The 50,289-nt window shown below is 68.1% G+C and carries 41 protein-coding genes; 16 read left to right on the top strand and 25 right to left on the bottom strand.

Features of this window, described 5'->3' with window-relative positions; genetic code table 11:
• Positions 1-12: 12 nt before the first annotated feature.
• Entirely contained in the window at positions 13-951 is a 939-nt protein-coding gene (locus tag AVT10_RS16670) for an NAD(P)/FAD-dependent oxidoreductase (RefSeq protein WP_066694077.1), read from the bottom strand.
• 144 nt (positions 952-1,095) lie between these two features.
• Here AVT10_RS16670 and AVT10_RS16665 point away from each other — a divergent pair, with 144 nt between their 5' ends.
• The 3 genes from AVT10_RS16665 (at position 1,096) to AVT10_RS16655 (ending at position 3,001) form a co-directional block, all read left to right on the top strand.
• Complete coding sequence (locus AVT10_RS16665) at positions 1,096-1,650, top strand: LuxR C-terminal-related transcriptional regulator (protein WP_084401828.1); 555 nt, start codon at positions 1,096-1,098, stop codon at positions 1,648-1,650.
• 494 nt (positions 1,651-2,144) lie between these two features.
• Complete coding sequence (locus tag AVT10_RS16660; protein ID WP_066694066.1) at positions 2,145-2,510, top strand: thiol-disulfide oxidoreductase DCC family protein; 366 nt, start codon at positions 2,145-2,147, stop codon at positions 2,508-2,510.
• Positions 2,507-3,001 (top strand): DUF427 domain-containing protein, encoded by a 495-nt coding sequence (locus AVT10_RS16655; RefSeq protein ID WP_066694095.1) that lies wholly within the window; start codon positions 2,507-2,509, stop codon positions 2,999-3,001. Before AVT10_RS16660 ends, AVT10_RS16655 begins: the two co-directional genes overlap by 4 nt.
• 62 nt (positions 3,002-3,063) lie before the next feature.
• On the opposite strand, the gene AVT10_RS16650 is transcribed toward AVT10_RS16655, so the two are convergent.
• Positions 3,064-3,375 carry a hypothetical protein gene (locus AVT10_RS16650; RefSeq protein WP_066694063.1) on the bottom strand — a complete coding sequence of 104 codons (312 nt, stop codon included), beginning with the start codon at positions 3,373-3,375 and terminating at the stop codon, positions 3,064-3,066.
• Between the two features lie 248 nt (positions 3,376-3,623).
• Between AVT10_RS16650 and AVT10_RS16645 the strand changes: the two genes are divergently transcribed.
• Entirely contained in the window at positions 3,624-4,988 is a 1,365-nt protein-coding gene (locus tag AVT10_RS16645) for an NAD-dependent succinate-semialdehyde dehydrogenase (protein ID WP_066694060.1), read from the top strand.
• 228 nt (positions 4,989-5,216) lie between these two features.
• On the opposite strand, the gene katG is transcribed toward AVT10_RS16645, so the two are convergent.
• A complete protein-coding gene (gene katG / locus AVT10_RS16640; protein ID WP_066694058.1) occupies positions 5,217-7,451 on the bottom strand; it encodes a catalase/peroxidase HPI in 2,235 nt (744 codons plus the stop codon).
• A gap of 154 nt (positions 7,452-7,605) precedes the next feature.
• Here katG and AVT10_RS16635 point away from each other — a divergent pair, with 154 nt between their 5' ends.
• From AVT10_RS16635 to AVT10_RS16625, 3 genes are all read left to right on the top strand, one after another.
• Entirely contained in the window at positions 7,606-7,860 is a 255-nt protein-coding gene (locus AVT10_RS16635; RefSeq protein WP_066694093.1) for a hypothetical protein, read from the top strand.
• Between the two features lie 403 nt (positions 7,861-8,263).
• Positions 8,264-10,018 (top strand): copper resistance system multicopper oxidase, encoded by a 1,755-nt coding sequence (locus tag AVT10_RS16630; RefSeq protein WP_084401826.1) that lies wholly within the window; start codon positions 8,264-8,266, stop codon positions 10,016-10,018.
• The gene (locus AVT10_RS16625) at positions 10,015-11,160 is read left to right on the top strand and encodes a copper resistance protein B (RefSeq protein ID WP_066694056.1); all 1,146 of its coding nucleotides are present in this window, start codon (positions 10,015-10,017) and stop codon (positions 11,158-11,160) included. The genes AVT10_RS16630 and AVT10_RS16625 overlap by 4 nt, the downstream gene beginning before the upstream one ends.
• Before the next feature lie 381 nt (positions 11,161-11,541).
• Here AVT10_RS16625 and AVT10_RS18000 read toward each other — a convergent pair whose 3' ends face one another.
• The 9 genes from AVT10_RS18000 to AVT10_RS16585 form a co-directional block, all read right to left on the bottom strand.
• On the bottom strand, positions 11,542-11,682 hold the full coding sequence (locus tag AVT10_RS18000; RefSeq protein WP_084401825.1) for an entericidin A/B family lipoprotein: 141 nt from the start codon (positions 11,680-11,682) through the stop codon (positions 11,542-11,544).
• 62 nt (positions 11,683-11,744) lie between these two features.
• Positions 11,745-12,656: a hypothetical protein gene (locus tag AVT10_RS16620; RefSeq protein ID WP_066694054.1), complete on the bottom strand. Its 912-nt coding sequence runs from the start codon at positions 12,654-12,656 to the stop codon at positions 11,745-11,747.
• 31 nt (positions 12,657-12,687) lie between these two features.
• Positions 12,688-12,867: a hypothetical protein gene (locus AVT10_RS16615; protein ID WP_066694052.1), complete on the bottom strand. Its 180-nt coding sequence runs from the start codon at positions 12,865-12,867 to the stop codon at positions 12,688-12,690.
• Positions 12,864-14,381, bottom strand: a complete 1,518-nt coding sequence (locus AVT10_RS16610) for a helix-turn-helix transcriptional regulator (RefSeq protein WP_066694089.1) — start codon at positions 14,379-14,381, stop codon at positions 12,864-12,866. Before AVT10_RS16610 ends, AVT10_RS16615 begins: the two co-directional genes overlap by 4 nt.
• An 8-nt stretch (positions 14,382-14,389) precedes the next feature.
• Positions 14,390-14,755, bottom strand: a complete 366-nt coding sequence (locus tag AVT10_RS16605; RefSeq protein ID WP_066694050.1) for a CsbD family protein — start codon at positions 14,753-14,755, stop codon at positions 14,390-14,392.
• Between the two features lie 34 nt (positions 14,756-14,789).
• Entirely contained in the window at positions 14,790-15,110 is a 321-nt protein-coding gene (locus tag AVT10_RS16600; RefSeq protein ID WP_066694048.1) for a hypothetical protein, read from the bottom strand.
• A 96-nt stretch (positions 15,111-15,206) separates the two neighbouring features.
• Positions 15,207-15,401, bottom strand: a complete 195-nt coding sequence (locus AVT10_RS16595; RefSeq protein WP_066694046.1) for a hypothetical protein — start codon at positions 15,399-15,401, stop codon at positions 15,207-15,209.
• A 243-nt stretch (positions 15,402-15,644) separates the two neighbouring features.
• Entirely contained in the window at positions 15,645-17,960 is a 2,316-nt protein-coding gene (locus tag AVT10_RS16590; RefSeq protein ID WP_066694044.1) for a 3-hydroxyacyl-CoA dehydrogenase/enoyl-CoA hydratase family protein, read from the bottom strand.
• Positions 17,960-19,093, bottom strand: coding sequence for a thiolase family protein (locus AVT10_RS16585; protein WP_066694087.1), 1,134 nt, complete (start codon positions 19,091-19,093; stop codon positions 17,960-17,962). Before AVT10_RS16585 ends, AVT10_RS16590 begins: the two co-directional genes overlap by 1 nt.
• A 95-nt stretch (positions 19,094-19,188) precedes the next feature.
• On the opposite strand from AVT10_RS16585, the gene AVT10_RS16580 reads away from it, so the two are divergent.
• Positions 19,189-19,593 (top strand): MerR family transcriptional regulator, encoded by a 405-nt coding sequence (locus AVT10_RS16580; protein ID WP_066694042.1) that lies wholly within the window; start codon positions 19,189-19,191, stop codon positions 19,591-19,593.
• Between the two features lie 197 nt (positions 19,594-19,790).
• Here AVT10_RS16580 and AVT10_RS16575 read toward each other — a convergent pair whose 3' ends face one another.
• From AVT10_RS16575 to AVT10_RS16555, 5 genes are all read right to left on the bottom strand, one after another.
• Positions 19,791-22,502: a TonB-dependent receptor gene (locus AVT10_RS16575; protein ID WP_066694039.1), complete on the bottom strand. Its 2,712-nt coding sequence runs from the start codon at positions 22,500-22,502 to the stop codon at positions 19,791-19,793.
• A 267-nt stretch (positions 22,503-22,769) separates the two neighbouring features.
• Positions 22,770-23,540 carry a DUF3800 domain-containing protein gene (locus AVT10_RS16570; protein ID WP_066694084.1) on the bottom strand — a complete coding sequence of 257 codons (771 nt, stop codon included), beginning with the start codon at positions 23,538-23,540 and terminating at the stop codon, positions 22,770-22,772.
• Between the two features lie 186 nt (positions 23,541-23,726).
• Entirely contained in the window at positions 23,727-23,912 is a 186-nt protein-coding gene (locus AVT10_RS16565; RefSeq protein ID WP_066694036.1) for a hypothetical protein, read from the bottom strand.
• 579 nt (positions 23,913-24,491) lie between these two features.
• Positions 24,492-25,568 carry an ABC transporter ATP-binding protein gene (locus AVT10_RS16560; protein ID WP_066694035.1) on the bottom strand — a complete coding sequence of 359 codons (1,077 nt, stop codon included), beginning with the start codon at positions 25,566-25,568 and terminating at the stop codon, positions 24,492-24,494.
• The gene (locus AVT10_RS16555) at positions 25,565-26,641 is read right to left on the bottom strand and encodes a LacI family DNA-binding transcriptional regulator (RefSeq protein ID WP_066694033.1); all 1,077 of its coding nucleotides are present in this window, start codon (positions 26,639-26,641) and stop codon (positions 25,565-25,567) included. Before AVT10_RS16555 ends, AVT10_RS16560 begins: the two co-directional genes overlap by 4 nt.
• Positions 26,642-26,774: 133 nt before the next feature.
• On the opposite strand from AVT10_RS16555, the gene AVT10_RS16550 reads away from it, so the two are divergent.
• From AVT10_RS16550 to AVT10_RS16525, 6 genes are all read left to right on the top strand, one after another.
• On the top strand, positions 26,775-28,043 hold the full coding sequence (locus AVT10_RS16550; protein WP_066694031.1) for a hypothetical protein: 1,269 nt from the start codon (positions 26,775-26,777) through the stop codon (positions 28,041-28,043).
• Complete coding sequence (locus AVT10_RS16545) at positions 28,040-29,323, top strand: ABC transporter substrate-binding protein (protein ID WP_066694026.1); 1,284 nt, start codon at positions 28,040-28,042, stop codon at positions 29,321-29,323. Before AVT10_RS16550 ends, AVT10_RS16545 begins: the two co-directional genes overlap by 4 nt.
• 220 nt (positions 29,324-29,543) lie before the next feature.
• A complete protein-coding gene (locus tag AVT10_RS16540; RefSeq protein WP_066694023.1) occupies positions 29,544-30,443 on the top strand; it encodes a carbohydrate ABC transporter permease in 900 nt (299 codons plus the stop codon).
• A complete protein-coding gene (locus AVT10_RS16535) occupies positions 30,440-31,279 on the top strand; it encodes a carbohydrate ABC transporter permease (protein WP_066694018.1) in 840 nt (279 codons plus the stop codon). Before AVT10_RS16540 ends, AVT10_RS16535 begins: the two co-directional genes overlap by 4 nt.
• Positions 31,280-31,288: 9 nt before the next feature.
• A complete protein-coding gene (locus tag AVT10_RS16530; protein ID WP_066694014.1) occupies positions 31,289-32,347 on the top strand; it encodes a glycoside hydrolase family 130 protein in 1,059 nt (352 codons plus the stop codon).
• A 14-nt stretch (positions 32,348-32,361) separates the two neighbouring features.
• Entirely contained in the window at positions 32,362-33,306 is a 945-nt protein-coding gene (locus tag AVT10_RS16525; protein WP_066694011.1) for a DUF1861 family protein, read from the top strand.
• Positions 33,307-33,414: 108 nt separating this feature from the next.
• Here AVT10_RS16525 and AVT10_RS16520 read toward each other — a convergent pair whose 3' ends face one another.
• From AVT10_RS16520 to AVT10_RS16510, 3 genes are read right to left on the bottom strand one after another with little or no spacing between them, the layout of a single operon-like run.
• On the bottom strand, positions 33,415-34,821 hold the full coding sequence (locus AVT10_RS16520; RefSeq protein WP_066694004.1) for a TolC family protein: 1,407 nt from the start codon (positions 34,819-34,821) through the stop codon (positions 33,415-33,417).
• A complete protein-coding gene (locus AVT10_RS16515) occupies positions 34,818-35,894 on the bottom strand; it encodes an efflux RND transporter periplasmic adaptor subunit (RefSeq protein WP_066694001.1) in 1,077 nt (358 codons plus the stop codon). The genes AVT10_RS16520 and AVT10_RS16515 overlap by 4 nt, the downstream gene beginning before the upstream one ends.
• Complete coding sequence (locus AVT10_RS16510) at positions 35,878-37,572, bottom strand: ABC transporter transmembrane domain-containing protein (protein ID WP_066693993.1); 1,695 nt, start codon at positions 37,570-37,572, stop codon at positions 35,878-35,880. Before AVT10_RS16510 ends, AVT10_RS16515 begins: the two co-directional genes overlap by 17 nt.
• Positions 37,573-37,744: 172 nt before the next feature.
• Here AVT10_RS16510 and AVT10_RS16505 point away from each other — a divergent pair, with 172 nt between their 5' ends.
• Positions 37,745-38,653: a LysR family transcriptional regulator gene (locus AVT10_RS16505; RefSeq protein ID WP_066693990.1), complete on the top strand. Its 909-nt coding sequence runs from the start codon at positions 37,745-37,747 to the stop codon at positions 38,651-38,653.
• A 42-nt stretch (positions 38,654-38,695) separates the two neighbouring features.
• Here the strand turns inward: AVT10_RS16505 and AVT10_RS16500 are convergent, their stop codons facing one another.
• The 3 genes from AVT10_RS16500 to AVT10_RS16490 are packed head-to-tail and all read right to left on the bottom strand — an operon-like array spanning position 38,696 to position 43,823.
• A complete protein-coding gene (locus AVT10_RS16500) occupies positions 38,696-40,429 on the bottom strand; it encodes a DUF885 domain-containing protein (RefSeq protein ID WP_066693987.1) in 1,734 nt (577 codons plus the stop codon).
• Complete coding sequence (locus AVT10_RS16495; RefSeq protein WP_084401829.1) at positions 40,426-41,433, bottom strand: Ldh family oxidoreductase; 1,008 nt, start codon at positions 41,431-41,433, stop codon at positions 40,426-40,428. Before AVT10_RS16495 ends, AVT10_RS16500 begins: the two co-directional genes overlap by 4 nt.
• Positions 41,434-41,450: 17 nt before the next feature.
• Positions 41,451-43,823, bottom strand: a complete 2,373-nt coding sequence (locus tag AVT10_RS16490; RefSeq protein WP_157092803.1) for a glycoside hydrolase family 127 protein — start codon at positions 43,821-43,823, stop codon at positions 41,451-41,453.
• A gap of 104 nt (positions 43,824-43,927) precedes the next feature.
• On the opposite strand from AVT10_RS16490, the gene AVT10_RS16485 reads away from it, so the two are divergent.
• Positions 43,928-46,603: a DUF5695 domain-containing protein gene (locus AVT10_RS16485; protein WP_198158624.1), complete on the top strand. Its 2,676-nt coding sequence runs from the start codon at positions 43,928-43,930 to the stop codon at positions 46,601-46,603.
• A 278-nt stretch (positions 46,604-46,881) separates the two neighbouring features.
• Here AVT10_RS16485 and AVT10_RS16480 read toward each other — a convergent pair whose 3' ends face one another.
• Together AVT10_RS16480 and AVT10_RS16475 are read right to left on the bottom strand one after the other, a co-directional pair.
• Positions 46,882-49,149 (bottom strand): S9 family peptidase, encoded by a 2,268-nt coding sequence (locus AVT10_RS16480; protein WP_232308063.1) that lies wholly within the window; start codon positions 49,147-49,149, stop codon positions 46,882-46,884.
• Positions 49,146-50,289, bottom strand: a 1,144-nt coding sequence (locus tag AVT10_RS16475; protein ID WP_157092802.1) for a beta-galactosidase small subunit family protein, incomplete at its 5' end; no start/stop codon positions are given. The genes AVT10_RS16475 and AVT10_RS16480, both read right to left, overlap by 4 nt.

The raw sequence follows: 50,289 nt of genomic DNA, 5'->3' as shown, positions 1-50,289 counted from the left end.
CACCGGAGTACGTCAACCGTTGGTCTGCGACGTCAACCTCGCCGCCACCCCCCGCCCCGAAACCCACGCCCCCTCGACCCGCGGCGCGACCAGCCAGTCGCCGCACGCCCCCAGCCCCTCGGCCCAATAGCACCCGACGCCCGCGCCGTCCGACCGCGCATAGCGCCAGCGATGCGCCGCCCCGACCACCGGCGCCGGCAACCCCGCCACCCGCTCGCCCAGCGCCGCAGTCAGCTGCGCCACCACCCAGTCCCGCTCCGCCTCGACATGACGCTCCGACCAGTCGGCATCGGCATGGATCGTCCACGCCTCGCCCCCGCCATGGCCGGGCTTGGCCGGGTTGCGCGCCGCCCGGTCGATGACCCCGTGCCCGTCGAGCAAATCCGGCGCATCGATCGCCGCATCGAACCCCAGCATCACCGTCCAGCACGGCGCCGAACGATGCCCGCGCGCCAGCTCCGCCAGCGCATCGTCCACGCCCTCGGCCAACGGCACGACCTGTTCGGCCGGCAGCGCCAGCACCACCGCATCGAACGGCCCGACCGCTTCGCCCTCCAGCTCGACCCGCCAACGCCCGCCGTCACGCCGCACCCCATGGACATGGCTCGACCAGCGCACGTCGAGCGCATCGGCCATCGCTTTCAGCGGCGCATCCATGACCGGCGTGCCGACCCACGCATCCTCGCCCGCCGCCGGCCAGCGCGCGGCGATCCCCGCCGCTTCCCATGCCTGCAACTGCGCGACGAAGCCCGCGTCCCGCCCGGTCATGTACAGCGCCCCGAAATCGAACGCAAAATCCTGGCCGTCGGCCGACACCGCCCGGCTCGCCATCCGCCCGCTCGGCCGCCGCCCCTTGTCGAACAGCGTGACCGTCCGTCCCGCTTCGTGGAGCGCAGTGGCACAGGACAGCCCGGCCATCCCCGCGCCGATGATCGCAATCTCGCCCACCATGCCATCTCCCGTTTTCGCTGCGACGCAACGCACGGGCCGGACACGATGTTGCCGCGCTGCGTTTCCCGGTGCAAAGGCAACCATCTGGAGCGGCCAATCGGGGCCGCCGGTCGGTTCGGTCAGCAGCCCATGTCCCCGCGCGAAATGATTACCGGAAGCGCCATCGCCGCCGTCATCAGCGACCCCAATCTGCCCGACACGCCGATCATCGCCTGCAACCAGGCGTTCATCGACCTGACCGGCTATGCCGAGGACGAGATTCTCGGCCGCAACTGCCGCTTCCTGCGCGGCGCGGATACCGAGGAGACCGCGACCGAGGAACTGCGCGCCGCCGTCCGCGAACGTCGCGCGACGCTGGTCGAGATCCTCAATTACAAGAAGGACGGCACCCCGTTCCGCAACGCCGTCATGCTCGCGCCGATCTTCGGCGACGACGGGCGCCTGCGCTACATGCTCGGCTCGCAGATCGAGGTCGGCACGCCCCCCGACCATGACGCCGCCGCCCGCTTCGCCAACCTGACCCCGCGCCAGCGCGACGTGCTGAACGGGGTGATGCGCGGGCTGCTCAACAAACAGATCGCCTATGAACTGGGCATCAGCGAACGCACGGTAAAGCTGCACCGCGCGGAAATGCTGCAGGCGCTCGGCTGCCGCACGGTCGCCGAAGCGATCCGCCTCGCCGTCGAACAGGGGCTGTAGCGCCCGCCGCCCCGTTCGGTTCTCGGCAGGCTCGAAGCAAACGGGGGGCAGGGGGGACCTCGCCCAACCCCCACGTCACCCCGGACTGGATCCGGGGTCCCGCTTCTTCGCCGAAGTTGCCCCCCCCGCGTCCCCGACCGCAACCCGTACCCCCGCGCAGGCGGGGGTCCAGGGTCACGGGCGCAACCGTTGCTCTGCTGAACGCCGCCCCCCTCCTGCGCGGGCGCACAACCGCAGCCGGCGCCTTTCCCGGTCGGTCCGCCCGCCGCCGACCCGCAAGTGTCAACTTCCGCCGCCATCGTACCGGCCTTGCCCCTTGGTACAGCTGTCACGCGCGCGCCGCTCCCCATCTTGGCCCCGACACATGAAAGGGTGGCGCTGCCGCCCGGAAAGGTTGCGTCCCATGCCTCGCCCCGCCAAGATATTGATGACCTATCTGGGCGTCGTGCTGATGATGGCGATCCTCGCGCTGGTGTTGTTCTATCAGATGACCCATGGCTGACCGGCCGTCCGCGCCGGCGCGGCTGACCGTGTGGTATGACGGCGGCTGTCCGCTGTGCCGGCGGGAAATCGCGCTGATGCAGCGGCTCGACCGGGGGCGGCGGATCGACTTCATCGATGCCGGCACCCCCGACACCTTCACCCCGATCGATCGCGGCCTGTTGCTGCAACGCTTTCACGCGCGCGAAAACGGGCGGATGGTGTCGGGCGCCGCCGCCTTCGCCGCGATGTGGCGCGCGATCCCGCTGTTGCGCCCGTTCGGCCTCGCCGCGCGCAACCGCATCGTGCTGCGCATGCTCGAACGCCTCTACCTCCGCTTCCTGCGCGTCCGCCCCGCGCTGCGACGGTGGGTGCGGTGACGCCGCGCCGCGAGTCCGTAGCGCCGGGGCAGGTCAGCGTGTGGGACTTTCCCCGCCCGGCCATCGCCGAGCCGTGCGACCGCCGCATCCGCATCGAACATCTGGGCAGGGTGATCGCCGACACGACCCGCGCCGTGCGCACGCTGGAGACCAGCCACCCGCCCGGCTATTACCTGCCCCAGGACGATATTGCGATGGAGCTGCTGCGCCCCGCGCCCGGCCGGTCGCTGTGCGAATGGAAGGGGCAGGCGCGCTATTGGGACGTGGTCGTCGGCGATACCGTGCTGCCGCGGGTTGGGTGGAGCTATGCCGACCCGACGCCCGCCTTCCGCATCCTCGCCGGCCACATCGCCTTCTATGCCGGCCCGTTCGACCGCTGCACCGTCGACGGCGTAACCGTCACCCCGCAGCCGGGCGGCTTCTATGGCGGATGGATCACCCCCGACCTTGCCGGCCCGTTCAAGGGGCCACCGGGCACGATGGGCTGGTGACGTGACACCGCCCCCGCTTCATGACGAAGCAGGGGCGGCGCAGGCGTGGGGGCGGGGAAGGATCAGCGCCCGGCGAGCGCGCGGTCCAGGTCGACGCCGCGGGCTTCCCACTCGCCGCGGGTCTTGCACACCTTGGTCAGGATGCGGCTGCCGGTGGTTTCGGTGCGGAAGCAGTAGCGGGCGTTGGGCGATGCCTTGAACGCGACCGCGGCGGGACCGGCGGCCAGCGTGACGCTGGTGGCGACCGAACCACCGGCAGCGACCGCGACCGGCGACGGGGCAGGGGCGGGGGCGGCTTCCGGCTCGGCGGCAAAGGCAGAGGTGGTCGCGGCCAGGCCGAGGACGATCGAAGCGATGGTGCGGATGACGGTCATGCTATGGCTCCCTTGAATTTCCGGTTGGTTCCGGTGATGCCGACAACATTGCACCCGCCGTGCCAGTTTTACGAAGGCAGTAATATCAATAGCTTACGCTACGACTACAATTGTAGCTGTGGGATTCGCCGCCATTGTCAGGCGCCATTTCCCAACTCTTGGGATGCGCCCGCCGCAACCCCGCCCGCCGCCCGGCGTTGAAACCGCCAATCGCGTAACCTTCGCCACCTTTTCGCCCCCGGAGGCCCATGTTCCACAGCACCAACCCCGCCACCGGGGAACGCTTCGCCACCCACCCCGAACTGACCGCCGACGAACTGGAGCAGAAGCTTGCCAAGGCCGCGACGGCGTTCGACCAATGGCGCCGGACCCCGATCGCCCACCGCGTCACGCTGCTGCGCGCCGTCGCCGATCGCTATGACGCGAACCGCGAGTCGCTAGCCCGCATGGCGACCGACGAGATGGGCAAGACGCTGAAATCGGCGCTGGCCGAGGTCGACAAATGCGCCGCCGCCTTCCGCCATTATGCCGATCACGGCCCGGCGATGCTGGAGCCCCAGCGCACCGAACTGACCGGCGGCGGCACGGCGGAGGTCACCTGGCTCCCGCAGGGTCCGGTGCTGGCGATCATGCCGTGGAACTTCCCCTATTGGCAGGCGGTCCGCTTCCTCGCCCCAACCATCCTCGCCGGCAATGTCGCGCTCCTCAAGCACGCCAGCATCGTGCAGGGCGTGGCGGCCCTGATGGAGGAAATGGCGCTGGAGGCCGGCGCACCGGAGGGGCTGTTCCAGAACCTCGCCATCAAATCCTCCGCCATCGCCGACCTGATCGCCGACGACCGTATCGTCGCGGTGACGCTGACCGGCAGCGAGGGGGCAGGGGTCGCCGTCGCGGAACAAGCCGGGCGGAACCTCAAGAAGGTCGTGCTGGAACTGGGCGGCTCGGACCCGTTCATCGTCATGCCCTCGGCCGACCTCGACGCGGCGGTCAAGGCGGCGGTGACCGGTCGCATCCAGAATAGCGGCCAGTCATGCATCTGCGCCAAGCGGATGATCGTCCACGCCGATATCTACGACGCGTTCCTCGACCGCTATGCGGCGGCGATGCGCGCGGTAAAGGCCGGCGACCCGACCGATCCGGCCAGCGACATGGGGCCGCTCAGCAGCTTCGAACAGCGTGACACCGTCCTCGAACAGCTGGCCGAGGCCAAGCGGCAGGGCGCGACACTGTTGTTCGGCGGGGAGAAGCCCGACCTGCCCGGCGCGTATCTCACCGCCGGCATCCTGACCGACGTGCCGCTCGACAGCCCGCTGATGGCGGAGGAGATTTTCGGCCCCATCGCCATGGTCTTCCGCGCGGCCGATATCGACGACGCGATCCGCATCGCCAACGCGATCCCGTTCGGCCTCGGCTCGGCGGTGTGGACGCAGGACGAAGCCGAACAGGACCGCTTCGTCCGCGACATCGCCGCGGGCATGACCGCGATCAACCAGATGCTCGCCTCCTCGCCCGAAGCCCCGTTCGGCGGCATCAAGCGCTCCGGCCATGGCCGCGAGCTGGGCCCGTTCGGCCTGCACGAGTTCATGAACCTGAAGACGGTCTTCCGGCCGTAGGAGGCGGCCTATTCTCTGGCCGTACCCCCGCGCAGGCGGGGGTCCAGGGTCACACCCACAGGCCGCAGTTTTCCTGGCTCTGGACCCCCGCCTGCGCGGGGGCACGGGTAGGGGAAGTATCGCCGAGGTCCTGCCTTCGCGGAAACAGCGACCGTTTAGCCCCCCCCAAACAGCAAACGGCGCGGGATCCCTCCCGCGCCGCTCACCTTCAACCGAAACGCCCGAAAATCAGGCCGGTTCGGCAACCCCGATCGGCTGCACGCTGTCGTGGTTCTGTTCCACGTCGAACCGGTCGGCGTTCATCACCTTGGTCCATGCCGTGACGAAATCGCGCACGAACTTTTCCTCATGCCCGTTCTCGGCATAGACCTCGGCCACCGCGCGCAGCTGGCTGTTCGACCCGAAGATCAGGTCGGTGCGCGTCGCGCGCCAGCGCTCGTGCTGCCCGGCGCGGTCATAGCCGATGAACTCCTCGTCGGCGCTGGTGTCGACCACCTTCCAGAAGGTGTCGTTGTTCAGCAGGTTGACGAAGAAGTCGTTGGTCAGCTGCCCCTTGCGGTCGGTGAACACGCCTTCCGGTGCGTCCTTGTAGTTGGCGCCGAGCACGCGCAGGCCACCGACCAGCACGGTCATTTCCGGCACCGACAGGCCCAGCAGCGACGCCCGGTCGAGCAGCAGCTCCTCGGTCTTCACGCTATGCTTGGTCTTGAGGTAATTGCGGAAGCCATCGGCGACCGGTTCCATCACCGCGAAGCTGTCGGCATCGGTCCATTCCTGCGTCGCGTCGCCGCGACCGCCGGTGAAGGGCACGTCGATCGCAAAGCCGGCATCCTTCGCCGCCTTCTCGATCGCCGCATTGCCGGCCAGCACGATCGCATCGGCCAGCGACAGGCTGCCCTTCAGCTCGCCGATCTTGGCGAGGACGGCCGACAGTTCCTCCGGCTCGTTCACCTTCCACCCGCGCTGCGGTTCCAGCGCGATGCGCGCGCCATTGGCGCCGCCGCGATGGTCCGACCGGCGATAGGTCGAGGCCGAGGCCCAGGCGGTCTTGACCAGCTGTCCGACCGAGAAGCCGGCGTCGAGGATCTTCGCCTTGAACGCCGCGACATCGGCGTCCGACGGCATGGTGCCGGCGGGCACCGGGTCCTGCCAGATCAGCGTCTCTTCCGGCACTTCCGGCCCGAGGTAGCGGACCTTCGGCCCCATGTCGCGGTGGGTCAGCTTGAACCAGGCGCGGGCAAAGGCGTCCTTGAACGCTTCATGGTCGTGGCGGAACTTCTCCGAAATGGCGCGCATCTCGGGATCGACCTTCAGCGCCATGTCGGCAGTGGTCATCATCGTCGGCACCCGCAGGTTCGGATCATGCGCCGCGGGGGCCATGTCCTCTTCCTTCTGATTGATCGGCTGCCACTGCTTGGCACCCGCCGGGCTGCGCACGAGTTCATACTCGTAATCGAGCAGCAGGCGGAAATAATTGCCCGACCATTCGGTGGGGGTGTTCACCCACGCGCCCTCGATGCCGCTGGTGGTGGTGTGCTCGCCAAAGCCGCTTTCGAAGCTGTTGGTCCAGCCCAGCCCCATCAGCGAGATATCGGCACCCTCGGGCGATTCCCCGACCAAGGTCGGATCGCCGGCACCATGCGCCTTGCCAAAGGTATGCCCGCCGGCAGTCAGCGCGACGGTTTCCTCGACGTTCATCGCCATCCGGGCAAAGGTTTCCTTGATGTCGCGCGCCGACTGCATCGCGTCGGGCACGCCACCGGGACCTTCCGGATTGACGTAGATCAGGCCCATCTGGATCGCGGCCAGCGGCTGTTCCAGCTCCAGCTCTTCCTCGGGCAGGATGCGGGTCTTGTTGTCGGGATGGCCGACGAACTGCTCTTCCGACCCCCAGTAAATGTCCTTTTCCGGCTCGAACACATCGGCACGACCGCCGCCGAAGCCGAACACCGGCCCGCCCATATTCTCGATCGCGACATTGCCGGCCAGGATGAACAGGTCGGCCCAGCTGATATGCTTGCCGTATTTCTGCTTGATCGGCCACAACAGGCGGCGCGCCTTGTCGAGATTGCCGTTGTCCGGCCAGCTGTTGAGCGGGGCGAAGCGCTGCTGCCCGCTGTTCGCGCCACCGCGTCCGTCTGCGGTGCGGTAGGTGCCGGCGGCGTGCCACGCCATGCGGATGAACAGACCGCCATAATTGCCGTAATCGGCCGGCCACCAGGGCTGGCTGTCGGTCATCAGCGCCTTCAGATCGGCCTTCAGCGCATGATAGTCGAGCTGCTTGAAGGCTTCGGCATAATCGAATTCATGCCCCATCGGGTCGGGCGAGGTGCCGCCCTGGTTGAGCACTTCCAGCGGCAGCGCATCAGGCCACCAGTCGCGGTTGGTGCGACCCACCAGCGATCGAACCGTGTTCGGTTGGTGGATCGGGCAGCCGCTCATCTCTCCGGTCTTTGCGTCCATAGCTCAGGCTCTCCATCAGAATGGCGGTGAGACTAACCGCTAACGCCGCATCAGGGTAAGCAATTGTCTCGTTCACACTTGGCGGAAAACTCGATTGGAGACGGTGGGGTCCGGCGGCGATGACGGCGATGCGCCGAAGCGCTATGGCCGGGCGATGGCCCGCAAGAAGCGCATCCTGAGAGCGACCATGGCCGATGGCTGGGTCAAGACCATCGGCCCGACCAACGCGCCCTTCACCCATTTCTGGCGGATCGTCGCCACGCTCGAAAATGGCAAGACCGAGGTCTTCTGGGGCCATGCCGCGTCGCTGAAGGAAGCGACCGGCAAGCGCGCCGCGACGCAGGACGCCGCCCGGCAACGGGGCTGGCGCGACTATGCGTTCGAGGTGGTGGAGCTCGAGGAAGGGTGAACTTACCCCAAACCGTCGCCCCAGCGAAGGCTAGGGGCCTCCAGCGGCTCCTGTGACGTGCTACCAACGAGAGATCCCAGCCTTCGCTGGGATGACGTCTGGTCAAGCTCGGACGATCCGGACCCCTTTGTCACGCCCGGCTGCACGGAAATGACGAACGAAGCCTTACCCACAGCGTCACCCCGGGCTTGACCCGGGGTCCCGCTTCTTCTTCCCTCCGACCGTCGAGAGAAAGCGGGACCCCGGATCAAGTCCGGGGTGACGAAGGGGCAAACGATCACCCAAACCCATCCCGTCTTTACATAATCATTCTTATCGGAACCGGGTAACGCTTGCCGTTCGCTGCCCGAACCGCCACAAAACCGGCGGGCCGCGCCGCTGCCCGTGTCGTCAGGAGTCCCTCATGTCCCCCCTTCTCGACCGCCGCCAGCTGCTGCGCGGTGCCACGCTCGGCGGCGCGCTGACGATGGCCTGTCCGGCATGGGCACAGAGCGGATCGCCGGGGACCGCCACGCCGTTGCCGAGCGTGTCGGGCGACGACATCACGCTGACCATCGGCCATGCGATGCGCCGGATCGACGGCCGCGCCGCCCATGCGATCGGCATCAACGGCACCAGCCCCGCCCCGCTGGTCCGCCTGCGCGAGGGGCAGAAGGCGCGCATCAACGTCGTCAACACGCTCGACGAGCCAAGCTCGATCCACTGGCACGGACTGCTGCTGCCGTTCCAGATGGACGGGGTGCCCGGCATCTCCTTCCCCGGCATCGCGCCGCGTTCGTCCTTCACCTATGAATTCCCGGTGATCCAGAGCGGCACCTATTGGTATCACAGCCATTCGGGACTGCAGGAGCAGGAGGGGCTGTACGGCCCGATCGTGATCGACCCGCGCGAGGCGGACCCGGCGGCGTTCGACCGCGAGCATGTCATCGTTCTGTCCGACCACAGCTTCCGCCACCCGCACGTCCTGTTCGACCGGCTGAAGAAGGAGCCGGGCTATTTCAACCGCCAGCGTCAGACGCTCGCCGGTCTCCTCGCCGGCCGCGACCAGTCGGAGAAGGAGCGCGCGATGTGGGGCGCGATGCGGATGGACCCGGCCGATATCGCCGACGTGACGGGGTCGACCTACACCTATCTCGTCAACGGCCATGGCCCTGAGGACAATTGGACCGCGCTGTTCACGCCGGGCGAGCGGGTGCGGCTGCGCTTCATCAATGCCTCGGCCATGACCACCTTCAACGTGCGGATACCCGGCCTGCGCATGCGGATCGTCGCCGCCGACGGGCTGAACGTGCAGCCGGTCGAGATCGACGAATTCCAGTTCGGCCCGGCCGAGACCTATGACGCGATCGTCGTGCCGGGCGACGGCAACGCCTATACGCTGGTGGGCGAGAGCATCGACCGCTCGGGAATGGCCCGCGCCACCCTCGCGCCTCGTATCGGCATGACCGCCGCCGTCCCGCCGCTGCGTCTCCGTCCGCTCGCCACGATGCAGGACATGGGGATGGACCATGGGAGCATGGCGGGCATGGATCACGGCGCGATGGACCATGCGGCGATGGGCCACGCCGCCCCCACCCCTGCTGCCGGCCACGACATGGCCGACATGAAGATGCGCGATTTTTCGGGTGCACCGCAGGTGCGCAAGGGACCGGGGGTGCAGACCATCTCCCCCATGCCGGTCGACCGCACCGGCGATCCGGGACAGGGCCTCGAAGACGTCGACCACCGCGTGCTGACCTATCGCGATCTCGTCGCGCTGGAGCGCAACCCCGACACCCGCGCGCCCGACCGCGAGGTCCGGCTGCACCTGACCGGCAATATGGAGCGCTATATGTGGGGCTTCGACGGCGAAAAGCTGTCGGAAAACCCCGATCCGATCGCGCTGCGCCATGGCGAGCGGGTGCGCGTGACGCTTATCAACGACACGATGATGGGCCATCCGATCCATCTCCACGGCCATTTCTTCGAACTGGTCACCGGCAAGGGCGACCATGCCCCGCGCAAGCATACCGTGCTGGTCCAGCCCGGCGGCACGGTCAGTTGGGACGTTACGGCTGAGGAAGGCGACTGGGCGTTCCACTGTCACATGCTCTACCACATGCATGCCGGCATGATGCGCGTGGTGCAGGTTCGTCGCGATGCGGAGGCGTCGGCATGATCCGCGCGCTGTTGCTGGCCGGCGCCGTGCTCGCCCCCGCCCCGGCGATCGCGCAGGCGATGGATCATTCGATGCACATGCCCGGCGTGGTGATGCCTGCGCGTCCCGCCGCCAAACCGGCGCGCAAGCCCGCCGCGAAGCGCAAGCCCACGCGCCCCGCCCCGGCCAGACGGAAGCCCCCCGCGACCCCGACGGCACCCGATCCCCATGCGGGCCACGACATGTCCGCGATGCAGCCGGGCACGGCGGCGGACCCGCATGCCGGTCACGCCATGCCGGGCATGACGATGCGGCCGCCCGCCACCGATCCGCACGCCGGACACGACATGTCGGGCATGACCATGCCGGACCCGCAAGCCGATGACATGGCAACGGGCGCGACCGGCACCGACCTGCCGCCGGGAAACAGGCCCGCTCCCGCACCGGCGCGCGATCATCTTGCCGACCGCTTCTGGGGCGCGCAAGCGATGGCCGCCGCCCGCGACAATGCCCTGCGCCGCGAACATGGCGGCATGACCTTCGCCATGGGCCTTGCCGACCTCGCCGAGGTGCAGTTGCGCAAGGGCCGCGACGGCTATCGCTGGGAAGGTCAGGGCTGGATCGGCGGCGACATCCACCGGCTGTGGCTCAAGTCTGAGGGCGAAGGCGAATTCGGCAGCGCGGTCGGCCACGCCGAAGTGCAGGCGCTCTACTCACGCGCGCTCGATCCCTACTGGAATCTGCAGGCCGGCATCCGCCACGACATTCGCCCGCACCCGTCGCGCACCTATGCGACCGTCGGTATCGAGGGGCTGGCCCCAGGCTGGTTCGAGGTCGGCGGCGCGCTGTTCCTGTCGACCAAGGGCGAACTGCTTGGCCGGATCGAGGGCTATTACGACCAGCGCATCACCAATTACGTCACGCTGCAACCCCGGATCGAGGCGAACCTGTCGGCCCAGGACGTCGCGGCGACCGGCACCGGCGCCGGGCTGTCGACGATGGAGGCGGCCGTGCGCCTGCGCTACGAAGGGGTACGCGAGTTCGCGCCCTACATCGGCGTCGCGTGGGAACGCCGGTTCGGCCGGACCGCGCGGTTCGGTCGCGCAAGGGGTGACGATACCGGGGGCGTTAGTTTTGTCTTCGGCGTGAGAGCGTGGTTCTAACCTTCGGCCCGTCCGCCTGAAACGTCACCCCAGCGAAGGCTGGGGTCTCCAGCGGCTCCTGCGACGTGCTGTCAACGAGAGATCCCAGCCTTCGCTGGGATGACGTCTGGTTCAGCTCGGCCGTCCGGACCCGCCCGTCGTCACTCCCGCGCAGGCGGGAGTCCATAGACGCCAGCGTCGCGGATCAAGCTGGACCGGCAGCGACAATGGATTCCCGCCTGCGCGGGAATGACGAAGGCAGCCCCACCCACAACGTCACCCCGGACTTGATCCGGGGTCCCGCTTCTTCTTCTACGGCAGGAATAAGCGGGACCCCGGGTCAAGCTCGGGGTGACGACAAGGAAAAACGGCGCGATGGTCACCCACCGCGCCGTCCTGCCGTCACTTCTTGTCCTGGCCCGATGCGCCGGACACGGCCGATCCGGCCGAACGCAGGTCCTTGCCCGCGCCGTTGACGGTATTGCACGCGCCCAGCGTTACCGACGCGGCGAGGACGAGGCCGAGGGCGATCTTCTTGGTCATGTCGTTTCTCCCATGCAGGAAAGGATGCGGCGGACCGAGATACGCCGGCCCGCCGCGCACACTCAGTGCAGCCGGCGGCGGGTCGCCGCGGTTGCACCGAAACCGGCCGCCGCCGCGCCGATCAGCAGCGCGAGGACGAGGACGAACGAGGTGCCGGCGGCGGCGCCCGCGGCCTTGTCGGTCGCCGACTTGGCGGTGGCGACGGCCTCGTTCTTGGTCTGGACGAACTGCTGCTTGGCGCGGGTCACCTGCGCCTGCGCCTCTTCGCGGCTGATCTTGCGCTGCGCGGCGACCACGTCGACGATGCGGCTCTCGGCCTGCTGGCCCTCGGCACCGCCGCGGGCGAGCGCGGGCAGCTGGCGGGCGATTTCGGCCTGCGCCTGTTCCTGGGTCATCTGCGCCGGATCGTTGGGCGCATCCGACAGGTACGCGGCGGCTTCGCTGCGCACGTCGCGCGCGGCTTCCTGCACGTCCTGCCCGTCGACGCCGGCGGCCGATGCGGCGACCGGAGCGGCCGACGCCACGGCACCCACCGCATTGCCCGCCGTGCCCGCGACCGCGCCGACCGTGCGGAACGCGCCGCCGATGATGCCGCCGACCGCCGAGGTCAGCAGGTACAGCGTCAGGATCAGCGTGACGCCCCACACGACCAGGCCATGGACCAGCGCGTCGAAGCGTTCATGCACGCCCGCTACCCGCGCCGCGGCATAGCCGCCCGCGCCCAGTGCGACGACGGTCGTGATCAGCCAGTAGATGCCGGCGCCGATGCCGAATCCGGCCGCCCCCGGCGTGGTGCCTTCGACCGGATCGACCATGCTCAGGCCGATCCCGGCGCCGAGAATGCCGAGCACCAGCTGCACCGCCACCGCGATGACGACGCCGGCGAACACCGCACCCCAGGACAGCCGCGTCGCGGTCTTGCCCAGGCGCGTCTCGTCGACCGGCGCGAAGCCGTTGGAAATATTGGTAGCCATGTTGTCTCCTGTTGAAACTCTTGCGGGCGCGTCAGCGCGCGTCCGGCAAATCCTTCCCGGCGTCCGGGTCGGCGTCGGGGTCCTGCTTGCGCTTCGCCCCGTCGCGCCGGGCGCCGTCATCGCCCATCAGCGTGCCCATCGCCTCCAGCACCGAAGCCCGGGTTCGGTCGGCCGCCTTCTTGTCGGGCGACCGGTCGTCATGGTCGGTCATGATGTCGCCTCCTGTTCGATGTTCCGGTCGAGCGCGTCGCCGTCGAAGCCGCGCGCGCGGGCCCAGGCGACGGCGGCGATGCGGCGGTTGACGCCGATCTTGGCATAGATGCGCGCGACATGGTTGCGCACGGTATTGCCCGACACATCCAGCGTCCGCGCGATCGTCTTGTCGTCGCACCCGCGACAGATCAGCGCCAGCACCTCGCGTTCGCGCGGCGTCAGGTCGTCGAGGCCGGGGCCGTCATTGGCCGCCTGCGGCGTGCGCAGCCGGGCCAGCTTCTCCATGATCGATCGGCTGAACCAGCTGGTGTCCTTCATCACCGCCTCGATCGCCTCGACCAGTTCCAGCTCGGTCGCCTTGCGCTGGGTGATGTCCTGGAACGCCCACAGCACGCACGCATCGTCGCCCAGGCGGATCGCCTCGGTCGAAATCAGGCAGTCGATGATCGCGTTGTCCTTGGCATGGATGCGCGCCTCATGCCCGCGCAGGTCGCGGCCGGCGTCGATCGCCTGCTCGATGCCCTTGCGCACCTCGCCGCTTTCCCACAATTCGACCTCGCCCAGCGGCCGGCCGATGATCTCGTCCGCGTCATAGCCGGTCATCGCGGTGAAGCTGGCATTGACCCCGCACAGCAGATGCCCGTCGCGCGCACCGATCGCCATCGGCACCGGCGCCAGCTGGAACATCCGGGTGAAGCGCTCCTCGCTATGGCGCAGCGCCGCTTCCGCCGTGCGCCGCGGTTCGAGGTCGGCGAAGGTGAACAACATGCACGGCTGATCGCCCATATCGATCGGCTGTCCCGCGACGATGACCAGCTTGGTCCCGCCGCCGGGCAGTTCCAGCTCGGCCTCCATCTGCGGGATGGTGCGCCCTTCGCTCAGCCGTTCCTTGGCAAGGTCGCGCCGCTCGGCCGCGCGCAGCACGTCGATATCGTACACCGTCTTCGCCAGCACCTGTTCGCGTTCGAACCCGGTCATGTCGAGGAACCCCTGATTGACCTTCACGAAGCGCAGGTCGCGCAGGCGACAGATGACGGCGGGGGCGGGATTGGCGTTGAACGACTGTTCGAACCGGTCCTCCGCTTCATATTGCGCCGACACGTCCTGCAGGATCAGCACCAGGCACGCCGGTTCACCGTCGTCGCTGTCGTTCAGCACGAGGCTGCGCACCTGATGGACCCAGCGCGGCTCCTCCTCGCCCGCGACGGTCACCTCGACCACCACTTCGGAGAATCGGTCGCCCGCCACCACCCGCTCGAGCGGATAATCGTCCGCTTCGAGCCGGTGGTTGTTGCGATAGCGCAGCTGGAAGCGCGAGCGATATTCCTCGACCGTCGCGCCGAGGTCGGCAATGTCGCCGACCCCGTGCATCGCCAGCGCGGCATCGTTCGCCCACAGCAGGCTCTGGTCGGGATCGATCAGGATCACCCCCTCGTCGAGGCCCGCGACGATCTGGCGCAGATGGCGCAGATCGGCGGTCTCGCGCAGGGACTTGAACGCAGCCTCGCTCATGGGTCCGCTCAGCCGCGACGCCCGTGCAGCAGCCACGCCAGGCCATAGCCGAGCAGCGCGGCACCCGCCGCCCACAACAGCGGCTGATCCTCTACGGTGCGCTGCGCGACCTTGCCGCCCTGCTGCGCACGATCGGCGACCTGACGGCCGGCGGTCTTGAGCTTCGCCTGTGCCTCTTCGGCCAGCGCCGGGGCGCTTTCGATCGCATCCTCGATGATCGCGCGGACGCGGCCATAGCTGTGCTGCGCGCCGCCCGCGACCTGGTCGACCACGCCGTCGACCTGCAATCCGCGATGGTCGACCACGTCGCCGACCGCCTTCTCGACCTTGCCGGTCGCGTAGCGCACGCCGCCTTGGAACTCGTCCTTGTTCATGATGCTTGTCCTTTGTCGGATGGTTCGCGGGAAATCAGGGCAGGACGTTGCAGCCCGCCGCCGCCTTGCCGACCGCCAGCGCGATCGCCGGGTCCTTGATCTCGCCCGCCACGCGCACGAGGTCGCCGACCGTCAGCGCGGCCGGATTGGGATCGTCCTTCTTGTACGCGGCGGCGGCGCGGCCGAGCTGTTGCAGCTGGCCGAGCGACAGGTCGCCCTGCAGCCGCGTACCGACGCAATCGGCGCGCGCCTCGTCCAGCCCGTAACGCTGGAGCCCGGTCGAGATACGGGTCGCGGGCGCGGCACAGGCGCCCAGTGCCAAGGTGCCGAGCAGGGTAATCGCAACTGCCTTCATCGCCGGTCTCCCACGACACGGTCGCAGGGGTGCGACCGGTCAGGGCGCATCAACCTATCGGCAGGAACAGTGTTCCTGGTATCTTTGCGGGGTCGGCTAGTCCGAAACTACCATGACGATCAGCGCCGCCTGCTCCGCGTATAGCCGCGCCATGCGCAAATGGATCGCGCGTATTTCTATTTCGGCGGTATTCTCAGCAAGTTGCCGATGTACTTCCGCCCTGCCGAGCAGATAGGCGCGTTCCTCCAACGGGGACAGCGGAGCGAGCGGAGGACTGTCGGGGATGGCCATGCACCGATCCTATCGGTACGCTAGCGTTCCGGCTATCCTGCAGAAATACCCGTGGGGATGGTTGTTCGATACCCCCTGCCCGCTGGTGCCGGTAGAGCGTGCCCGTACCCCCGCGCAGGCGGGGGTCCAGAGCCACGCAACGCAACCGCTGCGTTCGGAACCCTGGACCCCCGCCTGCGCGGGGGTACTCTGGATGGATCAAGCCCGGGGTGGCGGTCGGACCAGGGGGCGAACCCCTGCCCATCAATTCCGGAGCGGCTTCCCCGTCTGCAGCACATGGGTCACCCGGTCCTGCGTCCGCGTGTCGCGCATCGCGTCGAGGAACACACGGCGCTCCAGCGTCAGCAGCGCCTCTTCGGTCACGACATCGATGATGTCGGTATCGCCGCCGGTCAGCACCTCGGCGACGCGGCCCGACACGACCTCGTCATAGGGCGTCGCCAGCCCCTTCGCCCGGAACCCGCGCACGACATCGGCAATCGCGATCCGGCCGCTTTCGCCGGGCAGGCGATACACCGGCGGCTCGGGCGGCGTGTACCCATCGACCAGCGCCAGCGCCCTGGCCTTCGCATCGGCCAGCAACCGGTCGCGGTTCATCGTAATGCCGTCCGACGCCCGCAGGAAGTGCAGCTCGCGCGCCTCGGCCGCCGACTTGGACACCTTGGCGGTCGAGATCGTCTCGAACGCGACGCCCACCGCCGGCATCGGCCCGCGCGGGGTGCCCTTGGCCTTCGCGATCCGGTCGAGCAACTCGCCATGTCCGCCCCATCCGGGGACGAGGCCGGCGCCCGCCTCGACCAGGCCCATATAGGTTTCGGCATGCGCCTGGATCGCATCGGCATGCAGCGAAATCTCGCACCCGCCGCCCAGCGCCATGCCGGCCGGCGCCGCGACCACCGGGAAGGGCGCGTATTTCAGCGCCTTGAACGTGGCCTGCCCGCCGCCGATCATCTGTTCGATCTGCTCCCACGCGCCGGACTTCACCGCCCACAGCGCAAGGAACAGATTGGCCCCGACCGAGAAATTCGCCGCATCGGTGTAGAGTACCAGCGCCTTGAACCGCTCGCGCACGACCGCGATCGTCTCGTTCAGCAGCGCGACCACCTTGTCGTCGAGCGCGTTGCTCTTGCCCGTGAACTCGAAGCAGACGACCCCGTCGCCGACGTCCCACAAGGCCGCCGATTCGTTGCGCAGCACCGGCTCCGACCGCAGCTTGACGTCTTCGAGCAGCAGCACGCCCTCGCCGCGCACCACATCGGCGTAAGCGCCGTCGCGCGTCAGATATTGCCGCTGGCCGCCCTCGACCCGGTAGAATGTCCGGTCGCCCACGGTGTCGAGGATCGCCGGCACCGCACGCCCTTCGGCCCGTAGCCGCGCCGCCAGCTTGCCCGCGCCGATCCGGTCGATCAGCTCGAACGGGCCATATTTCCAGTTATAGCCGAGCTTCATCGCATCATCGATCGCGACGATATCGTCGGCCGCCTCGCCCACCAGCATCGCGGCATAGGGCAGCACGCGCCCAAGGATCGCCCAGGCATAGTCGCCCGACGGCCCCTCCAGTTCGATCAGCTTGCCCAGATCCTTCGCGGCATCGGCGGGCAGGTCGGCGGGGGTCTGCAGTTCGCGATATTCGCCGGTGGCGAGGTCGATGGCATATTTGGTCCGCGTCGCCTTGTCGAAGCGGTAGAAACCGCCCTTGCCCTTGCGGCCGGTGAACCCCTCCGCGATCATCTTGTCGACCAGCGGCATCGGCCGCACCGTGTCGAAATAGGGATCGCCCTGCGGCAAGGTCGCGGTCAGGCTCTTGGACAAGAGCGGCATCAGGTCGATGCCGACCAGATCGACCAGCCCGAAGATGCCGGTCTTGGGCACGCCCATCGGCCGGCCCCCGATCTGGTCGGCCTGTTCGACGGTCAGCCCCAGATCCATCGCCGCGTTGATCGCGACCGCCAGCCAATAGGTGCCGATGCGGTTGGCGATGAAGCCCGGCGTATCCTTCGCCCGCACGATCCGCTTGCCGAGGTTGCGGTCGACGAAATCCTCGACCCTGCCCGCGACCGCCGGGTCGGTATCCTTGCCCCGCACGATCTCGATCAGCCGCATATAGCGCGGCGGATTGAAGAAATGGGTGATGAGGAAATCGGCGCGGAACCCCTCGCTGCGTCCCGCGACCAGATGGTCGAGCGGGATGGTCGAGGTGTTGGACGACACCGCCGTGCCGGGGCGCTTCAGCGCCTCGATCCGGGCATAGAGCGACTGCTTGATATCCAGTCGCTCGACGATCGCCTCGACGATCCAGTCGCATTCGGCGATGCGGTCGAGATGGTCGTCGATATTGCCGGTTTCGACCAGCTTCGCCGCCGATTTCGACATGAACGGCGCGGGATCGGTCTTGAGCATGCGCGCGACGGCACCCTTCGCCACCGCATCCCGGTCGGGACCGTCCTTGGCGATATCGAGCAGCAGCACCGGCACCCCGGCATTGGCGACATGCGCAGCGATGCCCGCCCCCATCACCCCTGCGCCGATGACGCAGACCTTGCGGATCGCCGTGTCCATCATGCGCGCTCCAGCACGGTGGCGATGCCCTGCCCGCCGCCGATGCACTGGGTCGCCAGCGCATAGCGCTTGCCCTCGCGCGCCAGCAGCGCCGCCGCCTTGCCGACGATCCGCGCGCCGGTCGCGCCCAGCGGATGCCCGATCGCGATCGCCCCGCCGTCGAGGTTGATCGCCTCGTCCTTGATGCCGAGATCGCGGATGCAGGCGATCGCCTGCGCCGCGAACGCCTCGTTGATCTCGACCACATCGATATCGCTGACGCTCAGCCCCGCGCGCTCCAGCGCCTTTTTCGACGCGCCGATCGGGCCGAGGCCCATCGTCTCGGGCGCGCAGCCCGAAATGCCGATCGACTTGATCCGGGCGAGGATGGTCAGCCCATGCTTCGTCGCGAACTCCTCCGACGTCACCAGCACCGCACTCGCCCCATCGGTCAGCGGCGACGAGGTGCCGGCGGTGACCGACCCGTCCTGCCGGAAGGCGGGCTTCAGGCCCGACAATGCCTCGGTGGTGGTGTCGGGGCGGATGGTGCCGTCCTCGCTGACCACCCCGCCCTTGGTCTGGATCGGGATGATTTCTTGCGCGAGCCGGCCTTCGCTGCGCGCGGCGGCGGCCTTGCGCTGGCTGGCGACGGCGAAGGCGTCCTGTTCGTCACGGGTGATCTGATACTGGGTCGCGACATTCTCGGCGGTGTCGCCCATGCCCATATAGGCGCCGGCGCTCTTGGCGGCGAGCGCCGGATTGGGCAGCGGGTTGTAGCCGCCCATCGGCACCCGGCTCATCGATTCGAGGCCGGCGCAGATGAACGCCTCGCCTGCCCCCACCTCGATCTGCCCGGCGGCAATATGGATCGCGCTCATCGACGATCCGCAGAAGCGGTTCACCGTCATGCCGCCGACCGACAGCGGCAGGTCGCCCAGCAGCGCCACCATCCGCGCGACGTTGAAGCCCTGTTCCCCTTCGGGAAAGGCGCAACCCATTACCACGTCCTCGATTTCCGCCGCATCGACGCCGGTGCGCTCGATCAGCCCGCGCACGACCTGCGCCGCCAGATCCTCGGGCCGCACCCGCGCCAGCGCGCCCTTGCCCGCCAGATGAAAGGGAGAACGAACATAGCCTGCGATTACGGCCTTCATCGACGCGATCCTTCCCGAATGTCGGTCCATGTCTGCCATGGACATATGCCCCATAGGATAGCTATGTTACCTATAGGGTAGATGGACGCGATGCAATGGCCGACGGGGACGCAGCGATGGATGGTGAACTGAGCGGCATCCACGCCGTCGCCGACACGCTGGGCATCACCCCGCGCACGCTTCGCCTGTATGAAGACAAGGGGCTGATCCACCCGGTCCGCGTCGGCAACAACCGCGCCTACAGCCACCGCGACATCGTGCGGATGCGCCTGATCCTGCGCGGCAAACGGTTGGGCTTCACCCTGCGCGAAATCCAGGAGTTTCTCGATCTCTACAGCAGCGACGCGGGCAACGACGAACAGATGCACGCGCTTGCCGACCGCTGCCGCACCCGCATCGACGCGCTGAACCTGCAACGCCAGGCGCTCGAACAGACGGTGGCGGAACTGGAGGAACTCGAACAGACCGCCCGCGCCAATCTGTGCCGGTCGGCGCGGTAGGGCGGAACCCCACCACCAACCGTATCCCCGCGCAGGCGGGGATCCAGGGCAACGCACGATACCGCCGGTGGCTCTGGACCCCCGCCTGCGCGGGGGTACGGTCGGGGCAGCGGACGACATACGCCAAACCTACCGACGTCACCCCGGGCCTGACCCGGGGTCCCGCTTCTTCGACAGCGCCCCCTTCGGCCAACCCCTCAAAAATTCAACCGAACCCCCAGCGCGTAGCGCGGGCCATAGGTTTCGAACGAGATCACCCGCTCCTTGTACACCGAATACAGAAACGTCTTTTCGTTGAACAGGTTGAGCCCCTGCGCGAACAGCGTCAGCTTGTCGTTGACCGCATAGTTGATGCTCGCGTCCCAGATGCCGTACGCATCGACATTCACCGGCTGCCCGCGATTGCCCTGTTCGGTCTGCTGATACGCGTTGCGCCAGTTATACGCGATCCGCGCCTGCAGCGGCCCCTTCTCATAAAAGGCCACCGCATTGTACGTCGTCGCGTCAGGATCGACGAGGCTGATATTCGCCTGCACGCCCAGCCCGTCGAGCGGTTCGGGCAGCCCGGTAAAGGTGTACTGGCCTGAAAACTCGATGCCCTTGTAGCTGCGGCTGCCGACATTTTCCGGCCGCGTCCGCCGGAAATCGAGGCCCTGCACCTGGATCGTCGTCGTCACCGATTCGGAGATGTTGCTCAGGTCCTTGGCGAACAGCGCGACGCTCAGGAAGCTGGAGCGGTCGAGATACCAGGTCAGCGCCGCATCGTAATTCCACCCGATCATCGGTTCGAGGCCGGGATTGCCGTCGGTGATCGCCCGTTCGCGCGGCCGCGGGTTGATGTTGCGGATTAGCAGCAGGTCGCTGAGCGTCGCGCGGGTCAGCGTCTTGGCGACCGCCGCCTGGAACACGACATCCTCGAACACGTCCAGCTTGAAGTTCGCGCTCGGCAGCAGCTGGCTGTACGACCCCTGCTCGCTGATCGGCTGCGGGTTGGACAGGTTGACGATCGGATCGCCCCCGCCCGCCGGCGTGGTGAAGCCCAATATCTCCTGCCCGAACCCGCGCGACGTCACCTCGGTGCGGGTATAGCGCAGCCCGATATTGCCGCTCCACGGCCGCGAGCCGAAATCGCCGCCGAACGATGCCTCGACATAGCCGCCGATGGTCCGCTCCTGCGCCGATCCGCTGTTACCCGGCACCGGGATCACGCCGAAGCCGCCGCCATTGGCCGCCAGCGCCGCGCGCGCCGCCGCCGGGTTCGCCAGCTGGTTGATCGCCGCATCGCTCAGCAGATATTTCGCGAGGTCGGCGGCGGCATAGGTCGGGTACGCGCTCTCGAACATGCCGGTGCCGAGGAAGTTGGTCGCATCCGCCGTGCCGGTGAACACACTCGACGGGATCGACACCCCGGCCCCGCAATACAGGCATTGCAGCGCATCGGGGGTCTTGAACGAAAAGCGCGATTTCTTGCGGTCCGAAAAGTTGAAGCCCCCCGAAATCCGCCGGAGGATGCCGCTGTCGACATTCCATTTCAGGTTCGTATTGCCCTGATAAATCTCGTCCTCGACGCTGACGCCCTCATAGGTCAGGAACCCGGCGCGCGCGTTCGACGTGTCGAGAATGTTGCCGAGGCCCGTATAGACCGGCATCCCCGTCGGCCCGATCGCGAACTTGACGCCGGCGGGCGAATAGCTGGGCGTCGCCAGGTTGCTTTCGAACCACGCCTGGTTGCCGCCGGTATCGTCGGTCGCCTTCGACCACGAAAAGTCGACCGTGCCGGTCAACCGGTCGGACGGAGTCCACGCCAGGTTCGCGCCCGCCTGATACGTCGTCGCAAGGCGCGGGCGAATCTGGTTGGTGAACATCGGCCCCGACGCGATGCCGGTATAGCTGGTGACGGTATTGTTCTGGTCGACCGTCGCCGCGGTCACGTCGCCGGGGCCGCCATAGACGAAGAACACCTTGTTATCGTCGTTCACGTCCAGCTTCGAATAGAGGCCGTCCAGCGTAAACAGCAGCGCGTCGCTCGCCCGCCACTGCGCGGTGAGCAGGCCCGACATCCGCTTGCGACTGGTGCGGTTGGTGCCCCATTCGACATAGGTCGGGATCGACACCCCGCGAAATTCGGGCGTGCCGTCCCTGTTCAGGTCGAGCGACTGGTTCGCCTCCCACCCGTCGGTGAAGATGCGCTTCCCCTCGATCTTGCGGTCGATGTACGAAAAGGCGCCGAGGATGCCGAAATCGCCGTCGCCGAACGTCTTGCTGAGCAGGCCTGAAAATTGCGGCGAGAACTGCCCGCGCAATTTGTCGTAATTGGCCTGCGCCGACAGCGCGATCTTGCCCTCTTTGAAATCGAACGGGCGCGCGGTGTACATGTCGACCGTCGCGGCGATTCCGCCCTCGATCTGCGACGCGGTCGGCGTCTTCGACACATCGACCCGGTTGATCAGCTCGGCGGGCAATATGTCGAAACTGAACTCGCGCCCCTGATTCTCAGTCGCGAGGATGCGGCCATTGTACAGCGCGCTGCTGAACGCCGGACCCAGGCCCCGCACGGTGATGAACTGGCCTTCGCCGTTGTCGCGTGAAATGGTGACGCCGGGAATACGCTGGATCGCCTCGGCGATATTCTGGTCGGGCAGCTTGCCGATATCGTCGGCGACGATCGAATCGACGATATTGTCGGCGTTACGTTTGATATCCGTCGCCCGCCGCAAGCTCTCGCGCAGGCCGGTGACGACGATGTCACCCTCCTCGCTCGCCACCGACGCATCCTGCACCGCGCCATCGGGCGCGGTCGGCGGTGGCGGCGCGGTCTGGGCGGGTACCTGCGCCAGCGCGGGCGTGGTGGCGAGCAAAATGGCCGACCCGGCCAGGCTGAGCAAGCGGAACCGCTTCACGGATGACATGCCGTATCCTCTCCCTATCGCTTCCGCGTCGCAGCCGTTCGTGCGGCCATCATCCGGAAGATTGAGGAGGTTTAACGATCAACCAACCGCGCGGCAAGCGGTCTTGTGCGGTGGCGTACCGTGGGGGTCGGGGCACCGGATGGATGCCTTCGCCGGCGTCCCTGTCCCGGGTCATGTCGTGGAGACTGCGGCATCGCCGTCATCCCGGACGCGACCCGGGTCGCGCTGCATGCCGGAGCGTCGCGAACGGGCGCGTGTCGCTCGCCTTCAAACGGTCGGGCGTGGGAAGGGATGCGCGGGCGGCCCCAACGATGCGAGCCGTGCGGCGGTCGCCGGCGCGATCCGTTCCTTCAATCCCGAACCCCCGGCGCCCGTCGGACCGAATCGGGCAAAATACGGCCGGATGAGATCATAGCCGCGCGAATCGCCCGATTGAAAATGGCGGAATATCCAATAGGCGATCAGATCGGCCATCTGGATCAGGCGCGACGCCTTGGAGTCGAGGAAGAGCGGCACCTCGGCGAAGTTCCGCAACTGGCCGCTGGCATGACCGACATGCTTGAAGACATGCGACAGCGACTGGATCTTCTCTTCGTAATTGCTCTTGTCGAGGATCACGATCCCCCGTTGCGGATTTCCCTGCTGGTACAGCGATCGCAGATAGCCGTCGAAACAGGTCGCGACGTCCTCGAACGCCGTCGCCAGAATGTCCTCCGGGTTCATCAGCGCCTTTTCGATGACGCAGGCGTAAACGCGCAGCTTGAGTTGCCGGTCGGATAGCAGGTTCAGAATGTCGACGACTGCCTGCACCCGGTCCTGCGGCGGAACGCCTTTCCAGTCGCCCTGCCCGCCGCGCATCGGGCTTCCGTGAAATTCGATGCTGCGCGGATCGGTCGCACTGAAGCGCGCCGCGACCGGATCGATCTGCCCTTCCAGCCAATGGGTCTGGCGCTCGAAGACGCTGAACCCGGCGAGTACGAAAAACTGCGTGCTCGGGTCATGGGCGTGCCCGGATTCATCGAGGTAGAGCAGGTGCACGGCCACATCCCGAAAAAAAAGCGGGCCCCGAAAGACCCGCCCTGCAACTGCCGAAATCGGTAAGCCAGGTGAAACAATCGTTCAGCGCACCAACGAATCAGCACTCCCAGCTTGCGGTGCAATATAGGCACCATTGCCAGAATGGCAAGATTCGCCCCAAATCGAACGACGTCGACCGCTACAGCCTCAGATCAGCTCCCACAGCGCATAACCGGTCAGCAGCACCGCCGCCGCCACCGACATGCCGAACAGGACATAGCCGATATAGTTCATGATCGCCGGGTTCGGGCGCTGGGCGCGCTTGTTGTGCGAGGCGGCCGACAGCACGAAGCTGGCCAGCAACCCGTAAGTGAACACCGCCGTCTCGACCATCGCGCGCCAGATCCTTGTGCCTGCATCGTGCGGCTGCCCCCCGGCCCGCCGCCTGCGTGGCTAAATCATAGCCTGGCCCGACTATCAATTGGTTAAGATGGAACCGATCGTCCGACAAAGGCGTTTCAGCCTGTTTTTCCATGTGCCAGGCCTTCCGCCGCGGTTCTTGGCGGTCGATGTCTCGCCTTATCATGCCGCGCGCTTGGCCGAAGCTGCCGGGTGCGTTCACGTGCTGGCGGGTGTAACCAGCGGGTCGAATAGCGGCTTCGGTTGCAGGGTTCACGCGGAGGCGCGGAGGCGCGGAGGCGCGAAGAAGAAGCAGAAGGTTAGATTTCGCGCAGAGGCGCAGAGGCGCGGAGAGGGTGCGTCCGGGGCCACCTTACCCGCGCCAGCGGCCTCGCCCTTGCCGACAGCGGGTGCAGTCGTCTGCCGATCGTGCGCGGTGGCAACAAACGCAACCCCTCCGCGCCTCTGCGCCTCTGCCCGAAATCTAACCTTCTTCTACCCCGACGCCGACGAAGACGCGAAAGGCCGCGCCCTCCGCGCCTCCGCGTGAATCAAACCCGGCCCGACACCGCCTCAATCGACCGCGTTGCCGTCCCCATCGAACACCAGCATCCGCGCCGGATCGGCATGGAGCGTGATCGCGTCCGCTACCGCATGATGCCCGTCCAGCTTCGCGCGGAACGCATCGCCCGACGGCAGCGCGCCATAGAGATAGGTCGAATGGCCCAGTGCCTCGACCGCCTCGATCGCCATCGGCAGCGCCAGGGCGTCGCCACCGCCCGTCAGCGTCACATGTTCGGGCCGCAGCCCCAGCGTCGCCCGCGCGCCCACCGCCAGCGCCGCCCCCCGGGCCGATCCGACGCGCAAACCCCCGGCCATGTCGAACAGGGTCACGCCCCCCTCGCGCCCGACCACCACCGCGTCGAACAGGTTGATCCGCGGGCTGCCGATGAAGCCGGCGGTGAAGACATTGGCCGGCCGGTCATACACTTCCAGCGGGGTGCCGACCTGCGCGATCCGCCCTTTGTCGAGGATCACGAGGCGGTCGGCCAGCGTCATCGCCTCGACCTGATCGTGCGTCACATAGATCATCGTCGCGCCCAGACGCCGGTGGAGCGCGGCCAGTTCGTGCCGCATCCGTACCCTGAGATCGGCGTCGAGGTTCGACAGCGGCTCGTCGAACAGGAAGAGGTCGGGATTGCGCACGATCGCGCGGCCGATCGCCACCCGTTGCCGCTGCCCGCCCGACAGCTGGTTGGGCATCCGGTCGAGCAGCGCGTCCAGTTCGAGCACCTGCGCGGCATGGGCGACCTGTTCGGCGATGGTCGCCTTGGCCACCCGCATATTCTTGAGACCGAAGCTCAAATTCTCACCGACTGTCATGTGCGGGTACAGCGCATAGGACTGGAACACCATCGCCACGCCGCGGTCCGACGCCGGCACCCGCGTCACGTCGCGCCCGCCGATGCGAATCTGCCCGCCGCTGACCGTCTCAAGCCCCGCGATCATCCTGAGCACGGTCGACTTGCCGCAGCCCGACGACCCGACCAGCACGACGAACTCGCCCGCCGCGACGTCCAGGTCGATGCCACGGATCGTGTCGACCCCGTCATAGGATTTGGTCAGCCCCTGAAGCTGCAATGCGCTCATTCGGTTTCCAGCTCCCATGCGGCGGCGCTGCTGTCGCCGCCCACGAATTCGGCGGCGATGCGGATCGGCGATCCGGCCTTGCCCGGTTCGCGCAGCAGGGCTTCGGCGGCGCGGCGGCCTTTCTCGAAGGCGTTCTGCCGGACGGTGGTCAACCGCAACCCCTCGCGCGGGCGGCCGGGCGGGTCGATCCCGTCATAGCCGGTCACCGACATGCGCCGCGGCACCGACAGCCCCAGCGCATCGCACCGCGCCATGACGCCATAGGCCAATCGGTCGGAGAAGCAGACCATCGCGGTCAGGTCGTGCTGCCGCCGGAGCAGCCGGTCGACTGCCCGCGCGCCGCCCTCCTCGTCGTTCGGCGTCTCGCACACGAGGATGCCCTTGGCCGGCACGCCCGCCGCATCGAACGCGTCGCGGCAGCCGAGCACGCGTTCGTGTACCACATGATTCTCGTCCGACACGTCGCGGTCGAGCGCGAACAGCTCGCCATGGTCCTGCGACCACGGAAAGGTGACGATGGCGATGTTGCGATGGCCAAGGTCGATCAGGTGCGAAACGACGCTGCGCATCATCTCGCGGTCGTTGGTCAGCACGCTCGGCAATTGCGGCGCGTCGAAGTCCACGACCACCGTCGGCAGCCCGCGCGCCAGCGCCTTGCGGATCGTCGGATGGCTCTTGTACGGCGCGTTCAGTATGTATCCGTCGACGATCGCGGTCAGATTGTCCAACCGTTCGGGATGCTTGTCCTTGAGCGGAATCAGGACGATGTTGGCGCCCTCCTCCTCGCACACCGACGATATGCCGCGCAGGAACGCGATGTCGTGCGCGTCGGTGAAAGCATAGCTCAGCTGGTCGTTGAACAGCACCCCGATCGCGCCGCACCGCCCGGTCCTGAGCGAGCGCGCCGCCGGGTTCGGCCCCTCATAGTGAACTTCCGCCGCATGGGCGAGGATCCGGTCGCGCAGCGCCGCCGACACCTTGGCCGGGTTGTTGTACGCATTCGACACCGACGTATGGGTGACGCCCAGATCGGACGCGATCGATTTCAACGTGGCACGTTTCGCGCGGGCCATGGTTCCTCTCCGGGTGGTGGTTCCACCGTCTTTCCCGACCACTAACCCGCCACCTTGACAGCCGCAACCACCAATGTTTAACGATAAACACGCCACCCGGCAAACGGGGACGATGGAGAGGAGCGACCGGCACATGGCCGCCAAGCCGAACACCCCCCGCGCCGCGTTCCTATTGGCGCTGGCCCTGCTCGCCCCATCGCCGGCCCTCGCCCGCCCGCAAACGATTGCAGCGGCCGAACAATCGTCGTTACGCGTAACCTTCGCACACTTCGACCATCTCTACGCCGAACGCGATCTGGACGGCGAACGGGTCGGCATCCTGCATATCTACAGCGAGGCGCCCGACTATCGCTTCGCCATCGAACCGCGCGAGGGCTATACCTGCGTCGACGATGTGGCGCGCGGGATCGTCCTGCTCGCCGCCGGCGCTCCCGACGCGAAGCGCCGCCACCAGATCGAGATGCTGACCCGCTTCGTCCTGAAGATGCAGGCGGAGAACGGCTATTTCCACAATTTCCTGTGGGGCGACGGCCGGATCAACCGCGAATACCGCACCTCGCTGGCCGAGCTGAACTGGTGGTCGCTCCGCGCGCTCTGGGGGCTGGAGGCCGCCCTGCCCCACCTCTCCCCCGACACCGCGAAGCGCGCCCGCGCGGCCGCCGACCGACTGGTCGCGAACCTCGAGCGCGACCTGCCCGTTGCCGCCAACGGGACCGTCCGCGTCGCCAACCTGATCGTGCCCATCTGGCTGCCGCTGGAGTCCGGCGCCGATGCCGGATCGACCGCGCTGCTCGGCCTGCTCCCCCACTACACTCGTACCAAGGACCCGGCGACCCGCGCGCTGATCGGCCGGATCGGTGACGGTCTGGTCCAGATGCAGGCGGGCGACGCCAAGCGCTTCCCCCATGGCGTGCATCTCAGCTGGCGCAATCAGTGGCATGCCTGGGGCAATGTGCAGGCCTATGCGCTGCTGCGCGCCGGCAAGGCGCTGAACCGACCCGACTTCACCGAAAGCGCGCTTCGGGAGGTCGATCATTTCTACCCGTACCTGCTGCGTACCGGCATGCGGTCGTCCTTCACCGTGGCGCGGACGGACAAGGGATATGTAGCGCGCGACCAACAGCGTTTCCCGCAGATCGCCTATGGCCTCGCCCCGATGATCCTCGCCGCGACCGAAGCCCATCGCCAGACCGGCAAGGCGCGCTATCGCACCACCGCGACCGCGCTCGGCCGCTGGTTCACCGGCGTCAACGATGCCAACCGCCCGGTCTACGACCCCGCGACCGGGCGGACCTATGACGGCATCGTCGCCGCGGGGCAGATCAACCCCAATTCCGGCGCGGAATCGACCATCGAGGGGCTGTTTGCGCTCACCGTCCTGTCGGGCACGCCGCTGCCATGACCACCCGGCGCGATGCCCTGCTGATGACGCTCGGCGGTGCGGCGCTGCTCACCGGCTGCGGAGGACGCAAGGCGGAGAAGCGCACCGACCGCATCCTGTTATGGATCGCGCCCAATGCGGCGGAGGAGAGCTTCTGGAAGATCGCCGTCGCGCGCTGGAATGCTGAGCGCCTCGGCCTGCCGGTCGACTTCACCACCATTCCCACCGCCGGCAATTCGGAGGATACCGTGCTGTCGGCACTGGTCGCCGGCACCGAACCCGATCTGTGCACCAACGTCTTTTCGGGCTTTGCGGTGCAGCTCGCCGCGCTCGGGCAGGTCGTCGATCTCGCGACGATGCCGGGCTATGATGCGCTGGTCGAGCGGCGGCACATGGCCACGATCATGGCCGGGTGGACGCAGGGGCGACAGGTGCCCGCGCTGCCGATCTATTCCAGCCCGACGCTGTTGTGGTGGCGCGCCGACCTGCTCGACCAGCATGGGCTGGGCGAACCGCCGAAAACCTATGCCGACGTCTATCGCTTCTGCGAAGCCTATGCCGTGCGCCAGTCGCGCTACGGGATGCAGGTGATCGCCGGGCGCGCGTGGCAGGATCGCTGGTTCGATTATATCTCCTATTATTACGCCGCCAGCGGGGGGCAGCCCTATCTGGCGGGCAACCATGCGCTCTATGACAATGCGTCCGGTCTTCAGGCGGCGGGCTTCATTGACCGCATGTACCGGCAGGGCTGGACCGCGCTCGACTTCGATGCCGAGGAGCCGCTGGTGTCCGGCCTCGCCGCCGGCGCGGTGCGGGGCCCGTGGGATGTCGAGCGGTTCGCCAACATCTATCCCGAGACGCTGGAGCGGATCGCGGTCGGGCCGATGATCGCCCCGGCGGTCGGCCCCCTGCCAGCCTCGACCTTTTCCGACAGCAAGGGTGCGGTGATCTTTCGCAGCAGCCGGGTGCAGCGCGAGGCCTTCGCCTTCCTGTCCTGGGCGCTGGGCGAGGAGGCGCTGAACCTGTTGTGGTTGCAGCGCACCGGCCTGTCCCCGGCACGCGACGACCTGCTGACCAACCCCGCCTTTGCCGGTTATTATCGCGGCAACGCCATCGCCCGCGCCTATGCCGCCAATGTCGCGACCGCGCGGCCGCCGGCGCTGTCCGAACATACCATCGATATCCAGAAGATCATGAGCGCGCGCCTGGTCGAACCGCTGATGCTGGGCAGCGCCCGCCCCGCCGCTGCCCTTGCCGATGCCGTCGCGCGGACCGACCGAATGCTGGAGGTGCAGGCATGAGGACAGGCGAACCCGTGTCGCGCGCGGCGGGAGCTTTGCGGAAGTCCCGACCACAGCCGCGTACCGTACCCCCGCGCAGGCGGGGGTCCAGGGCACCGGTCGTAAGCCTTTATTTTGCTTGGCTCTGGACCCCCGCCTGCGCGGGGGTACGGCAAGTGCGCGGCGAAGCGGCCGACCTTCATCAAGGTTTCCCAACGGTCGGGACAGGAGGTGCCTCTTGTTGAGAAAGCTCCCGTCAACGAAGCAACGCGCGCCATGGTCGCGCGAGGCCGTCATCGGGCTGTCGCTGGCCGGTGCCTATCTGCTCTTCACCGCTGTCTTCTGGGCCTATCCGTTCTTCTGGCTGGCCAAGCTGTCGGTGACGCAGTGGCGCTTCTTCGACGAACCCGTGTTCACGGGGGCACGCAACCTGCTGATGACGCTGCAGGACCCGCAATTCCTGCAATCGCTGTGGAATGTGGTGCGGTTCCTCGGCTTCTATCTGCCAATCGCGTTCGGCGGCGCGCTGGTCGTCGCGTTCGGGTTGCGGCATGTCGGGCGCGGCAAGGGGTTCGTGGCGCTCTGCTTCCTGCTGTCGAACGTGTCGTCGGGCGTCGCGCTGTCTTTGGTGTTCGCCAAGGTGTTCAGCTCGACCGGACCGTTCAACACGATGCTGTTCGACAATTTCGGCGTGCGGGTGCCGTGGACCAACGATCCGACGCTGGCGATGCTGGCGATCGCGCTGGTCGTCGCGTGGAAGTTCGTCGGCTATTATGGGCTGATCCTCTATTCGGGGCTGCTGGCGATCCCGAAGGAAATCTACGACGCCGCCCGGCTCGACCATGCCGGGCCGTGGACGCGGCTGACGCGGATCACGCTGCCGATGATGAATCCGCAGCTGATGATGGTGCTGACCTTTGCGATCCTCGTATCGTTTGGCCTGTTCACCGAACCGTTCATCATCACCGGCGGCGGCCCCAGCGACAGCACGTCGACGCCGCAGATGATGATCTACGAAACCGCGTTCCGGCGGTTGCAGCCGAGCCATGCGGCGATGATGAGCATCGTCGTCGCCCTCGTTACCTATGGTCTGGTCCAGCTCGCCCGGCGGCTGTTCGAACGAAAGGTCGTGCTGGCATGAAGGCGTTCCTTGCCAAACGCAGCGTGGGCGGATGGATCGCGACCATCGCCATCTATGCGCTGGCGCTGACCTGGCTCTATCCCTTCGCCTGGATGGTCGCCGCGTCGCTCAAACCCGACGCGCAGATCTATAACACCGCCCTGTTCGAAGGGGACTTCACCCTCGACAATTTCGCCTTCCTGCTGGCGACCGCTGACAAGCTCGACCGGCCGTTCCTGGGGGCGCTCGGCATCTCGGCGCTGGTGACGCTGACCGTGACCGCATCGGTGCTGCTGACCTCGGGCTTCATCGCGTTTGCGCTCGCGCGGATGCGGTTTCCGGGGCGTAAGATGTTCGGCGATTTCCTGCTGCTGCAGATGGTCATCCCGACCAGCATGTTCATCCTGCCGCTGTTCGTGCTCGTCAAGGAAATGGGCCTGCTCAACAGCCTGTGGGCGCTGATCCTGCCGTCGATGATGTCGGGATGGGGCATCTGGATGATGGCGCAGTCGTTCAGGACGATGCCCGAGGAATATTTCGACGCCGCCCGGCTCGACCGCGCGAGCCTGTGGCAGACGGTGACGAAGATCGTCGTGCCGCTCAACAAATCGATCATCGCGATCGTCGCGCTGTTCACCTTTACCGGCACGTGGGACAATTTCCTGTGGCCGCTGATCGCGATTTCGGACACCGACCGCATGCCGCTGTCGGTGCTGCTGGCGACGTTCAGCAAGCAATATGGCGGCTATGCCGGGCCGGTGATGGCCGGCGCGGTGTTGCAGACGCTGCCGCTGGTCCTGCTCTTCCTCCTTTTCCGGCGGCATTTCCTGCAAGGCATGTCGCTCTCGCTCAAATAGGACGCCCCCATGCTACAGCGTAGTCCGCGCAACCCCATCGTCGCGCCCGAAACCGTGCGCCCGAGCCGTCCGGGCTGGCGGATCGACGGCACGTTCAACGCCGGCGTCACCCGCTATGGCGAGGAGACGATCCTGCTCGTCCGCGTCGCCGAAAGCGTGATCGCCGACGATCCCGACACGGTGATCGTGCCGCTGCTGGAGGAGGCAGGCGGCGCATGGGGCTGCACCACCCGCAGCTTCCGCCGCGACGATCCGGCCTATGATTTCAGCGATCCGCGCATGGTGCGCTCCCGCGCCGACCCGCGCGAGGTGTTCCTGACCTCGCTGTCGCACCTTCGCCTCGCGCGCAGCAGCGACGGCGCGACCTTCGTAGTCGACGACGCGCCCTTCCTGTTTCCCGCCAACCGCAGCGAGCGTTTCGGGTGCGAGGATGCGCGGATCACGGTGATCGAGGGGCGGTGGTACATCAACTATACCGCGGTGTCCGACCTCGGCATCGCGACCGCGCTGGCGGTCACCGACGATTTCGTGTCGGTCGAGCGTCTGGGCATCATCCATGCCCCCGACAATCGCGACGTGTGCCTGTTCCCCCGGCGGATCGGCGGCCATTACTGGTGCCTGCACCGCCCCGCGCCGCTGCACCTCGGCACGCCCGAAATCTGGATCGCCAAGTCGCCCGACCTGCTCCACTGGGGTGACCATCGCCACCTGTGCGGACGCAGCGGCGATGGGTGGGAGGCGATGAAGATCGGCGGTGGTGCGCAGATGATCGAGACCGACAAGGGCTGGCTGCAAATCTATCACGGCGTCGATGCGAAGCAGCGCTACAGCCTCGGGGCGCTGCTACTCAACCGCGACGACCCGCGCGTGATCGTCGCGCGGCTTGCACAGCCGCTGGCCGAGCCGGTCGAACCCTATGAAGTCTCCGGCTTTTTCGACCAGGTCGTGTTCAGTTGCGGCGCGCTGGTCGAGGGCGACGAACTGCGCGTCTATTATGGGGGGGCCGACCGGGTGATGGCGCTCGGCACGGTTTCCCTGGGGAAACTCTGGCAGGCGATGGGGCTGTGATGCACGGAGGATCGATGCACGAAACCGACATTCCGCGCGTCCGCACCCGCTACGAAGCCTTTGCGCAGGGGGCGACGCCGGCACGGACCGAGCGGCTGATCTTCGCCGGATTCGACGGGCTGGACGTCTACAACATCTCCGCGCCGTTCGTATCGGCCGGACGGCGGGTGATCGCCGGACGGGTCGAACCGCGCGACAGCGAACATTCGCTGGCCGTCTTCTTCGAGGAAGTGGACGGCGTGTGGCATCCGATCGCCGACGCGCCGCGCTTTCCGCTACAGGACCCGTTCGTCACCTTCATCGGCGGCGAGCTGGTGTTCGGCGGCGTCGCGGTCCGCTTCGGCGAAGGGCTGCCCGAATGGTGGACGGAATTTTATCGCGGGGCCGACATCTTCTCGCTTGCGCCGTTCTTCGCCGGCCCGCTGGGGATGAAGGACATCCGGTTGTGCGAACGGGCCGACGGGCGCGTCGCGGTGTTCACCCGGCCACGTGGCGCCAAGGGCGGGCGCGGTACGATCGGATATACCGAGGTCCCCTCGCTCGATGCGCTGTCGGTCGAGGCGATCGACGCCGCACCGATGCTTGGGGGCATGTTCCACCCGCTCGACTGGGGCGGGGTCAACGAAGCGCATCTGCTGGCGAACGGCGAAATCGGCCTGATCGCGCACGCGGCCTATTTCGAGGACGATACGATCCATAGCGCGCGGCATTATTATGCCGTCGCCTTCGTGTTCGATCCGGCGACCCGGCGCTGGCGCGACCTGAGCGTGATCGCCGGGCGTGGGCAGTTCGGCCCCGGTGCGGCGAAGCGGCCCGATCTGGTCGATGTGGTGTTCTCGTCGGGGATCGAGCAGATCGACGGCGTGACGCGGCTCTATGCCGGCACCTCGGATGCGGAGGCGCATTGGGTCGAGATTGCGTATCCGTTCGATGTGCCGTTGGCGGCGGCCACCCCCTGATCGTCACCCCCGCGTAGGCGGGGGTCCATATCCGCTGACGTCACGGATCGAGCTGCAACGTCGGCGTCTATGGATTCCCGCCTTCGCGGGAATGACGAAATGGGGGCTTCACTCCAACCCCAACGCCACCCGGTCCGCCGTCGCCGCCGCCAGTTCGGCGCGCGCCGCCGCGATCCTCGCCTGGGCGTCGATGAGGCGCACGCGGGCGTCGTTCGCGGTTTCCTCGCGCTGGTTGACGAGGAAGAAGTCGCTCGACCCCAGTTCGAACCGCCGCCGCTCGGCATCGGCCAGGCGTTCGGCCAGCGCGCGTTCCTGTTCGGCGACGGCCGCCAGTCGTTCCGCCGCGCCGACGCCGATCAGGATCCCCTCGACCTCCACGGCGATCTGGTCGCGCACGAAGCGCCCGCGTGCGTTGAGCGCATCGATCTCCGCCTCCGCCTCGCTCACCTTGCCGCGCGCGGCGCGGTTCTGCAGCGGGATCGAGAAGCGGAAACCCACTGCCGCCTCCAGCGGGGTGCGCGAACTGCCGCCCAGTCCCGGCGGACCGATATCCTTGCCCACCTCGCCGCGCAGGTCGAGCCGGGGGCGCAAGTCGTTTTCCGCGAGCGCCAGCTTCGCCAGCCCCTGATCGACCCGGGTCAGCAGCACCTGCAGATCGGGGCGGCGCTGCGCCACGTCGCCGACCGGCGCGACCACCCGCGGCCCGACCAGCGCGTTGCTGTCGCCCGGCAACCGCTCCGCGCCGACCAGCAGCGGATTGCCCGCCGCGTCGCGATAATAGAGCGACAGCGCATTGGCCGCCGCCTGGAAATCACCCTCCGCCTTCACCACCAGGCCACGGCGGCGGACGAGGTTCTGGTCGTTCTCGGTCAACAGGATGTCGGGCCGCGCGCCCAGTTCGATCTGCCGCGCGATGCCGCCGCGGCGCCGTTCGGACAGGTCGAGCAGGTCGCGATAGGCGCGCAGCCGCTGCCCGGCGGCGACCCAGTTCTGGTACGCGTCGACCGCGCGACGCTGCACCCCGATCGCCGTCGCCTCGCGTTCGAACCGGGCGATGTCGATGTCCCCGCCGGCCAGGGTGCGGCGGGTGCGGCGTTCGTCGACCAAACGGTCACGCATCAGGGAATAAAGTGCCCCAACCTTCACCTCGCCCAGGCGGTTGGTGTAGAATTCGTCCTCGTACACCGGAAAGTCGCCGCGGGTGACGCGGTAATTGCCGTAGAGATAGCCGCCATTGTCGCCCATCGGCCGCGTCGCCCGCCCGCTGACGACGGTGCCGTCATAATAGCCGAGCGCGCGGGATTTGCCCTCCGCCTCGAACACGGTGTCGAACGCGCCCTCGGCGGTGAGCGCGCGGCCCTCCGCCGAGCGGATCTTTGCCAGCGCCTCGATGATCTGCGGCGCGGCGCGGGCGGAGGAGCGCAGCACCTCGTCCAGCGTCAGCGGCGCGGCGGCGGGCTGCGCCAGCGCGGGGACCGGTGCCAGCAGGGCAAGGGCAAGCGCGGCGCGGATCATTTGGGCTTCCCCGCCTTCGCCGCGATCTTGGCGGTATCCTCCTCCTTCGCGCCGTCCTTGGGGGTCGTGACATTGCCGAATTCCAGCGGGAAGTCGTTCAGCTGGCGCCACAATTCATAGCCGACCGTGACCGTCTCCCCCTGCACCCAGCCCTGCACCTTGCCGCCCAGGCGGACATAGCGGCCATCGGGCCAGGCGGGCTTGCCCGGCGCGGGTTCGACGATGATGCGGAACAGCCCCTGCAGATTGGCATTGGGATCGATCGTGCGCACCCGCCCGTCGAAGAAGCCATAGGCGACCGAGGGCCATCCGCTGAACTGGATCGCGGGCCAGCCTTCGAATTCCAGTCGCACCGGACGGCCGGGCTTGAGCAGCGGCACGTCGCGCCCGTCGATCAGCAGCTCGACCGCGCGTTCGACCCGTTCGGGGGCGATGGTGGCGAGCGCGGTGCCCGCCGTGACCAGCGCGCCGGAGGCGGCGGCGTTCAGGTTCTGGATACGGCCGTCGCGCGGTGCCCGGACCAGCTGCGCCGACTGGCGATTGAGCTGCACGTTGATGCGGTTCAGTTTGGCGCGGGAGTCCGCCAGCTTCGCTGCGGCTTCGGCGACCTTGATCTGCGCCAGTTCGAAATCGCGCCGCGATCCCAGCCCCTCGGCCAGCAGCTGCCGGGTGCGCGCGACATCGATGTTGGCGACCGAGCGCGCCTGTTCGATCGCCTGGATTTCGGCCTCGACCTGCGCGCGTTCGGCCGACAGGCGGCTGAGCAGATCGGGGTCGAGGTCGACGACGCGGGCGATCGGGGCGCCCTTGTCGACATGCTGCCCGTCCTGGACATACCATTGCACGACCCGGCCGGGGACCAGTGCGGTCACGTCCTGCGCGCGGTCCTGCGGGTCGAGCGCGACGACGGTGCCGCGCCCGCGCGCGGTCTGCAACCACGGCACGAGGAACATGATCGCGACCGCGACCGCGATGCCGATGGCGATCAGCCACGCGACCACGACGCCGACGCGCGGCGGGCGCAGCCTGGCCAGCGTGCGGAAATGGGCGAGATGTTCAGGCCGACGCATCATCGCCCCCCTCCTGTGCCAGCGTGGCGCGCAGCTCGTCGAGCGACGCGAAGCGCCGCTGTTCGTCGGTCCCCAGATGCAGATAGCCGTCGAGCGCCATATCCTCCGGCCGGCCGGTGAACAGCAGCACGGTGGTGCCATGCCGCTGCAGTTCGGCCAGCGCCGCGCGCAGCCGTTCGGGCGGCAACAGGTCGAACAACTGACCGAGCAGCAGCAGCTTCGGCCGCACCAGCAGCGCATTGGCGAGCTTCAGCGCCATCGTTTCGCCGATGCTGAGCGGATAGCCCGACGCGCCGAGCGGCGTGTCGAGCCCCTGCGGCAGGCTGGCGAGGCGGCGTTCGAGGCCGACGGTCGCCAGCGCCTCACCCGCCTCCAGCGCGCGTTCGCCCTGCCCGCCGGTCGCAAGCCGCAGATAGTCGCGGATCGTCACGTCGACGATGGTCGCGCGGTCGAGCACGGTCACGTCGGAGCGCAGCTGATACATGTCGAGCGCGCCGAGATCGGCACCGCCGACGCGGATCAGCCCGCGTTCGGGATGGACATGGCGTTTGAGCAGCAGCGCGAGCCGCCGTTCGCTACCCGGTTCCGCCACCACCACCAGCTGTTCGCCGGCCGACAGGCTCAGGTCATAATGCGCGCCGTCGAGCACCAGCCCGGTCATCCGGACCGCCCCGTCGCGCGGACCGCCCTCGCCGCGCTGGTCGGGTTCCTGGGGAATCGCGAACAGCAGCGACAATTCCTCCGAACTGGCGGTCAGGTCGTAAAAGGTGTCGAGATACCAGCCCAGCTGCGAGATGCCGTAGAACACGCCCGACAGGATCAGCTCCGCGGCGACCAGCTGGCCCAGCGACAATTGCCCGCGCAGGATCAGCGTGCCGCCCAGCAGCAGCAGCGCGGCGCTGGCAAAGGCATAGACCAGCAGGAAGGCGATGGTCTGGGTGAACTGGTAGCGGAAATATTTGCGGTGCGCGCCGACATAGGTCGCGGTCACCGCCTCCGACCGGTCCATCGCGAACGCCAGGTGGCGCGACGATTTGTAGAAGCCGTTCGACCCGCCGACGCTTTCCAGCCAGCGCGCGGTATTGTGCTTGGCATGGCTGAGCGCGACCGCGCCGGTGATCGCCCCGCTTTGCCACAACAGCCAGATCAGCACGACGGTGCCGACCAGCACCGCGTTGAAGGCGAGGAAGAAGGGGTGGTAGAAGCTGGTGATGGTCAGGCCGACCGCCGCCTGCAACACGATGGTGAAGGCGCCGATCACCAGGCTGGGGATCGCCTTCTGCACCACGACCAGGTCGAAGAAGCGGTTGAACAGGTCGCCGCGATTGGCGTCGGCGAAGAACGGGTCCTGCGCATGGACCGCGCGCAACGTCACCTCCGCCACCACCCGCGCGAACACGCGGCGTTCGAACGCGGCCATGATCCACACGCGCAGCGCGCTGAGTGCCGCGACCAGCAGCAGCAGCACCAGCAGCACGCCCGACAGCGCCCAGAGCGGGGCCGGCATCGCGGTATTGGCGACGCTGTTGATCAGCAGCTGGACCGAGATCGGCGTGGCCAGCGCCAGCAGGCTGATCGCGACGGTATAGACCAGCCCTAACCGGACATAGGCGGCATCGGGGCCGATGATCTGCGCCAGCCACCCCGCCGCATCCCTGAAACCCAGTCGTTTCGCTGCCACCCTGTCGTCCTCTTCGTTCCCCCGCTCCCCGCTTACGGTATACGAACCCTGCGGCCAAGCTCCCCCAAGAGCCTTAACCGCGATCATGGTGAGATAGTGTTACAAATTATGTTGCAGTGCGGCCAATCGGAAACCTTGCCCCGTTGCCATAGTCTGCGACTATAGCCGCGCCATGCCCACGCTGCGTCAGTTCGAATATCTGGTGACCATCGCCGACACCGGATCGTTCGCGCTGGCGGCGCGGGTGGCGCATGTGTCGCAACCGACGATGAGCCAGCAGGTCCGCGCGCTCGAAGCGCGGCTGAACGTCCAACTGGTCGAACGCGGGGCCGGCGGCGCGGTGCTGACCCCGGTCGGGCGCAGCATCGTGACGATCGCGCGGCGGATGCTGGCCGATTCGCGCGACATCGCCGCGCTGGCGGCAGGCGCCGCGCACGGGCTGACCGGGACGATCCGGCTCGGCACCACGCCGACGCTCGGCCCCTATCTGTTGTCGCCGATCATCGCCGACCTGCACCGGCGCGCGCCGAACCTGCGCCTGCAGGTGCGCGAGGGGATACCGGAGGAACAGGCGCTGGAATTGTCGCGCGGCGAGCTGGACCTGCTGCTCGGACCGCTGCCGATGGCGGGCGACGACCTGACCGTCGAGCCGCTGTTCCGCGAACCGCTGTACCTCGTCGCCGCGCTCGACCATCCGCTAGCCGCCGGGGGAGAGGTCGCGGAGCGGGCGCTGGCGGGCCATGCGCTGCTGACGCTCGACCCGCGCCACCACCTTGCCCGGCAGGCGGCCGAGCTTGCCGCGCGCCACGACATGACCGTCGCCCCCGATTATTACGGCACCAGCCTCGAAAGCCTGCATCAGATGGTGGCGAGCGGGCTCGGCCTCGCGCTGCTGCCCGGCCTGTATCTGCGGCGCGATGCCAACCGGGCGACGGGGCTGAAGCGGTTGGCGGTACAGGGCTGGCGCGTGCATCGCTCGATCGCGATCGCCTGGCGCCGCCAGTCGCCGATGGACGCCGCATTCCGGCTGATCGCCGACCAGGTGCAGGCAAGCGCGCGGCAGGTGCTGGGCGATAGCTGACGCGGGCTCCATACCCTGTGCCCGCAGGCGCCGGTCGATCCGCTACGGCATCGGATACGGCCCCTTGCCGCCATCGGCGATGAAGCGGTCGACCCGCGCATCGATCAGCGGCAAGGGCACCGACCCCAGGCTCAGCATCGCGTCGTGGAAGGCGCGGTAGTCGAACTTCTCGCCCAGCGCCCGCTGCGCCTTCGCCCGCGCATCCAGGAACGCCAGCTCGCCCATATAGTAGCTGAGCGCCTGTCCCGGCCACGCGATGTACCGGTCGACCTCGGTCGTGATCTCGTGGTTCGACAGCGCGGTATTGTCGCGCAGGAACGCCTGCGCCCGTTCGCGGCTCCACCCCTGCGAATGGATGCCGGTATCGACGACCAGTCGCGCGGCGCGCCACATCTGGTAGCTGAGCATGCCGAACGTCTCATAGGGCGTTTCGTACATCCCCATATCCTCGCCCAGCGCCTCGCAATACAGCGCCCAGCCCTCGCCATAGGCGGAGATATACTCGTTGCGGCGATATTCGGGCAGGTCGCTCAGCTCCATCGCGAACGGCATCTGGAACGCATGGCCCGGCGCGCTTTCGTGCAGCGTCAGCGCGGGCAGCGAATAGAGCCCGCGCGAGGGCAGGTCATAGGTGTTGACCATATAGATGCCCGGCCCGCCGCGCCCGCTGGTATAGAAAGGCGCGATCTCCGGCGCGACCGGCTTGATCGCGAAACGCATCCGCGGCAGCCGCCCGAAATAGGTCGCGACCTTGCCGTCGAAGGTCTTGGCGATCCATGCCGCGCGGTCGAGCAGCTCCTGCGGCGTCTTCGCATAGAATTGCGGATCGGTGCGCAGGTGGTTCAGGAACGACGGCAGGTCGCCCTGCCATTGCACCTGCGTCATCACCTGCTGCATCCGCGCGCGGATTTTGGCGACTTCGGCAAGGCCGATGGCGTGGATCTCCTCGGGCGCGATGTCGCGGGTCACGAATTCGCGGACCTTGGAGCGGTAATAGGCACGGCCGTCGGGCAGGCCATAGGCTGCCAGCCCCTCGCGCGCATGCGGGATATAGTCGTCGCGCAGGAACGCCATCAGCCGGGCATGCGCCGGGACCACGGCGGTCGCGATGACCCGCTTCGCCTCGGCCCGGAGCGCCGCCTGCCGGTCGGCGGGGATCGTCGCGGGCAGGGTGCGGAACGGCGCGTAGAAGGGCGATGCCTCGCCCGGCCCGGCCTGCACGACCGCCGCCACGCCGGCATCGCGGCCCTGGAGCGTGATGCGAGGCGGAGTGAAGCCGCGCTGCAACCCGGCGCGCATATTGGCGATCTGCTGGTCGTAATAGCGCGGCAGGCTGGCCAGCTGCGACAGGTACAGGCGCAACGCCGCCTCGTCGCGATAGTCGGCGCGCGCCATGTCGGCGACGCTCATCCAGAAACTGGTATCGGCGTTGAGCGGCTTTTCGAAATCGCGAAAGCGTTGCTGGGCGAGCAATGCCGCGACCTGGCCGCGATAGACGGCGTAATCCTCGCGCGCAGCGGGGGTGAGCGTGGCGGGATCGATCCGGTCGAGCGCGGCGAGCGTATCGCTCCAGCGCCGGGTCATTGCCGCCTGCGCCGCCGGGCCGACATCGGGCAGCGTCGCATTGGCGCTGACCGGCGCATCCTCGCCCGGGCCGCGCAGCGTCTTGCGCCACGCATATTCCTGGTCCGACAGGCGGCGGAAGCCCATGTCGTTCGTCGCCTGTGCCGGCGCGGGCAGCGCCAGCACCAGCGTCAGTGCCATGGCGATCGTCATGCCGTTCCCCCCGTCGTCCGGTCGATATCGTCGAGCAGAGCGCGCGACACCCACACCCCGTCGCTCTCGCTGACCGGGCGCAGCGCGTGGCGGCGCGCACCGGGCACGCGCGCGCCCTGCCCCTCGATCGCGGCGAACACGCTTTCCGCGCGTGCCATCTGTTCGGCGGCCCCCGCCCCCAGGAACCCGGCGGGATCGAGCGCCACGATCAGCTCGCCGCCCAGCGGCGACCCCTTGCGCCCGGCATCCCACGCGATCGATTCGGCGCTGGTCAGGTCGCCGAGCAGCGGCCCGGCGAGCAGTTCGACCATCAGCGCCAGCGCCGAGCCCTTGTGCCCGCCGAACGTGCGCATCGCCCCGGCCAGCACCTCGGCCGGATCGGTCGTGTCGCCGCCGTCCGGCGCATGGCCCCAGTCGGCGGGAACGGGCGTGCCCGCGCGGCGGTGCAGTTCGATCTCGCCGCGCGCCACGGCGCTGGTCGCGAAGTCGAACACGAACGGCACTCCGCCCGCGCGCGGCCAGCCAAAGGCGATCGGATTGGTGCCGAACACCGGCCGCGTACCGCCCGCCGGGGCGACCCAGGCGTGGTTGGCGGTCACCGCCAGCGCGACGAGCCCGCGGTCGACCAGCGCCTCCACCTCCGGCCACAGCGCGGCGAAATGGACGACGTTGGTGATCGCCAGCGCGGCGATGCCGTTGGCGCGTGCCGCATCGACCAGCGCGTCGCGCCCGGTATCGAAGGCCAGCTGCGCGAAGCCGCCCCGGCCATCGACCCGCACCACGCCGCCGGCACGCGGTTCCAGCAGCACCGGCACCGCATCGGGCACCACCACGCCGCAGGCGACCGAATGCGCCGCGACCAGCAGCCGGTACAGCCCGTGCGCGCCGCACCCGTCGCGTTCGCCCGCGACGATCGTCTCCGCCACCGCCGCGACATGCGCCGGGGCGAGACCGACGCGGGCGAGCGTGGCGCGCGCATAGGCGCGCACCGCGTCGAGCGTCATGTGCACCCGGTCGTCGTTCACGCCGGCGTGCCCCGCTTCGCCGCGAACAGCCGGACGCCGAACACCGGCCCGGCGCTGTTGCGGTCATGCGGCACGAACCGAACCTTCACCCGCGTCTTGCCCTTGGTCAGCGCCTCCGGGATCGGATAGTCGACGTCGAAGAACGATCCCGGCCGGTCGGCGTCCAGCGTCTGCGTCGCGATCCGCTGGTTATCGACCAGGATGTCGAAGCTGCGCTTGCGCTCGTCGCCCCAATAGGTCGCCTGCAGCAGCAGCGGGCCGGGTTTGACCGCCATGGTGAATTCGAAGAAGCCGCCGCTGCGCGCGTCGCGTCCGTTGCGCCCGCGATAGACCAGGGCATAGGAGATTTCGGAGGTCAGCTGGTGATCGCGCTCGGGCTGCATCTCGCCCAGGTGCATGACGTCGACCTGCCGCGTCGCCAGTTCGCGCTGCCGTGCCTGTTCGGCGAGGAACGCCGCCTCCTCGGTCTTCCACTCAGCATCGCTGAAGCGTTTGAAATAAACCGCCGAGCGCCGGTCATATTGCCGATAGAAGGGGACGAAGGTCAGGTCGCCGGGACGGACGATGCCCTGCGTCGCATATTGCGCCTCCTGCGGCGCGACGGGCGCGAAGGCGGCGATCAGGTCGTCGCCGACCATCGACGGATCGGGCTTGTCCCACGTCCCGTCGGCCCGGCCGAGATCGCCCGCCAGCACCAGCGGCCCGCGCAGCACCGCCACCGTCTGCGCATCGCCCGGCGTCGGTTCGATCCGCAGGTCGAGCGGCAGGCGGATCGTCACGCGGTCGCCCGCCTTCCACCGGCGGGTCACGATGGCATAGCCGCCCGCCGACGCGGCATCGACCGGCCGGCCGTTGACCAGCACCTCATGCGTCTTCGCCCATCCCGGCACGCGCAGCGCCACCGGAAAATTGCCGGGCCGATCGAGCGTGGTGAAGGTCAGCGTGGCATCACCGGTAAAGGGATAGCCCGTGTCCAGCCCCAGCGTCGCGCCGCGCGCGGCCCATTGCGCATCGGCGGGGATATAGAGGTTGACGATGAGCGTGTCGTCGCCGGTCCAGAAGATGCTCTCGCCATGTTTCGCATGGCTTTCCATGCCGGTGCCGACGCAGCACCAGAATTCCTCGCCATCGCGCGCCGAATATTCGCGCTTCGCCCCCGACATCAGCGGCATCATATAGGTGAAGCCGCCGTCGACCGGTTCCTGATGCGCCATGATGTGATTGAGGTGCGCGCGTTCGTAGAAGTCGAACAGCGCCCCGTCCGGCTCCCATGCGAAGAGGTGCCGGGTGAGCTTGAGCATATTGTAGGTGTTGCACGATTCGCAGGTCTGTTCGGTGATGTGCTGCGCGATCGTGTCGGGCGCGCTGAAATATTCGCGGTCGGCATTGCCGCCGATGACGTAGCTGTGGTGGCGTACCACCTGTTCCCAGAAGAAGCGCGCGGCGGTCGCCTGTTCGGGCTTGCCGGTGATCTCGTGCAGCCGGGAGAGGCCGATCAGCTTGGGCACCTGCGTATTGGCATGGAAATTCGCCAGCTGGTCGCGCTTCTGCGTCAGCGGGTCGAGCATGCGCCTGTCGTAGATCCGTTCGGCCAGGCGCAGCCAGCGCGCGTCGCCGGTGCGGGCGTGCAGTTCGGCGAAACTCTCGTTCAGACCGCCATATTCGCAGGCCAGCATCACCTGTACCTGATCGTCGCCAAGCGCGGCGAACACCCGTTCGATATAGCCGCCCAGCGCCACTGCGATCGCCATCGCCCGCGCGTTCGGGCCGATATGGTCGATGACGTCGAACAGCCCGGTATAGAGCTTGTGCCAGTTGTAATAGGGCACCCAGCAGCCGTTGAGGTCGAACCCGCCCGAGCGGATGTCGCCGCGCATGATCTCCGGAAAGATCTCCTTGCCGTTGACGATGCTGCCGTCCTTGCGTTTGCGCGAGAAGCCCGCGACATAGCCGTCGCCATGCGCCGCCTGGCACCGCGCCAGTTCGCCGATGATATAGTCGGCACGCGTCGCGCAGTCGCCGCACCCGGTCTGCGCATGCATCAGCGCCAGCGCGGAGAGATAATGGCCAAGCGTATGGCCGGCGATCGTGTCGCTTTCCCACCCGCCATAGACCGGCGCCTTGGCGGGCAGCCCGGCGAAGACGTGGAAATTGTGGAGCAGCCGGTCGGGCGACAGCCGCATCAGATAGGCCTTGTTCACCTCCACCGCGCGGGCATAATCGGACGGGCGCAGCCGCACCGCCGACAGCGGGAACGGCCGCGCGCTGGCCGGCAACCCCGCCCCGCGCTGTGCCGCTGCCGGGATGGTCAGCATGGGCAGCGTCGCGGACGACAACAGGAACGCACGACGACCAACCAGCATTTCCATCTCCTCAGAATATGGTATACGATAAGCCGATATGGGTCGGAGTCAACCGACCGGATAACAGGGATGATGACGGGATGCGGCGGTTTGTAACAGCGTGCGGTGCGATGACACTGGCAGCGGCACTGGCCGGGGGCGCGATCCTCGCCGCGCCGGCGCCCTCCGCACCGACGCAGCGCACGCCGTCCGCCCATGTCGCCGGGCCGCTCCGCCTGACGCTCGACCCGGCCAGCCAGACGCTGCTGCACCTGTCGCCGACCAGCGAGCCGGGGTTCGATTTCGCGCCCGGCGACCGCGCGGCCGAGCGGCGGGGCGACGGCTATGCCCAGATCGGCGACCTGCACCTGCGGCTGCGCATGGCCGGCAGCGCGGGGGCGTGGCGCGATTTCTCCTCGGCCAGGCGGCGCGTACCGGTCCGCGCGCTTCCCGCCGGGGGCGAGGTGCTGGCCCGCGCCGACCTGACCCCGACGATGGGCGAGGGCATGCCGCTGTCGATCGAACGGGCATGGCTGCGCCAGCGCGGAGGGCCGGTGCTGCGCTTCACGCTGCACAATCGCGGGACGGCACCGGTCGAGATCGGCGCGCTGGGCATGCCGATGGTGTTCGACAACATCATCACCGACCGCACGCTGGAACAGGCGCATGTCAAGGGCAGCTTCGTCGATCCCTATATCGGCAACGACGCCGGCTATCTGCAGGTCACCCGGCTGAACGGCAAGGGACCGGCGCTGCTGGTCCTGCCCGACGGGCGCACCCCGCTCGAACAATATCGCATCCTGCACGATGCGAAGGAGGCCGGCGCCGGCGACATCTTTACCGACCGCACCCCGCGCCGGCAGACGTTCGAGGGGTTCTACGACTGGATGGTCGCCAGCAGCGCGATGGCGGACAAGGGGCAGCCGTGGAACCCGGCCACCGGCTTCACCCTGGCCCCGGGCGAGCGGCGCAGCATCGGCGTCCGCTTCGTCACCGCGCCGTCGATCCGGGGGATCGAGGGCAGCTTGCAGGCGGCGGGCCGGCCGCTGGCGATCGGCCTGCCCGGCTATGTCGTGCCGACCGACAGCCCCGCCGACCTGTTCGTCCGATCGCCCCAGGCGGTGCGCGGGATCAGCGTCACCCCCGCCGATGCGCTGACGCTGACCGAGGTCGCCGGGCCGGCGGGGTGGCATCGCTGGCGGGTGACGGGCAAGGGATGGGGCCGAGCGCGGGTCGCGATCCGCTATGCCGATGGCAGCGTGCAGAGCGTGCATTATTATGTCACCAAGCCGCTGGCGCAGGTGTCGGCCGATCTGGGGCGGTTCGCGACGACGCGGCAATGGTTCGACGATGCCAGCGACCCGTTCCGCCGCGCGCCGTCGATCCTGACCTATGACCGCGACGCCAACCGCATCGTCACGCAGGACAGCCGGGTGTGGATCGCGGGCATGAGCGACGAGGGCGGCGGCGGGTCGTGGGTCGCCGCGATCATGAAGCAGCTCGACCATCCCGAGCCGCAAGAGGTCGCGAAGCTGGAGCGGATGGTCGACGAGACGGTGCTGGGCAAGTTGCAGGTCCCCGGCGGCGGGGTGAAGAAGAGCCTGTTCTATTACGATCCCAAGGCGTTCGCCGGCTATTACGACAAGGGCATCGACTGGACGACCTGGGCGTCGTGGGACCGCAAGCAGGCCGACGATCCGGGCCGGTCGTATAATTACCCGCATGTCGCGATCGGCCATTGGGTGCTCTATCGCCTGGCGCGGCACCATGAAGGGCTGGTGAAGCGCCACGACTGGCGCTTCTACCTCGACCATGCCGCGCAGACGACGGTCGCGATGATGCGCGACGCGCCGCATTATGCGCAGTTCGGGCAGATGGAGGGCGAGGTGTTCCTCGAAATCCTGACCGACCTGCAGCGCGAGGGGATGACCGCCAGGGCCGCCGAGATCGAGAAGCTGATGAAGGCGCGGGCCGATCACTGGCGCACGCTCGCCTATCCGTTCGGCAGCGAGATGGCGTGGGATTCGACCGGCCAGCCCGAAGTCTATGCGTGGATGCGGCATTTCGGGCATGCGCGCGAGGCGGCGGTCACGCGCGAGGTGATCCTGGGCTATGACCCGACCGTGCCGCACTGGGGCTATAACGGCAATGCGCGGCGCTATTGGGATTTCCTGTACGGGGGCAAGGTCGCGCGGATCGAGCGGCAGATCCACCATTACGGATCGGCGCTGAACGCCGTGCCGCTGTTCGACGCGTTCCGCCGCGACCCCGCCGACCTGCACCTGCTGCGCGTCGCCTATGGCGGGTTCATGGGCGGGATCACCAATATCGACCGCGACGGCTTTGCCTCCGCCGCGTTCCATTCCGAACCCGACATGATGCGCTGGGACGCGTATAGCGGCGATTACGGCATGGGCTATTTCGGCCATGCCTATGCCGCCGCGACCTATCTGGTGCGCGATGCGACCTTCGGGTGGCTGGGGTTCGGCGGCGCGGTGACGGCGGGGCCCCAGGCCATCGAGATCGTGCCGCACGACGGCGCGCGGACCCGGCTGTTCGTGGCGCCGGCGGGGCAGTGGATCACGCTGGCGGCGGGCCGGATCGCGCGCGCCCGCTGGTATCCGGCCACGCGCCGCATCGAGCTGACCCTCGACCCGGCCAGCGCGACCACGCCCGCCGCGCATCTGTCGGTCGAGGCACCGGCGGGCGGCGCACCCTATCGGATCGATCGCGGCACGGTGGAGCGGGGCTTCACGACCATCGCGCTGTCGGGGGCGCCGACGACGGTGGTGCTGGCGGCGCGGTAGGGGTGGTCCCTCGAGGCGTACCCGTCACCCCGGCGAAGGCTGGGGTCTGCCGGTCGTAGCGCAGGGCAGGAGCCGAGGGAGACCCCAGCTTTCGCTGGGGTGACGGATGTTTTGACGCGTCGTTGAAAAACAAGGCTTTTTCGAAATAAGTTCACAAAGTTCACGCTCGCCACGGTTTCGCATGGTCTTGCGAGTGCTGCGCAATAGCGACCTTCGGTTCAAAGAGCGGCAGGGACTGTGGCAGGTCGCATCCTTGTAGGACAGGCCTTTCGTCCGGGCTACCGCGCGCCGCCCAGCGTCCTCAGGAAGAAGTCATATTCGCGGCGCTGGCCATAGGCGACGGGCCCGGTCGAACGGCCGGCGGCGTGTTCGCCATTGGGGATGACGAGCAGTTCGAAATCCTTGTCCGCGCGGATCAGCGCGTCGACCACCTGCATCGTCGAGGCGGGATCGACGTTCGAATCCTGTTCGCCGACCACCAGCAGCAATTTGCCGCGGAGCTTGTCGGCATGGACCACCCCCGACGCCGCGAGGTAGCTGGGGTTGACCGGCCATCCGAGCCATTGTTCGTTCCAGTCGACCTTGTCCATCCGGTTGTCGAAGCAGCCGGCGAACGCCACCCCCGCCTTGTACAATTCCGGGTGGAACAACAGCGCGTTCAGCGTGCTCTGCCCGCCGGCCGAGCCGCCATAGATGCCGACCCGCGACAGGTCGACGGCGCGGTCCTTCGCCGCCAGCGCGCGCATCCATGCGATGCGATCGGGAAAGCCGCTGTCGGCGAGGTTGCGCCACGCGACGTCGTGAAACGCCTTCGACCGGTTGGCGGTGCCCATACCGTCGATCATCACGACGATGAAGCCGAGATCGGCGATCTGCTGCATCCCCATCGCCTTGTCCCCGCCGGAAAAGGCGCCGAACGGCCAATAGCCCTTGGGCACGAAGCTGTCGTGCGGACCGGCATAGATGTTTTCGATCACCGCATAGCGCTTCGCCGGATCATAGTCGCGCGGCCGCACGACCAGCCCGTGAATGTCGGTCGTGCCGTCGCGCCCCTTCGCCACGAAGCGTTCGGGCGGGCGGTAGCCGGCGGCGGTCAGCGCGCGCACGTCGCCGCGTTCCAGCGTCGCGATCAGCCGGCCGTGATCGGCATCGCGCAGCTCGGCGACCTCGGGCACGTCGGTGCGCGAATGGACGGTGACGAACCGGGTGCCGTCGGGGGAAAAGCGCGCCTCGTGCGTGGCATCGCCTTCGGTCAGGCGGGTCAGGTTGCGCCCGTCGAAATCCACCCGGAACCAGTGTTTGTGATAGGGATCCTCGCCCGGCACCGTGCCGCTCGCTGAAAACCAGATGCGGCGGCGGTCGTCGTCGATGCGGGCGATGTCGCGCACCACCCAGTTCCCGCGCGTGATCTGCCGCTTCACCCGGCCGGTCTTCGCATCGATCAGGTAGAGGTGCCGCCAGCCATCGCGCTCCGATGCCCAGATGAGCTCGGCCCCCGCCCCGCCCACGTCATGCGCGAAGCGGCGTTCGTTATGGATAAAGGTAACCGCATCCTCGCGCACCGCCGCATGGGTCGCGCCGGTCGCGGCGTCGACCGCCACCACCGCGGCATGCTGAAACCCGCGCCGCATATAGTCGAACGCGAAGCTGCGGCCGTCGCGGCGCCATGCGATCGGCCCGAGCTGCCACGGATCGGGGAACAGCGCGGTGTCGACCGTAACCTGTCGCCCGGTCGCCGCGTCGAACACCACCGGGCGTTCCTGGTCGATCGCATCGCCGGGCTTGGGATAGAGTTGCTGCACGAGTTCCGGCTGTACCCGGTCCTTGGGCGACGACACGACGCGGGTCACGATCCGGCGATAGCCCGGCCGGACGCGGTAGAGCGCGATCCATTTGCCGTCGGGCGACCAGGCGATGGTTTCGGGATCGTAGAAATCGCCGGGGCTGCCGTCGTGGCTACGCCACGCCTCCGCACCGCCACCGATGCCGCGCACGACCAGATTGTCGTCGATCACCAGCGCCTCGCGCCCGCCGCCGGGTGCCGGGCGCGGCGGGTTGAGCGCGGGCACGGTCAGGTCGCGCACCACGTCGAACCCGCGCGGGCGGCGGTGCGGTTCGTCGAGCGGGGCACAGACCGGATCGGTCAGCGTGCAGCGCCACGGCGCATAGTCGATGGCGAAGCGGATCGCGCCGCGCCCGTCCTCGAACGCGAATCCGTCGAACGGCAGGCGCAGCGGATCGACCGCCTGCCGCCGCGCCGCCGCCAGCGCGCGCGCGATGGCCGCCGCGTCGAAGGCGGGCCGCTTCGCCAGCGTTGTCGCATCGACATCGACAAAGGCGAAGCCGCCCGCCACCGTCTTGCGATAATGGAAGTGCCGCCCGTCGCCGTCCCATGTCGCAGGAAAGGCGATGTCGCGGGTCAGCCATTGCCATTGGTCGCGAAGCGCGATCGAGCGGGCGATGCGCGGATCGTCCTGCGCCCCCGCCGGCACCGCGACCGTCGCCAGCGCCGCCCCGGCCAGCGATGCCCATATCGATCGCATCATCGCGCCGCCCCCAGGGTGATGGTCCATTCGACCGGTTGCAGCGGCACGCGATAGCGCAGATGCGGCCGCCCGTCGCTGCTCCACCCGGTATCGCCGCCGACCCCGCCTTGCAGCACATCGACCAGCAGCGTGCCGTCGCCATGCGGGCGGATATCGCTGCTATGCGCCTGCCCCGGCGACTTTTCCATCAGGTCGGCATAGGGAAAGGGCAGCGCGTTGACCGCCAGCGGCCGGTTGCCCGCCACGCGCAGCCCGGTGCCCGTCGCCCCGGTCAGCTCGATCCAGCGCACATCCTGTCTGGTCCCCGATTCCTGCGGCCGGGGATAGGCGTGATACTGGTCGGCGAGCAGGCCGGCATAGGTGGCGACCAGCGCCGCCGTCTTGCGGTCGGCATAATTTTCCCACGGTCCCCGGCCATACCAGCGGATGCGGTCGAGCGTCGCAGGCATCGCGAACTGCAGGCCGATGCGCGGCGGATCGGGCAGGTCGTCGCGTAAGGGAACGAAGCGCAGCGTCGCGCGCGCCGTGCCGCCCGCGTCCATCGTCCAGCGGGTGGTGACCTTGACCGATCCGACGCCCATGTCGTGCGTCACGACGATCGCATTCCCGTCGATGCCGATGGCGTCGACGCGGCGCTGCTGGCTGAACACCTGCCACATCTTGTGGCTCTTGGTCATGCCGGTGCCGATGTCGTTGTCGGTCGGCGCGCGCCAGAAATCGGGGGCGCCGCCGCTCAACAACGTGGCGCCGCCGCGCGCATAGCGGCGGATAAGGCCGGTCGCCTTGTCGACCTCCAGCACGCCGTCCCCGGCGGTCAGCCGCAGCGCGTCGCCGCCATCGACCGGCGTCGCGGTCGCGGCGAGGGCGGGCAGCGGGCGCGGCGGCGACAGCGCGAACTGGTCATAGCCGACGACATGGCCGGCGGCGACCAGCGGGATCGCGCCCCCGGTCGTGCGGGCGCGCAGCACCAGCATCCGCTCCGCCGCAGCATCGCGCGCGGGCGGCAGGGGGAGCGCCAGCGGCGCGCGCGCGCCGGCCGCCACCGCCGGCATCCGGAGCGCGCCGCGCGCGACCTCCCGCCCGTCCTCCAGCACGCTATAGTCGAGCGTGAAGCGCGACAGGTCGATATGGTCGTGGCGG

This window comes from Sphingomonas hankookensis (assembly GCF_001619955.1).
Taxonomy (GTDB): Bacteria; Pseudomonadota; Alphaproteobacteria; order Sphingomonadales; family Sphingomonadaceae; genus Sphingomonas; species Sphingomonas hankookensis_A.
The sequence above is the reverse complement of the archived record's forward strand: the minus strand, read 5'-3'. Positions and strand labels throughout refer to the sequence as shown.

Excerpts from the sequence above, each read along its gene's own strand:
- AVT10_RS16615 (WP_066694052.1), bottom strand. The coding sequence starts at position 12,867 with ATGACCGACCATGACGACCGGTCGCCCGACAAGAAGGCGGCCGACCGA.
- AVT10_RS16620 (WP_066694054.1), bottom strand. The coding sequence starts at position 12,656 with ATGGCTACCAATATTTCCAACGGCTTCGCGCCGGTCGACGAGACGCGC.
- AVT10_RS18000 (WP_084401825.1), bottom strand. The coding sequence starts at position 11,682 with ATGACCAAGAAGATCGCCCTCGGCCTCGTCCTCGCCGCGTCGGTAACG.
- AVT10_RS16530 (WP_066694014.1), top strand. The coding sequence starts at position 31,289 with ATGCTACAGCGTAGTCCGCGCAACCCCATCGTCGCGCCCGAAACCGTG.
- AVT10_RS16525 (WP_066694011.1), top strand. The coding sequence starts at position 32,362 with ATGCACGAAACCGACATTCCGCGCGTCCGCACCCGCTACGAAGCCTTT.
- AVT10_RS16660 (WP_066694066.1), top strand. The coding sequence starts at position 2,145 with ATGGCTGACCGGCCGTCCGCGCCGGCGCGGCTGACCGTGTGGTATGAC.
- AVT10_RS16580 (WP_066694042.1), top strand. The coding sequence starts at position 19,189 with ATGGCCGACGGGGACGCAGCGATGGATGGTGAACTGAGCGGCATCCAC.
- AVT10_RS16630 (WP_084401826.1), top strand. The coding sequence starts at position 8,264 with ATGTCCCCCCTTCTCGACCGCCGCCAGCTGCTGCGCGGTGCCACGCTC.
- AVT10_RS16505 (WP_066693990.1), top strand. The coding sequence starts at position 37,745 with ATGCCCACGCTGCGTCAGTTCGAATATCTGGTGACCATCGCCGACACC.
- AVT10_RS16535 (WP_066694018.1), top strand. The coding sequence starts at position 30,440 with ATGAAGGCGTTCCTTGCCAAACGCAGCGTGGGCGGATGGATCGCGACC.
- AVT10_RS16485 (WP_198158624.1), top strand. The coding sequence starts at position 43,928 with ATGACACTGGCAGCGGCACTGGCCGGGGGCGCGATCCTCGCCGCGCCG.
- AVT10_RS16565 (WP_066694036.1), bottom strand. The coding sequence starts at position 23,912 with ATGGTCGAGACGGCGGTGTTCACTTACGGGTTGCTGGCCAGCTTCGTG.
- katG (WP_066694058.1), bottom strand. The coding sequence starts at position 7,451 with ATGGACGCAAAGACCGGAGAGATGAGCGGCTGCCCGATCCACCAACCG.
- AVT10_RS16520 (WP_066694004.1), bottom strand. The coding sequence starts at position 34,821 with ATGATCCGCGCCGCGCTTGCCCTTGCCCTGCTGGCACCGGTCCCCGCG.
- AVT10_RS16610 (WP_066694089.1), bottom strand. The coding sequence starts at position 14,381 with ATGAGCGAGGCTGCGTTCAAGTCCCTGCGCGAGACCGCCGATCTGCGC.
- AVT10_RS16590 (WP_066694044.1), bottom strand. The coding sequence starts at position 17,960 with ATGGACACGGCGATCCGCAAGGTCTGCGTCATCGGCGCAGGGGTGATG.
- AVT10_RS16480 (WP_232308063.1), bottom strand. The coding sequence starts at position 49,149 with ATGATGCGATCGATATGGGCATCGCTGGCCGGGGCGGCGCTGGCGACG.
- AVT10_RS16495 (WP_084401829.1), bottom strand. The coding sequence starts at position 41,433 with ATGACGCTCGACGCGGTGCGCGCCTATGCGCGCGCCACGCTCGCCCGC.
- AVT10_RS16585 (WP_066694087.1), bottom strand. The coding sequence starts at position 19,093 with ATGAAGGCCGTAATCGCAGGCTATGTTCGTTCTCCCTTTCATCTGGCG.
- AVT10_RS16600 (WP_066694048.1), bottom strand. The coding sequence starts at position 15,110 with ATGAAGGCAGTTGCGATTACCCTGCTCGGCACCTTGGCACTGGGCGCC.
- AVT10_RS16550 (WP_066694031.1), top strand. The coding sequence starts at position 26,775 with ATGGCCGCCAAGCCGAACACCCCCCGCGCCGCGTTCCTATTGGCGCTG.
- AVT10_RS16665 (WP_084401828.1), top strand. The coding sequence starts at position 1,096 with ATGATTACCGGAAGCGCCATCGCCGCCGTCATCAGCGACCCCAATCTG.
- AVT10_RS16635 (WP_066694093.1), top strand. The coding sequence starts at position 7,606 with ATGGCCCGCAAGAAGCGCATCCTGAGAGCGACCATGGCCGATGGCTGG.
- AVT10_RS16555 (WP_066694033.1), bottom strand. The coding sequence starts at position 26,641 with ATGGCCCGCGCGAAACGTGCCACGTTGAAATCGATCGCGTCCGATCTG.
- AVT10_RS16575 (WP_066694039.1), bottom strand. The coding sequence starts at position 22,502 with ATGTCATCCGTGAAGCGGTTCCGCTTGCTCAGCCTGGCCGGGTCGGCC.
- AVT10_RS16670 (WP_066694077.1), bottom strand. The coding sequence starts at position 951 with ATGGTGGGCGAGATTGCGATCATCGGCGCGGGGATGGCCGGGCTGTCC.
- AVT10_RS16650 (WP_066694063.1), bottom strand. The coding sequence starts at position 3,375 with ATGACCGTCATCCGCACCATCGCTTCGATCGTCCTCGGCCTGGCCGCG.
- AVT10_RS16560 (WP_066694035.1), bottom strand. The coding sequence starts at position 25,568 with ATGAGCGCATTGCAGCTTCAGGGGCTGACCAAATCCTATGACGGGGTC.
- AVT10_RS16605 (WP_066694050.1), bottom strand. The coding sequence starts at position 14,755 with ATGAACAAGGACGAGTTCCAAGGCGGCGTGCGCTACGCGACCGGCAAG.
- AVT10_RS16595 (WP_066694046.1), bottom strand. The coding sequence starts at position 15,401 with ATGGCCATCCCCGACAGTCCTCCGCTCGCTCCGCTGTCCCCGTTGGAG.
- AVT10_RS16645 (WP_066694060.1), top strand. The coding sequence starts at position 3,624 with ATGTTCCACAGCACCAACCCCGCCACCGGGGAACGCTTCGCCACCCAC.
- AVT10_RS16500 (WP_066693987.1), bottom strand. The coding sequence starts at position 40,429 with ATGACGATCGCCATGGCACTGACGCTGGTGCTGGCGCTGCCCGCGCCG.
- AVT10_RS16625 (WP_066694056.1), top strand. The coding sequence starts at position 10,015 with ATGATCCGCGCGCTGTTGCTGGCCGGCGCCGTGCTCGCCCCCGCCCCG.
- AVT10_RS16490 (WP_157092803.1), bottom strand. The coding sequence starts at position 43,823 with ATGGAAATGCTGGTTGGTCGTCGTGCGTTCCTGTTGTCGTCCGCGACG.
- AVT10_RS16515 (WP_066694001.1), bottom strand. The coding sequence starts at position 35,894 with ATGATGCGTCGGCCTGAACATCTCGCCCATTTCCGCACGCTGGCCAGG.
- AVT10_RS16545 (WP_066694026.1), top strand. The coding sequence starts at position 28,040 with ATGACCACCCGGCGCGATGCCCTGCTGATGACGCTCGGCGGTGCGGCG.